59 protein-coding genes and 1 tRNA gene (1 of these 60 running past the window's edge) are annotated in these 55157 nt (G+C 64.4%); 20 read left to right on the forward strand and 40 right to left on the reverse strand.

Features of this window, described 5'->3' with window-relative positions:
* Positions 1–864: aldehyde dehydrogenase family protein (locus NDO48_RS25225; protein WP_267322609.1), on the forward strand; the 864-nt coding region annotated here is incomplete at its 5' end.
* Between the two features lie 70 nt (positions 865–934).
* Here NDO48_RS25225 and NDO48_RS25230 read toward each other — a convergent pair.
* Genes NDO48_RS25230 through NDO48_RS25255 form a run of 6 tightly spaced genes read right to left on the reverse strand, consistent with a single transcriptional unit; the run spans position 935 to position 7960 of the window.
* Positions 935–1366, reverse strand: a complete 432-nt coding sequence (locus tag NDO48_RS25230; RefSeq protein WP_267322610.1) for a MarR family winged helix-turn-helix transcriptional regulator — start codon at positions 1364–1366, stop codon at positions 935–937.
* Positions 1363–1947 (reverse strand): amino acid synthesis family protein, encoded by a 585-nt coding sequence (locus tag NDO48_RS25235; RefSeq protein WP_267322611.1) that lies wholly within the window; start codon positions 1945–1947, stop codon positions 1363–1365. Before NDO48_RS25235 ends, NDO48_RS25230 begins: the two co-directional genes overlap by 4 nt.
* Positions 1940–2821, reverse strand: a complete 882-nt coding sequence (locus NDO48_RS25240; RefSeq protein ID WP_267322612.1) for a UPF0280 family protein — start codon at positions 2819–2821, stop codon at positions 1940–1942. Before NDO48_RS25240 ends, NDO48_RS25235 begins: the two co-directional genes overlap by 8 nt.
* Positions 2818–4353: a 6-hydroxynicotinate reductase gene (locus NDO48_RS25245; RefSeq protein WP_267322613.1), complete on the reverse strand. Its 1536-nt coding sequence runs from the start codon at positions 4351–4353 to the stop codon at positions 2818–2820. Before NDO48_RS25245 ends, NDO48_RS25240 begins: the two co-directional genes overlap by 4 nt.
* Positions 4350–7106 carry a molybdopterin-dependent oxidoreductase gene (locus tag NDO48_RS25250; RefSeq protein ID WP_267322614.1) on the reverse strand — a complete coding sequence of 919 codons (2757 nt, stop codon included), beginning with the start codon at positions 7104–7106 and terminating at the stop codon, positions 4350–4352. The genes NDO48_RS25245 and NDO48_RS25250 overlap by 4 nt, the downstream gene beginning before the upstream one ends.
* Positions 7103–7960: an FAD binding domain-containing protein gene (locus NDO48_RS25255; protein WP_267322615.1), complete on the reverse strand. Its 858-nt coding sequence runs from the start codon at positions 7958–7960 to the stop codon at positions 7103–7105. Before NDO48_RS25255 ends, NDO48_RS25250 begins: the two co-directional genes overlap by 4 nt.
* Positions 7961–8134: 174 nt before the next feature.
* On the opposite strand from NDO48_RS25255, the gene pncA reads away from it, so the two are divergent.
* Both pncA and NDO48_RS25265 read left to right on the forward strand, forming a co-directional pair.
* Positions 8135–8734, forward strand: coding sequence for a bifunctional nicotinamidase/pyrazinamidase (pncA, locus tag NDO48_RS25260; protein WP_018425711.1), 600 nt, complete (start codon positions 8135–8137; stop codon positions 8732–8734).
* 68 nt (positions 8735–8802) lie between these two features.
* Positions 8803–10230, forward strand: coding sequence for a sodium:proton antiporter (locus NDO48_RS25265; RefSeq protein ID WP_018425712.1), 1428 nt, complete (start codon positions 8803–8805; stop codon positions 10228–10230).
* Between the two features lie 79 nt (positions 10231–10309).
* Here NDO48_RS25265 and NDO48_RS25270 read toward each other — a convergent pair whose 3' ends face one another.
* The 9 genes from NDO48_RS25270 to gcvA form a co-directional block, all read right to left on the reverse strand.
* A complete protein-coding gene (locus tag NDO48_RS25270) occupies positions 10310–11017 on the reverse strand; it encodes an ABC transporter ATP-binding protein (protein WP_018425713.1) in 708 nt (235 codons plus the stop codon).
* The gene (locus tag NDO48_RS25275) at positions 11014–11751 is read right to left on the reverse strand and encodes an ABC transporter ATP-binding protein (RefSeq protein ID WP_267322616.1); all 738 of its coding nucleotides are present in this window, start codon (positions 11749–11751) and stop codon (positions 11014–11016) included. The genes NDO48_RS25270 and NDO48_RS25275 overlap by 4 nt, the downstream gene beginning before the upstream one ends.
* Positions 11748–12710: a branched-chain amino acid ABC transporter permease gene (locus tag NDO48_RS25280; RefSeq protein WP_018425715.1), complete on the reverse strand. Its 963-nt coding sequence runs from the start codon at positions 12708–12710 to the stop codon at positions 11748–11750. The genes NDO48_RS25275 and NDO48_RS25280 overlap by 4 nt, the downstream gene beginning before the upstream one ends.
* Entirely contained in the window at positions 12707–13588 is an 882-nt protein-coding gene (locus NDO48_RS25285) for a branched-chain amino acid ABC transporter permease (RefSeq protein ID WP_267322617.1), read from the reverse strand. The genes NDO48_RS25280 and NDO48_RS25285 overlap by 4 nt, the downstream gene beginning before the upstream one ends.
* Before the next feature lie 169 nt (positions 13589–13757).
* On the reverse strand, positions 13758–15062 hold the full coding sequence (locus tag NDO48_RS25290; RefSeq protein WP_267322618.1) for an ABC transporter substrate-binding protein: 1305 nt from the start codon (positions 15060–15062) through the stop codon (positions 13758–13760).
* A gap of 146 nt (positions 15063–15208) precedes the next feature.
* The gene (locus NDO48_RS25295; RefSeq protein ID WP_267322619.1) at positions 15209–16627 is read right to left on the reverse strand and encodes a hypothetical protein; all 1419 of its coding nucleotides are present in this window, start codon (positions 16625–16627) and stop codon (positions 15209–15211) included.
* A gap of 83 nt (positions 16628–16710) precedes the next feature.
* Positions 16711–17073, reverse strand: a complete 363-nt coding sequence (locus NDO48_RS25300; RefSeq protein WP_018425719.1) for a hypothetical protein — start codon at positions 17071–17073, stop codon at positions 16711–16713.
* Positions 17074–17090: 17 nt separating this feature from the next.
* Positions 17091–18395, reverse strand: a complete 1305-nt coding sequence (gene pncB / locus NDO48_RS25305; protein ID WP_267322620.1) for a nicotinate phosphoribosyltransferase — start codon at positions 18393–18395, stop codon at positions 17091–17093.
* Positions 18396–18593: 198 nt separating this feature from the next.
* Positions 18594–19550 carry a transcriptional regulator GcvA gene (gene gcvA, locus NDO48_RS25310; RefSeq protein WP_267322621.1) on the reverse strand — a complete coding sequence of 319 codons (957 nt, stop codon included), beginning with the start codon at positions 19548–19550 and terminating at the stop codon, positions 18594–18596.
* Positions 19551–19759: 209 nt separating this feature from the next.
* On the opposite strand from gcvA, the gene speB reads away from it, so the two are divergent.
* The 9 genes from speB to asnB all read left to right on the forward strand — a co-directional run bounded on the left by speB (position 19760) and on the right by asnB (position 28745).
* On the forward strand, positions 19760–20821 hold the full coding sequence (speB, locus tag NDO48_RS25315) for an agmatinase (RefSeq protein WP_267322622.1): 1062 nt from the start codon (positions 19760–19762) through the stop codon (positions 20819–20821).
* Positions 20822–20909: 88 nt separating this feature from the next.
* Positions 20910–21713, forward strand: a complete 804-nt coding sequence (locus tag NDO48_RS25320; protein WP_018425723.1) for a transporter substrate-binding domain-containing protein — start codon at positions 20910–20912, stop codon at positions 21711–21713.
* Positions 21714–21716: 3 nt separating this feature from the next.
* Positions 21717–22385 (forward strand): amino acid ABC transporter permease, encoded by a 669-nt coding sequence (locus NDO48_RS25325; RefSeq protein ID WP_267322623.1) that lies wholly within the window; start codon positions 21717–21719, stop codon positions 22383–22385.
* Positions 22382–23029: an amino acid ABC transporter permease gene (locus tag NDO48_RS25330; RefSeq protein WP_267322624.1), complete on the forward strand. Its 648-nt coding sequence runs from the start codon at positions 22382–22384 to the stop codon at positions 23027–23029. The genes NDO48_RS25325 and NDO48_RS25330 overlap by 4 nt, the downstream gene beginning before the upstream one ends.
* 71 nt (positions 23030–23100) lie before the next feature.
* On the forward strand, positions 23101–24189 hold the full coding sequence (locus NDO48_RS25335) for an ABC transporter substrate-binding protein (RefSeq protein WP_040455904.1): 1089 nt from the start codon (positions 23101–23103) through the stop codon (positions 24187–24189).
* 222 nt (positions 24190–24411) lie between these two features.
* The gene (locus tag NDO48_RS25340) at positions 24412–25449 is read left to right on the forward strand and encodes an ABC transporter ATP-binding protein (protein ID WP_267322625.1); all 1038 of its coding nucleotides are present in this window, start codon (positions 24412–24414) and stop codon (positions 25447–25449) included.
* Positions 25446–26300, forward strand: a complete 855-nt coding sequence (locus tag NDO48_RS25345; protein ID WP_267322626.1) for an ABC transporter permease — start codon at positions 25446–25448, stop codon at positions 26298–26300. Before NDO48_RS25340 ends, NDO48_RS25345 begins: the two co-directional genes overlap by 4 nt.
* Positions 26300–27097, forward strand: a complete 798-nt coding sequence (locus NDO48_RS25350; RefSeq protein ID WP_267322627.1) for an ABC transporter permease — start codon at positions 26300–26302, stop codon at positions 27095–27097. The genes NDO48_RS25345 and NDO48_RS25350 overlap by 1 nt, the downstream gene beginning before the upstream one ends.
* A 127-nt stretch (positions 27098–27224) precedes the next feature.
* Entirely contained in the window at positions 27225–28745 is a 1521-nt protein-coding gene (asnB, locus tag NDO48_RS25355) for an asparagine synthase (glutamine-hydrolyzing) (protein WP_267322628.1), read from the forward strand.
* A 13-nt stretch (positions 28746–28758) separates the two neighbouring features.
* Here asnB and NDO48_RS25360 read toward each other — a convergent pair whose 3' ends face one another.
* Positions 28759–30162: an MATE family efflux transporter gene (locus NDO48_RS25360; RefSeq protein ID WP_026226746.1), complete on the reverse strand. Its 1404-nt coding sequence runs from the start codon at positions 30160–30162 to the stop codon at positions 28759–28761.
* A gap of 173 nt (positions 30163–30335) precedes the next feature.
* Positions 30336–31238: a LysR substrate-binding domain-containing protein gene (locus NDO48_RS25365; RefSeq protein ID WP_267322629.1), complete on the reverse strand. Its 903-nt coding sequence runs from the start codon at positions 31236–31238 to the stop codon at positions 30336–30338.
* Between the two features lie 130 nt (positions 31239–31368).
* On the opposite strand from NDO48_RS25365, the gene NDO48_RS25370 reads away from it, so the two are divergent.
* Complete coding sequence (locus NDO48_RS25370) at positions 31369–31548, forward strand: hypothetical protein (RefSeq protein WP_018425733.1); 180 nt, start codon at positions 31369–31371, stop codon at positions 31546–31548.
* A 96-nt stretch (positions 31549–31644) separates the two neighbouring features.
* A complete protein-coding gene (locus tag NDO48_RS25375) occupies positions 31645–32280 on the forward strand; it encodes an HAD family hydrolase (RefSeq protein WP_267322630.1) in 636 nt (211 codons plus the stop codon).
* Between the two features lie 112 nt (positions 32281–32392).
* On the opposite strand, the gene NDO48_RS25380 is transcribed toward NDO48_RS25375, so the two are convergent.
* The 14 genes from NDO48_RS25380 to NDO48_RS25445 all read right to left on the reverse strand — a co-directional run bounded on the left by NDO48_RS25380 (position 32393) and on the right by NDO48_RS25445 (position 41977).
* Positions 32393–33151 carry a class II aldolase and adducin N-terminal domain-containing protein gene (locus NDO48_RS25380; protein WP_018425735.1) on the reverse strand — a complete coding sequence of 253 codons (759 nt, stop codon included), beginning with the start codon at positions 33149–33151 and terminating at the stop codon, positions 32393–32395.
* 102 nt (positions 33152–33253) lie between these two features.
* Positions 33254–33889 (reverse strand): urease accessory protein UreG, encoded by a 636-nt coding sequence (ureG, locus tag NDO48_RS25385; protein WP_018425736.1) that lies wholly within the window; start codon positions 33887–33889, stop codon positions 33254–33256.
* The gene (locus NDO48_RS25390; protein ID WP_267322631.1) at positions 33886–34326 is read right to left on the reverse strand and encodes a DUF3995 domain-containing protein; all 441 of its coding nucleotides are present in this window, start codon (positions 34324–34326) and stop codon (positions 33886–33888) included. Before NDO48_RS25390 ends, ureG begins: the two co-directional genes overlap by 4 nt.
* Positions 34323–35045 carry an urease accessory protein UreF gene (locus NDO48_RS25395; RefSeq protein WP_416377223.1) on the reverse strand — a complete coding sequence of 241 codons (723 nt, stop codon included), beginning with the start codon at positions 35043–35045 and terminating at the stop codon, positions 34323–34325. The genes NDO48_RS25390 and NDO48_RS25395 overlap by 4 nt, the downstream gene beginning before the upstream one ends.
* Positions 34984–35556 (reverse strand): urease accessory protein UreE, encoded by a 573-nt coding sequence (locus NDO48_RS25400; RefSeq protein WP_267322632.1) that lies wholly within the window; start codon positions 35554–35556, stop codon positions 34984–34986. The genes NDO48_RS25395 and NDO48_RS25400 overlap by 62 nt, the downstream gene beginning before the upstream one ends.
* Positions 35557–35598: 42 nt before the next feature.
* Positions 35599–36186: a hypothetical protein gene (locus NDO48_RS25405; RefSeq protein WP_018425740.1), complete on the reverse strand. Its 588-nt coding sequence runs from the start codon at positions 36184–36186 to the stop codon at positions 35599–35601.
* Between the two features lie 193 nt (positions 36187–36379).
* Positions 36380–36925: a peroxiredoxin gene (locus NDO48_RS25410; protein ID WP_267322633.1), complete on the reverse strand. Its 546-nt coding sequence runs from the start codon at positions 36923–36925 to the stop codon at positions 36380–36382.
* A gap of 160 nt (positions 36926–37085) precedes the next feature.
* Positions 37086–37874, reverse strand: coding sequence for a PhzF family phenazine biosynthesis protein (locus tag NDO48_RS25415; protein WP_267322634.1), 789 nt, complete (start codon positions 37872–37874; stop codon positions 37086–37088).
* 28 nt (positions 37875–37902) lie between these two features.
* The gene (gene ureC / locus NDO48_RS25420) at positions 37903–39615 is read right to left on the reverse strand and encodes an urease subunit alpha (RefSeq protein WP_267322635.1); all 1713 of its coding nucleotides are present in this window, start codon (positions 39613–39615) and stop codon (positions 37903–37905) included.
* Entirely contained in the window at positions 39615–39920 is a 306-nt protein-coding gene (locus NDO48_RS25425) for an urease subunit beta (RefSeq protein ID WP_018425744.1), read from the reverse strand. The genes ureC and NDO48_RS25425 overlap by 1 nt, the downstream gene beginning before the upstream one ends.
* A 4-nt stretch (positions 39921–39924) precedes the next feature.
* Positions 39925–40515, reverse strand: a complete 591-nt coding sequence (locus NDO48_RS25430) for a HupE/UreJ family protein (RefSeq protein ID WP_267322636.1) — start codon at positions 40513–40515, stop codon at positions 39925–39927.
* Positions 40516–40541: 26 nt separating this feature from the next.
* Entirely contained in the window at positions 40542–40796 is a 255-nt protein-coding gene (locus NDO48_RS25435) for a DUF1272 domain-containing protein (protein WP_267322637.1), read from the reverse strand.
* A gap of 8 nt (positions 40797–40804) precedes the next feature.
* Entirely contained in the window at positions 40805–41107 is a 303-nt protein-coding gene (locus NDO48_RS25440; RefSeq protein WP_018425747.1) for an urease subunit gamma, read from the reverse strand.
* 15 nt (positions 41108–41122) lie between these two features.
* Entirely contained in the window at positions 41123–41977 is an 855-nt protein-coding gene (locus NDO48_RS25445; RefSeq protein ID WP_267322638.1) for an urease accessory protein UreD, read from the reverse strand.
* A 194-nt stretch (positions 41978–42171) separates the two neighbouring features.
* On the opposite strand from NDO48_RS25445, the gene NDO48_RS25450 reads away from it, so the two are divergent.
* The 3 genes from NDO48_RS25450 to NDO48_RS25460 all read left to right on the forward strand — a co-directional run bounded on the left by NDO48_RS25450 (position 42172) and on the right by NDO48_RS25460 (position 44469).
* Positions 42172–42426: an acyl carrier protein gene (locus NDO48_RS25450; protein ID WP_267322639.1), complete on the forward strand. Its 255-nt coding sequence runs from the start codon at positions 42172–42174 to the stop codon at positions 42424–42426.
* 1 nt (position 42427) lies between these two features.
* Positions 42428–43639 (forward strand): beta-ketoacyl-[acyl-carrier-protein] synthase family protein, encoded by a 1212-nt coding sequence (locus NDO48_RS25455; RefSeq protein ID WP_018425750.1) that lies wholly within the window; start codon positions 42428–42430, stop codon positions 43637–43639.
* Between the two features lie 125 nt (positions 43640–43764).
* Positions 43765–44469, forward strand: a complete 705-nt coding sequence (locus NDO48_RS25460; RefSeq protein ID WP_018425751.1) for a glutathione S-transferase N-terminal domain-containing protein — start codon at positions 43765–43767, stop codon at positions 44467–44469.
* Between the two features lie 72 nt (positions 44470–44541).
* Here NDO48_RS25460 and NDO48_RS25465 read toward each other — a convergent pair whose 3' ends face one another.
* Together NDO48_RS25465 and NDO48_RS25470 are read right to left on the reverse strand one after the other, a co-directional pair.
* Positions 44542–45150: a nucleoside triphosphate hydrolase gene (locus NDO48_RS25465; protein WP_018425752.1), complete on the reverse strand. Its 609-nt coding sequence runs from the start codon at positions 45148–45150 to the stop codon at positions 44542–44544.
* Between the two features lie 67 nt (positions 45151–45217).
* On the reverse strand, positions 45218–46309 hold the full coding sequence (locus tag NDO48_RS25470; RefSeq protein ID WP_267322640.1) for a hypothetical protein: 1092 nt from the start codon (positions 46307–46309) through the stop codon (positions 45218–45220).
* A gap of 232 nt (positions 46310–46541) precedes the next feature.
* Between NDO48_RS25470 and NDO48_RS25475 the strand changes: the two genes are divergently transcribed.
* A complete protein-coding gene (locus NDO48_RS25475) occupies positions 46542–47564 on the forward strand; it encodes a D-alanyl-D-alanine carboxypeptidase family protein (protein WP_267322641.1) in 1023 nt (340 codons plus the stop codon).
* A 14-nt stretch (positions 47565–47578) separates the two neighbouring features.
* Here the strand turns inward: NDO48_RS25475 and NDO48_RS25480 are convergent, their stop codons facing one another.
* On the reverse strand, positions 47579–47980 hold the full coding sequence (locus NDO48_RS25480) for a cupin domain-containing protein (protein WP_018425755.1): 402 nt from the start codon (positions 47978–47980) through the stop codon (positions 47579–47581).
* A gap of 122 nt (positions 47981–48102) precedes the next feature.
* Positions 48103–48690: an IMPACT family protein gene (locus tag NDO48_RS25485; RefSeq protein WP_267322642.1), complete on the reverse strand. Its 588-nt coding sequence runs from the start codon at positions 48688–48690 to the stop codon at positions 48103–48105.
* A 183-nt stretch (positions 48691–48873) separates the two neighbouring features.
* Between NDO48_RS25485 and NDO48_RS25490 the strand changes: the two genes are divergently transcribed.
* Together NDO48_RS25490 and NDO48_RS25495 are read left to right on the forward strand one after the other, a co-directional pair.
* A complete protein-coding gene (locus NDO48_RS25490) occupies positions 48874–49974 on the forward strand; it encodes a fatty acid desaturase (protein WP_267322643.1) in 1101 nt (366 codons plus the stop codon).
* 116 nt (positions 49975–50090) lie between these two features.
* A tRNA-Arg gene (locus NDO48_RS25495) sits at positions 50091–50167 on the forward strand.
* 238 nt (positions 50168–50405) lie between these two features.
* On the opposite strand, the gene NDO48_RS25500 is transcribed toward NDO48_RS25495, so the two are convergent.
* The 5 genes in view from NDO48_RS25500 to NDO48_RS25520 are tightly spaced (at most 48 nt apart) and all read right to left on the reverse strand, a layout consistent with a single transcriptional unit that may run on beyond the window.
* Complete coding sequence (locus tag NDO48_RS25500) at positions 50406–51368, reverse strand: homoserine kinase (protein ID WP_267322644.1); 963 nt, start codon at positions 51366–51368, stop codon at positions 50406–50408.
* Positions 51365–52645 (reverse strand): aspartate aminotransferase family protein, encoded by a 1281-nt coding sequence (locus NDO48_RS25505; protein ID WP_267322645.1) that lies wholly within the window; start codon positions 52643–52645, stop codon positions 51365–51367. Before NDO48_RS25505 ends, NDO48_RS25500 begins: the two co-directional genes overlap by 4 nt.
* A 1-nt stretch (position 52646) precedes the next feature.
* Positions 52647–53465, reverse strand: coding sequence for a shikimate dehydrogenase family protein (locus NDO48_RS25510; RefSeq protein ID WP_026226756.1), 819 nt, complete (start codon positions 53463–53465; stop codon positions 52647–52649).
* Positions 53466–53510: 45 nt separating this feature from the next.
* Entirely contained in the window at positions 53511–54317 is an 807-nt protein-coding gene (locus tag NDO48_RS25515) for a shikimate dehydrogenase family protein (RefSeq protein ID WP_267322646.1), read from the reverse strand.
* Positions 54318–54365: 48 nt separating this feature from the next.
* Positions 54366–55157: the 3' portion of a mandelate racemase/muconate lactonizing enzyme family protein gene (locus tag NDO48_RS25520; RefSeq protein WP_267322647.1), read on the reverse strand. The gene runs 333 nt beyond the window's last position; the window shows 792 of its 1125 coding nt (coding positions 334–1125); the start codon falls outside the window, past its right edge; the stop codon is at positions 54366–54368.

Here is a 55157-nt window from a genome sequence, read left to right on the forward strand (position 1 = left end):
GCCGCCCGCGACAATGGCGAGACGCCAGGCATCGACCGCACCGCCAAGCTGTTCATTGGTGGCAAGCAGGTGCGCCCTGACGGCAACTATGCGCTGCCGGTGCTGACCTCCAAGGGCAAGCTCGCGGGCGAGGTCGGTCTCGGCAGCCGCAAGGACATCCGCGACGCGGTCTCGGCAGCCAGAGCCTGCAAGGCCTGGCCGGAGGCGACCGCCTACAACCGGGCGCAGGTTCTTTATTACCTCGCCGAAAACCTCTCCGGCCGCACCGAAGAGTTTGCGGCCCGCATCGTCGAACTGACCGGTGCCAGCCACAAGGCCGCCAAGGCCGAAGTCGAACAATCCATCGAACGGCTGTTCTGGTATGCCGGCATGGCCGACAAGTTCGAGGGCAGGGTGCACCAGCCGCCGGCACGCACGGTGACATTGGCGCTGCATGAGCCCGTCGGCGTCATCGGCATCGTCGCCCCTGACGAGGCGCCGCTGCTCGGCCTGATCTCGCTGCTCGCTCCGGCACTTGCCATGGGCAACACCACAGTCGTGGTGCCCTCGACCACGGCCCCGCTGGTTGCCACCGACCTCTACCAGGTGCTCGAATATTCCGACATTCCCGCCGGTGCGATCAACATCGTCACCGGGCACACGGCGGAACTCACAGCGGTCCTTGCCAAACACGATGACGTCGACGGCCTCTGGGTCGTCGCCGAAGCCGAGATCTGTGCCACGGCGGAAGCGGAATCGACGGGCAACCTCAAGCGCGTCTGGACCGGCCACGGTCGTTGCCTCGACTGGCCAACCGCCCAGGGCGAAGCCTTCCTCCGCCGTGCCATCGAGGTCAAAAACGTCTGGGTCCCATACGGCGACTGAGGCAATAGGGGCATCAAGGAGTGGGGAGTGAAGCGACAGGGAAGCCCGACCGCCTCGCTCCCCAATCTCTTCAGCTTATTTTCGTCAGCAGACTGATCAAGGTCGCTGCATCCTTCTCTGTCAGTGGCGCCATGGTTTCCTCTGTTATTTGCCGCGCCAACGGCACCAGATCTTCGACGGCGCGGCGGCCTTCGTCGGTCAGTCGAACCTGCAGGCGGCGCTTGTCGACCTCGTGCTTGCTGAGCTGGACAAGCCCGCGCGCCGCCAGCCGGTCGATCACACCCTTCACCGTCGCTGCGTCCATGGCGATCAGCATGCCCAACTGGTTCTGCGAGGTCTCGCCCATGTCGCGCAGCTTGGCGAGCGCTGCAAACTGCGGCGGCGTCAGATCGGCGATGTGCGAAGCGAAGATCGCCACGTGCCGCTGGTGGGCCTTGCGCAGGATGAAGCCGATCTGGTCCTGCAGCCGGTAGCCGCCGGCATCGGGATCCACGGGGCTCACCTGAGCCCATCCTGGGCCGAGATGTCCTCAGCCCTGAGCCCGCCCATGCGGTTGTGAACGCGCGGGCCACAGCTCATGACCAGCGCGAAGACGATCTCGTCAGAGCGCGGTCCATCGGGAACACCCACTTCCATGGCGTCGAAATGGCTGCGCACATAGGCGGCATTGATGTGGCCGATCGGTACATCGATGCGCGCGCCGAAGGCGCCGACCTTCTTGGCCGAAGGTACGATCGCCTTGGCCTCGCCCAACCTTTCGCGCATAGCATAGCCGCCGGGCACATGCCACAGCGCACCATGCTCCAGCTCTCCCGCCGATCCGACGATGGCGCCCTTGCCGTAGCCGTCGATGGCCTTGATGTCGCCGCCGAGGGCTTCGATCAGCCGATCCGTGAGCCTCAGGCCGAGCGCTTTGAGGTCTTCCATCGCGTCTTGCAGTTCCTCGACATAGCGTCCGGCGAAGGGGTTTTTCACCACAGCGAGCGCTGCCGCGCGTCGTCGCGGCACCGCAGCCGGCGGCCCGCCATCGTGAAAGATGTCCTCGACAATGACTGCAGTCTTTCGGATCGGAAAATCAGGCATCGACAGGTTCCCCCCTTGTCTCACCCAGGAAAGCGGCAAGCCCGGGCTTGCTGCGGATGCGGTAGTGACCTCCAAGAAATAGCGCTGCGGACTGGATCGACCCTTGCCGCATGAAAATATCCGCCACCGTGCTCCCGGCCTCAAGTGCAGTGGTGATTTCGTCGTCGTCCAGCGCGCCGATATCGACGGTGACGAGCCTGTCGCCGAGGTCGCTGTCGGGCGCTAGCTCGCGGGCCGATCGGCGCGCGACTTTGGGATGGCCGGGCAGGTCGATGGCGTTGGCGATCAATGTGGCTGCTGCATCGGCGGCGGCGCCGGTTCTGGCGAGCACAGTGACGGCATCGGCGATGCCGAGCGAGAAGCTGCGTCCGCGCCAGCCGCTGGTGGCAATGCCGCGAACCGGATCTTCGGCAGGGATCGTCAGGCGGTCGGCCAGGCCGCGGCCCGTACCGGCTATGGCCACGTCGATCCTGTGGCCGGGAGCGATGTGCAGCGCGATGTCGCCGCCATTGTTGACATAGGCGCGACTGAGGCTGCGGCCGAAAGTCATCGAGGCAAGTATCTCGTCGGCTACGGAACCGGCCACGGCCGCCATTGGCGTGATGAAAACATCGGCCAGCGGAGCGACGGCGGCCTCCATGCGTCGTGCCGTCGGGCCGCTGAACTGCCTGACGACACGGCCGGCAGGGCGGCGCAGGTTGGCGAGTTCCGCGACCAGTTCCCCGAGCATCGTCTCAAAGCGGGCTGCACCTTGCCGGTAGGCTGCCTGCACTTCGGCCGGATCGCCGAAGGCCTGGACGATCAGGTCGATTGGTCCGTGGTGGAAATGCAGACGCCGCCCGTCGGGCAGCCACGCGATTTCGGGTGCATTCATGGCGAACCGCCCGGCGCAGTCCGGCGCAGATGCGCCAGCGGTGGCCAGGGGTTGTTGGTCCCGGCCGATCCAGTCGCCCGTTCGTTGAAATAGGCGCCGCCGCGCCGGACTACGTCGTCGACGCTGCGGATTTCGGCCTCATAGCCGCCGAGCGCCAGATAGTGGTCTTTGCGCAGCGTGAATTCGATGGGCGCTACCAGCGCCGGCGTCGGCACATAGCCGAAGGCGCCGTCGGGCACCCTGATGACGTCGACCATCAGCGTGATGCCGCCGCCTGGCCAGACATAGACAGGCGCGCCGCCGACCGTGACGTAGGTTTGCAACAACTGCACCGACCGGGTCAGGTTGACGGGGTTTTCGGTGACGCCGGCCCTGAGGCTGCCGCCGGCACCGCCGATGAACAGCACGGTACACAAGGCCGGCTCGCAATTGTCCTCGATCAGCCGGACCGATTTCCGGAGACGGTCTGGGAATGGTTTTGCGACAGGCCGAAGGTCGCCGTCGAGTTCGTAATAGGCGAACTGCTCGCCCGTCGTTGACACCATCAGCAGCGAGAGACCCGGCCGTGCCCCTTTCTTGGCGTTCCATTCGCCCAATATGTCGAGCGGATCGGAGATCGACGTGCCGCCCCAGCCGAGCCCCGGCTCCGACACCTTGAAATAGCGCCCCGGCGTCGAGCGCCGGCCAAGGATCTTGATTCCCGTATCTTCCCAGCCGAGCACCTTGCCCGCTTGGTGCTCGGAGACGACGCCAGTGATGTGATCGTCGACCACCACCACTTCGTCGACCAGGCCGCGCCACTGGCTCGCGAACATGCCGATGGTTGCCGAACCGCAGCCGACGCGCATGCGATGCTCGGCGGTTCCATCGATCACAGGCGGCTGGCCAGCCTGCACGACGATCTTTGCGCCGCCGTCGATCTCAAGCTCCACCGCCCTCTTGCTGCAGAGATCGAGCAGGGTATCGCAGGTCACGCGGCCTTCCGACTTCGAGCCGCCGGTCAAATGATGCACGCCGCCGAGCGACAGCATCTGTGAGCCGTATTCGCCTGTCGTCACATGGCCGACGGCCTCGCCCTGGGCGCGAACCGTTGCAGTTTCCGCGCCGATGTGGCGGTCGGTGTCGATCTTCACCTTGACGCCGCAATAAGAGAAGATCCCTTCGGTGACGATGGTTACCAGATCGACGCCTTCGACCTCCTGGCTGACGATGAATGGCGCCGGTTTGTAGTCGGGATAGGTGGTGCCGGAACCGATGGCAGTGACGAAGCGCCTGGTGGTGTTGACCAGTTCGCCGTCCCAGGTCTCGCCACCAAACGGCACCACCGCTGCGCCATTTTCAACGGCATAGTCGAGCACGCGAACCGGGTCGCAGCGGACGATATGGCCGCCGAAATTGCCGTAGCGGTCGCAGGCGCCGGTGCGCCCCTCGGCGATGTAGCACATGACCGGGCAGGCATCGCAGCGCAGCTTGTCGCCTGACTGGCTGTTGCCGGGCTCATGGCCTTCGAAGCGTTCGGACAATTCGTTCATGACGACCGCACCCCACGCAATGCCTCCATGATACGCGTGGGCGTTGCCGGAACCTTGCGGACCGAAACGCCCGTGGCGTGGCGTATGGCATTGAGGATTGCCGGTGCCGTCGGGATCAGCACATGTTCGCCCAGGCCCTTGGCACCAAAGGGTCCTTCTGGGTCCGGAACTTCCACCAGTATGGTCTCGATTGATGGAACGTCGCCAATTGTAGGGATCAGATAGTCGTGCAGGTTCTCGGTGCGGCCGGGGATGTATTCCTCCATCAGCGCCATGCCGATGCCCTGGGCGATGCCGCCCTCGATTTGTCCCACGGCCAAAAGCGGATTGATCGCCTTGCCGACATCATGGGCGGCCGTGAATTTCCTGAGGCTGACCGTGCCCAGCCTGAGATCGATTTCAAGCTCGGCGATCTGCGCGCCGTAACCATAGACGGCATAGGGCTTGCCCTGGCCCTTGGCATCGAGCGGCAGGGTTGGCGGGTCGTAGCTTTCCTCGGCGGCGAAGACCAGTCCTCCCGCATCGCGCTCCAGCCTGGAGAGATCGATGTGGCGGCGTGTCTCGCCTTCCCAGACCGTCAGCATGCCGTTTTCGAGATGCAGCTTCGCGGCAGGTGAGGCATTGGCATGGCGCAGCAGCTTGTCGCGCAGCGCCCGCGCCGCCTTTTCCGCAGCCCTGCCCGAAACATAGGTCTGGCGCGACGCCGATGTCTTGCCGGCGTCGGGCGTGATCGCCGTATCGGCGCCGCGCAGCGTGAAATTCGAAAGCGGCAGGCCAAGTGCATCGGCGGCGATCTGGGCGATGACCGTGTTCGACCCCTGGCCGATGTCGACCGCGCCCTGATGCAGCACCACGTTGCCCTCTGCAGCGATGCCGAGCCGGATGGTCGAGGGATTTGGCAGCGAGGTGTTGCCGCAGCCATACCAGCAGGAGGCGATACCGACGCCACGCTTGATGCTCTCGCTCGCGGCATTGAATGCCTCAGCCTCATCAAGCGCGCGGCGCCAATGCGGTTCAAGCTTGTCCAGGCATTCGCCTATACCGACGCCGGCCTCGAGCCGCTGCCCTGTCACCGTTTCGCATCCGTTACGAAGTGCATTGTTCCGACGCAATTGCAGGCGATCGATGCCGAGCATGTCCGCCAGTTCGTCGAACAGCGTTTCCTGCATGATCGTCGCTTGCGGCACGCCGAAACCGCGAAAGGCACCGGAAATGGGCCCGTTGGTGTGGATGGCCCGGGCGCTGGCGCGGTAATTCGGCGTCACATAGGGGCCGCAGGCGTGGACCGGCACGCGGTTGGCGACGGTGGGACCGAAGCTGGCATAGGCGCCGGTGTTGAACTCGCCATCGAACACCATGCCGAGCACCATGCCGCGGGCATCCGCGCCGATTGTGGCGGTCATCGTGGCCGGATGGCGCTTGGTCGTCGAAGCCATGGATTCGGAACGGGTGTAGGCGAGTGCTGCCGGCCTGCCGGTCTTGAGCGCCACCAGCCCGATCAGCGGCTGCAGCGACACATCGATCTTGGAACCGAAGCCGCCGCCCGTTGCCGTCGGCACGATGCGCACCTTGTCCGTCGAAAGGCCTAAAATGCCGGCTGTTTCCTCGCGGTCAAGATGGGGCGCCTGGGTACAGGCGACGATGGTGAGCATGCCGTCCTCGGCAAATGCATAGCCGGCTTCCGGCTCGATATAGGCGTGCTCGACATAGGAGGTTTCGATCTGGCCTGTCACGGTGCAGGTTGCTGCGGCAAGTGCCGCGTCCGGCTCGCCGCGCTCAACGAAACCGCGCACCAGGACGTTGCCTGGCCTGTCGGCGTGCAGCAGGGCTGCATCGCTGGTTTGCGCCTGTGCCGGATCCAGCGTCGACGAGAGCTCCCGCCATTCGATCGGGAAGGTCGCCATGTCCAGGTCGCGTGCTGCCCAGGGCTCGCAGGCCACCAGCGCCACCGCCTCGCCGCGGAATCGCACTTCCGTCTCGGCCAGCGCCGGTTGATCGGCGAAGGAAGGGATGACGCCGAAGCGATTGACGCCGCCAATGTCGGCGGCGGTAAAGATGGCAACGATGCCGGGTGTGGCCTTGAAGGCGTCGAGATCGCTGAAGCGGAAGGCGGCGCGGTGGTAGGGCGAGCGCACGACCAGCACCGCCAGCGCGTCGGTAGGGAAGGAATCGCCGCCAAATTTTTCGCTGCCGGTGATCTTAGGCACGCCGTCGAGCCGGACGGGCGATGTCCCCACAGCGTGGCCAGCGGACGGGAGGTGCAAGTCGCAGTGCCTGGATGGCGATACGGAGCGCCACGCCTCCACCACCGCGTCGATGATCTTGCGATAGCCGGTGCAGCGGCAGAGCACGCCGCCGAGGGCGTCCCTGACCTGCTCCTCGCTCGGCTGCGCGACGTGCTCCAAAAGGGCCGTGGCGGCCATCAGCATGCCCGGCGTGCAGATGCCGCATTGGGCGGCGCCATGCGCCAGGAACGACGCCTGCAGGGCGGAAAGAGCCTGTTCGCCGAGGCCTTCGACGGTGCGGATGCTTGCGCCTTCCGCTGCCGCCGCCGGCATCAGGCAGGCGCAGACCGGCTGGTTGTCGAGCAGCACCGTGCAGGCGCCGCAGTCGCCGGCATCGCAGCCCACCTTGGTGCCGGTGAGCCCGAGTTCGTCGCGCAGCACCGAGGACAGCCGCCGCATCGGCGCAACCGACACCGATACGGGCGTGCCGTTGACCGCGAAGCTGATGGGCGCGCGGTCGGTCTTCATGCGGCTGCCCGCCTGTTCGTTTCGGCTGTCGCGGCAAGCAGGGCGCGAATGACGATTTCCCGCGCCGCCTCGCGCCGGTAGCCAGCGCTGCCGCGCACGTCGTCGATGGGCGCAAGTTCGTCGAACGAGATGCTGGCTGCGATTTCGGTGACGGCACCGGCAGGTTGGTCAACAAGTGCTGCCTCGAGCTTGCGCAGTCGTTGCGCGACCGCCGAGCAGGCGCCGACTGCGATGGCCGCCTGTGCGATCCGACCGTTGCCATCGAGCGCGAGCCTTGCCGCCGCCATGGCGATGGAGATGACAAGGTAGCGCCGGGCGCCGAGCTTGACGAAGGCGGATCGCCCTGCGGTCGCTGCCTTGGGTATCCGCACCGCCGTTACCAGTTCGTTCGGCAGCCTCGCTGTCCTGCGGTTGCCCAGAATGAAGGCGTGCAGAGGCAGGGCCCGGCTGCCCGAGGACGACTGCAGCTCGACTTCGGCGTCGAGCGTCATCAGAGGAGGAACGCCATCGGCAGCCGGCGAAGCATTGCAGAGATTGCCTGCCACGGTGGCGACGTTCTGGATTTGGATCGCACCTATCTCGCGCGCCGCCTGTTGCAGTGCCGCGAATGCCGGGGGCAACTCGGTATCGTGGATGTCGGTCCAGCTTGTTCGCGCACCGATGACGATGTGACCTGGGTTTTCGCGCAAGCCGCGCAGTTCAGCCAGTCCGTTGATGTCGAGGATGTCTTCCTGGAGCGGCTTACTGCCGAGGGCGGGGTAGAAATCCGTGGCCCCAGCCACCACCCTCCAGGCGCCTTCATCGAGAAGGGCCAGCGCTTCGTCGAGCGTCTTGGGTCTCGCGTAGCGTGTCACGCAATGCCTCCCGGCCGATAGCCGGTCAAATCATTCGCATGCAAAAGATAACCTTCGGCAACCTTTTGTCAAAGGCGGCGTGGAAGTGGCCGCCGCGCCAACTTGCTGGTTGACCTAAGCTGGCATCCGGCTCAGTTTCGGCGACCCCGAAAACCCTGTTCGTGAGGAGGTTCCATGGCCGCGGACGCGCTTATCGTCATCGACGTGCAGAACGACTTTTGTCCTGGCGGCGCGCTGGCCGTGTCGGGCGGCGATGAGATCATGCCGCTGGTCAACGACCTCATCCGCAACACCGAGCATGTGGTGCTGACCCAGGACTGGCACCCCGCGGGCCATTCGAGCTTCGCCTCGAGCCACCAGGGCCGTAATCCCTATGACACGATCGACATGCCTTATGGCCCGCAGACGCTGTGGCCGGACCATTGCATCCAAGGTAGCAAGGGCGCCGATTTCCACACCGGGCTTGCCTGGAGCAAGGCCGAATTGGTGATCCGCAAGGGTTATCGCCTGGGCATCGACAGTTATTCGGCCTTTTTCGAGAACGACCACCTGACGCCGACAGGGCTTGCCGGCTATCTGCGCGAGCGTGGCATCGGTGAGATTACGCTTGTCGGTCTCGCCACTGATTTCTGCGTGGGCTTTTCGGCGCTCGACGCAGTGGCACAGGGATTTGCCACCACTGTTCGGCTCGACGGATGCCGGGCGATCGACCTCAATGGGTCCCTTGACGCCATGATCGAGAGGATGCGCGCGGCAGGCGTCACGCTCGCCTGAGCGGGCTTCGCGGGGAAACGACGAAGATTTCGAAAAGTCCGGCGCCATACGTCGGCATGAGGGACTAAATGAGATTTGCGCGTGTTGCGGCTGCGTCACTGGCGCTGGCCGGCCTGCTGGGCAGTGCGGGGACGGCGTTGGCCGCCGAGCAGGGGCTGCCGGGGGCGTCGATGTCTCTTCTGTGGGCGCTGCCTTTCGCCGGCTTGTTGCTGTCGATCGCCACCGGACCGCTGCTTTACCCGCATGTGTGGGAACATCATTACGGCAAGATCGCAGCCGGCTGGGCAGCCCTGGTCGTCGTGCCGCTGGCGCTGTCCTTCGGCTTCGACGTGTCGATTGAGGCGGTGCTGCACACGCTGCTGCTCGAATACATGTCATTCATCATCCTCCTGTTTGCGCTGTTCGCCATCTCGGGCGGCATATTGTTGGCCGGCAATATCGAGGGCACGCCGCGGGTCAATGCTGGCCTGCTGTTGATAGGCGCGCTGCTGGCCTCGGTCGTCGGCACGACGGGCGCCTCGATGATCATGATCCGGCCGGTGATCCGGGCCAATGACAACCGGCCGTTCAACGCCCATGTCGTCGTTTTCTTCATTTTCTTGGTGTCCAACATCGGCGGCTCGCTGACGCCGCTCGGCGATCCGCCACTGTTTGTCGGCTTCCTGCGTGGCGTCGACTTCTTCTGGACGACAACCCATCTCTGGCGCGAGACTTTGCTGGTCGGCGGCATCGTGCTGACAGCCTTCCTCGTTGTCGACTGGCATTTCCATAGGCGCGAGCAGGGTCAGCCGAAGGTAAAGGACCCGACGCCGCATTCGAAGGTGCGCATCCGCGGCCTCGCCAACATTCTGCTGCTTGCAGGCGTCATCGCTGCGATCCTGCTTTCGGCGTCGTGGAAGCCTGGTGTCGAGTTCTCGGTCTATGGCGTCCATGTCGAGCTACAGAACCTCGTCCGCGACGTCATTATCCTGGTGCTGGCCTTTGTTTCGCTGGTGGTCACTCGCAAGGAATACCGCGCTGCCAACGGCTTCTCCTGGGGCCCGATAACAGAAGTCGCCAAGCTGTTTGCCGGCATCTTCATCTGCATCGTGCCTGTCATCGCCATCTTGCGCGCCGGGCTCGACGGGGCGTTTGCACCGCTGGTGTCGCTGGTCACCGGGCCAGGCGGCGAGCCCAACAACCTCGCCTATTTCTGGCTTACCGGCGCATTGTCGTCGTTCCTCGACAATGCGCCGACCTATCTCGTTTTCTTCGAGCTCGCCGGCGGCGATCCGCAGGCGCTGATGACGACCTTTGCCGGCACCCTGATGGCGATCTCGGCCGGTGCGGTGTTCATGGGCGCCAACACCTATATCGGCAACGCACCCAACTTCATGGTCTATGCCATCGCTAGGGAGAGCGGTGTCAGGATGCCTGGCTTCTTCGGCTACATGCTGTGGTCGGGCGCGGTGTTGATCCCGACCTTCCTGATCGCTGGGTTCGTGTTCTTCGGGTGAGGTACGTGGAGGTGTCGGGCGCCGCCCTAACCTCTCCCCACAAGTGGCACTTGCCCCTTGTTCCCGTCACTACGGGGAGCTACCCCACGCCGACATAGCGCCTTACCATTTCAGGGTCCTTGTGCAGCCGTGCGACGTCGACCGTCTCGCGATTGCGGCCGTTTTCGATGAAGGCGACGCGGTCGGCCAGCGACAGAACCGCATCGACGCGCTGTTCGACCAGGATGGTAGACACGCCGTGCTGGCGCAGGCTGGCCACCGTCTCGCGAATGCGCGCGATCATCGACGGCATCAACCCTTCGGTCGGCTCGTCGAGCAGCAGCACGTCGGGTTCGAGGCAGAGCGCGCGCGCCATGGCCAGCATCTGCTGCTCGCCCCCCGACAGCGTGCCGGAGCGCTGCTTCAGCCGTTCGCGTAGCACCGGGAACAGGTCTAGGACCGCCTCGCGGGTCACGGCGCCCTTGCGCCGCGTCATCAGCCCGATTTCGATGTTTTCGGCGACGGTGAGTTCGGCAAACAGACGCCGGCCCTGCGGCACATAGGCGATGCCGGCCCTGGGCACCTCATGCGCAGGCAACTCGGTGAGCTCCCGCCCGCCGCGCCGGATCGAGCCGGCCCGCGCCCGCACCAGTCCCATGATCGCCTTCAGCGTCGTGGTCTTGCCCGCGCCATTACGGCCGAGCAGGCACAAAACCTCGCCCTTGTTCAGCTCGAGGTCGAGCCCGTGTAGCACCTGCACCTCGCCATAGAAGCAATCGAGCCCTGAAATCGTCAGCACGGCACTCATGCGCCGGCCTCCCCGATGGTGCCGAGATAGGCCTCTTGCACCGCCGCATTGGCGCGGATTTCCGGCGGCGTGCCTTCGGCGAGAATACGCCCGGCGTTGAGAACGGTGATGCGGTGGGCGAGCGCCATCACCACCTGCATGTTGTGTTCGATCAAGAGCACCGTCGCGTCCCTGGAGATGTCGCGTACCAGGGTGATGAAGCCTTCGATCTCGCTGTCCGCCAGTCCTTGCGTCGGCTCGTCGAGGATGAGCAGCCGCGGCTTCAGCGCCAGCCCCATGGCGACTTCCAGCAGGCGCTGATGGCCATAGGCCAGTGTGCCCGCCGGGATGTCGGCGCGCGAGCCAAGCCCGACACGCTCCAGCGCCTGCATCACCCCTTGCCGCACCGCCCCGCGTGAGCGGCCGTCGGTCAAGGTCCGCTGCAGCGGCAGGGCGACATTGTCATAGACAGAGAGATTGGCGAAGACGCTGGTGATCTGGAAGGTGTAGGCGATGCCGCGCCGGACCCTAAGATGAGCCGGCATGTCGGTGATGTCCTCGCCGTCGAAGACGATTGTGCCCGCACTCGGCGCGTAGCGGCCGCACACCAGGCTGACGAAGGTGGTCTTGCCGGCGCCGTTGGGTCCGATGACAGCCCGGATCTCGCCGGGCACAACCGAAAAATCGACATCGTCGACGGCGCGCAGGCCACCGAATTGGCGCGACAGGTTCCTGACGACAAGCAACGGCGTCATGGCAACCACCTGACCCAGCGCTCCCGCACCGTGCCAAGCACGCCTTTGCGGAAATAGAGCACCAGAAGGATCAGCACCACGCCGACCACCAGCATGTAGGCCGAGGTGTAGCCGCTGGCGATGTCGATGACGTAGTACATGAACAGGGTGCCGATCAGCGGCCCGAGCGTCGTCGCAGCGCCGCCGAGCAGCACCCAGAGCAGCGGCAGGATCGAATATTGCACCGAAGCGAAGGTCGAGCCGACATAGCCGAACAAGAGCGCATAGGCGGCACCGGCAGCGGCGCAGATGACGCCCGAGGTCACCACCGCCGCCAGCTTGTTTGTGAAGGTGTCGTAGCCGAGCATCCTGGTGCGCTCCTCGTTCTCGCGGATCGCCACCAGCACGCGGCCATGGCGCGAACGCACAACGGCGAGCGTGGCAAACAGAACGATGGCGAACAGGGCAACCGCGAGAAGATAACGCGTCGTCGGATTGGTGAGATCGAGCGTGGTCTCGCCCAAGGCGACCTGCCTTGCCTGCTGCTGCAGCACCAGCCCTTCGTCGCCGCGCGTCCATTCGCCGAAATAGAGCGTGACGAGATAAAACACCTGCGCGAACATCATGGTGACGATCATGAAGGCGACGCCCGATGTCCTGAGCGCGAGCAGGCCGATCCCTGCCGAGACCACTAGGCCGGCGGCGAGGCCCGAGGCGAAGGCGGCAGGCACGCCCCAGCCGAGATGGTAGAGCGGCAGGCCGGCGCCGTAGAGCCCGGCGGCGAAGAACATGGCGTGGCCGAGGCTGAGCAGCCCGGCATAACCGAACAGCATGTTGTAGCCCATGGCAAAGACCGCGAGCACCAACACCCTTGCCAGCACGGCATGGTGATACTCGGGCAGGGCGAAGTTGAGCGCGACGAGCAGAGCGATGACCGCCGCATGCAGGGCGTAGACCTTAGCCGTCCCGTCGCCGCTCATTTCGTCGCCGCTCCGAACAGGCCCTGCGGGCGGAACACCAGCACCAGGGCGACGAGCAGCGTGGCGATGATCTTGGCCAATGTCGGCGAGAAGAACACCGAAATGATGCCATCGGAGACGCCGATCAGGAGCGCCGCCACCACGGTGCCGCGCAGCGAGCCGAGCCCGCCGACAATGACGACGATGAAGGACAGGAGCAGCGGGTCGAGCCCCATCAGGTAATGGGCCTGGCTGATCGGCACGATCAGCACCGCAGCGATTGCCGCCAGCATGGCACCGAGCGCGAATACCGCGCCATAGACACGTCCGACCGGGATGCCGAAGGCCTGCGCCGTCTCGCGGTCATGTTGGGTGGCGCGCATCACCAGCCCGATCCTGGTGCGGGTCAAGACGAACCAGGCGGCAATCAAAAGCAGTGCCGAAGCTGCGATGATCGACAGCTTGTAGCCAGAATAGCCGAACCATGGCAGTTGGATGCGGTAGTTGAACGGCGGCGTCACCGGCCGCGCTTCCGGACCGTAGAAGGTCAGCGCCAGCTGCTGGATGATGTAGAGCAGGCCGATGGTGGCGACGATCGTTGCTTCGGGGTTGTACTCGATCCGGCTGAGCACCAGCCGCTCCGATATCCAGGCGACGAAGCCCACGATCAGCGGCGACAGCACCAGAGCGGCAGCAAAACCCAGTGCCGGATGGCCGGTGACGGCTGACGTGATCGCCCAGGCGAGCACTGCGCCCAGCATGAAGAACTCGCCATGCGCGACATTGACGATGCGCATGACGCCGAAGACCAACGACAGGCCAAGTGCCGTCAAAGCAAGCACCGCAGAGGTGACGAGGCCTTCGAGCGTGGCCAACAGGAGGTGGGGTAAGAAGGGCATTCAGGTGTCGATTGTCCGGCAATGGCAGCGCTGCCCCTCACCCTTACCCTCTCCCCGTAAACGGGGCGAGGGGGGCGTCAGCGTTGCGGCCATCCTCCTTCTCCCCGTTCTGCGGGGAGAAGGTCCCGGCAGGGGGATGACGGGCAGCACCGGCATTGGCATCTTCAGCTCACAGCGGCTGCGTCGTGTAGTCCGCCTCGGGTGCGTAGATGCCGTCCTCGATCGATGTCCGGTGCACGACGTTGAGCTTGCCGCCTTCGACCTTGGAGATGTTCTGGTGGCCGAAGACCTGATGGATCTTGCCGTTGAAGATCTTGTCGCCTTGCGGATGCTCCGGCCCTTCCTTGAACTCGGTCAGCGCCTCGGTCGCCTCGACCAGCTTGGCGCGGTCCTCGGGGCCCTTGTAGCCTGCGTCTTCCATCGCCTTCTTGATGACGTAGAGCGTCTCCCAGCAGCCGAACATGTGGGCGGCGGTGGAGACGTCCTTTGGATCGCTCACCGAGGCGCCGTTGTCGTCGATGCCGACTGCCTTGCGATAGGCTTTCTGCGCCTCGCTGTCATTGGCCTGCGCATAGCGCGGCGAGCCTTCCCAGAAATGGCTGCCATCGAGGAATTCGAGCCCTGGGCTGTTGATGTCGACCGCTTCGAGCGAGTCGATGAAGCCGAACAGCTGCGGCTTGTTCGAGCCGTAGAACTCGCCCAGTTCCTTGACGAAGGTCAAGACGCCGGGGCCGACCATGACGTGGTACAGCACCTCGGTATGCGCCGGGATCTGCGGCAGGTATTTGGTGAACGAGCTTTCCGTCGGCGGGATCGGGATCTGGGCGATCACGTCGCCGCCCTGCGCCTTGATGGCGGGGCCGAAATAGTCGCGGTGATCGTAGCCGAAGGCATAATCGGGATAGATCATCGTCACCTTCTTGCCGAGGTTGGCCGCGACCCATGGCGCGACCGAGGTGACCTGCGAGCGCACGTCGGTGATCCCGGGCTGGAACACCCAGCGGTTCATCTTGCCCGAAGCGACGTGATAGCCCTCGCTGACCACGTAATAGGGGATCTTGAGCTCGCCGGCGGTCGGTGCAGAGCCGACGACCACATGGGAAAACAGCGTGCCATAGACCACGTCCGTCTTGTGCTGTGAGGCGAACTTGCCGACCACCTCGGCGCCGCGCTTGGGGTCGGTGCCGTCATCCTCGACGATGATCTCGACTGGGCGGCCATTGATGCCGCCGGCATCGTTGATGAGCTTGACCGCGGCATTGGTCGTCTTCTCGTACCAGCGGCCATAGGCGGCGCCGATGCCGGTGCGATGCGCCTGGAAACCGATCTTGATCGGTGCCGACGACTGCGCCTGCGAGTAGCGCACGAAACCCGGGGCTGCCATCAGGCCGGCGCCCGCGGCGATTCCCTTGAGCGCCGCGCGGCGCGAGATGTTTTTCCTGCCGAGATCGAAGAAGCCGTTGCTGTCGGTCATGCCCTGTCCCCTTGTGCGCTTTTGACTGCCGATGCTGCGGATTGGAAGTCTTTGTTGGAGCGAAAACCGGATGCATGCAAACTAGATCACCGATCCTCGGGCTGGCAATAGAACCTTACCCAGGGTCAGCAACTCCTGCATTTGAACTATCCGGCAGTCGGGGTCGAGAGCAGCCACAGGCCAAAGACGGTGTAGCCGATCATCAGCAGCGTCAGCGGCAGCTGGCTCAGCGTTGCTCGGGCGGCCCTCGGGTGAAGCCGGTAGGCCAGCAAATGGGCTGCGAGTACGGCCAGCACATGGCCTCCGATGATGGCTGCGGCCTGCAGGTTCCACAGCCACCATGCCGAGTCCGCCCCCATCACGATGCCCGCCTCGACCGTCATACCGGCTGTGCCGAACAGGTTCCAGCCGCGGCCGAGCGGGTCGGACAAGGCGGCAATCGCATATTGGCCGTTGACCAGCAGCGACGTCAGATAGTGCGAGAAATGATAGGCAAGCGCGATCGGCACGATCGACCAGACCAACAGCCCGGCAGCCTTGGGCAGCGGCAACGTGCTGCGGACCAATCTCTCGCCGGCCAGCACGGCAATGAACCCGAGGCCGGCGAGCAGGACGAACATCGCCGCAAGCCCGGTGCTGTTGATGCCGATGAGCGACGAGCGGCCGGGGAATTCGAGCGGGTTGACGCCGTTCCAGCCGAGCCAGACGAAAGTCTTCGAAAAGCCGTCGAAGGAGACCGAGGCGAGCGTCAAAAGCAGAAACAGCGCGCCCGACAGCGGCAACGGCTCGACCCGGTCGAGCTTGGCGCCGGGCCAGCACAGCGCGAGCTTCAGCCTGTCGCCCTGCCGTTCGCCCTCGATGATGCCGAAGCGCGAGATCATGGCGAAGAAGGCCGAGAGGAATTCGCCCTGCCGGCTCCAGCGCTCGAAGCCTAAGGCGAGCATAAAGGCGAACGAAACGACCCAGTAGAGGCCTGCGGCGATGGCGAGGCGTTCGGGATCGTCGGGCGCCGGATCGATCAACTCGAACCAGGCGAAGGCGGAAAACAGCACGAAGGCCGGCCAGTAGCCGACCCATGCAGGAAACTTGAGCGCGCCCTCGCGGGGGGCTGCATTTCCCAGCACCTTGGCGATCAGCCGGTATGGCCCGTACCAGGGACTGAGCCAGCGCCAGGCATTGCCGGCGAGGCCCTGGACCAGCGTCAGGCCGACCCACAGCAGTGTCCAGACAACGAGGGGCAAGGGATTGGACAGCGGGTCGCGGCTGCCAAACAGGCCCGCGGCGAGCAGCATTGCAAAGCCCATGAAAGACAGCAGGCTCAAGGGCAAGGCAAGGTCCGGCACAGAGCCAAGGGCCAGCCGCTGCCGCCATACCGCGACAAGCCGCTGCGGCGGCACCAGAGCCAAGACAAGAAAGCTCGCGGCAACCGCAAACGCTGCGCCGGCCATGTAGTATCCGGTTGGAAGCAGCAGCACGTGGCTCCGGTCGGAGGCATGGGCGAAGGCAGGGGCGCTCGGCAACATTGCCGCAACGATTGCTGCCGAACGGCGGAGGACTTTGCCCATCGTTGTTGCAGGCTGCGTTTTCACGGTTTCAATGTGCCACATGTCGGTGGTGCTGGAGGACAACCGTATTCGGATCCAGTGCTTTAGTTCGTGGATTCGACCACGACGAAGCCGATCGCATAGCTGACGATCATGGCAAGGAAGAAGGCCGTGGACTTGGCGACTGCTATCATAGCATTCCCCACCGAGCGCGACCGGAACAGGTAGACCAGCAGTCCGAGCGCTGACGTTATCACCAGCAGCCACAGGTTCCACCGGGTCACCGAAACCGGGCGCGTCAGTGAATCCTGATAGCACCACTGCGCGACCAGCAGGCTGGACAGGAACGAGAAACCGATTTTGGTGGCTTGCCCTGAGATGGAGAGGGTATCGATCACGCCGAGGGCGAAATAGGTGACGAGCAACAGCAGGAGCACGATGGTCTTGCGGCTCGGAACCCACTTCATCCGTAGCCGCCTCTCGACTAGACCTTCACCAACTGTTCGACGCGATCCTTCTCGCCGAAGATGCGCAGGTAGCGGGCGATCTCGGCTTTGTCGCCGGTCGCCTTTGCCGGGTTGTCGGCGAGCTTCACGACGGGATGGCCGTTGGCCTCGGTGACCTTGCAGACCAGTGAAATCGCATTCAGCCGGTCGGTTGGCCGCGGCGCGCAGCCTTCGAAGTCGTTGGTCAGGTTGGTGCCCCAGCCAAAGGACATGCGCACCTTGCCTTTAAAGTGGTGGTAGGTGTCGATGATGGTGTCGACGTCGAGGCCGTCGGAGAAGATCAACAGCTTCGAGCGCGGGTCCTGGCCGCGTTCGCGCCACCATTTCAGGATGCGTTCGCCGCCCTCGATGGGCGGGGCACTGTCGGGACGGAAACCAGTCCAGTCGGCTACCCAATCAGGCGCATCGCGCAGGAAGGCAGCGGTGCCAAACGCGTCTGGCAGCACGATTAACAGGTTGCCGCCATAATAGCGTTGCCAGTCGCGCAGCACCCTATAGGGCGACTGCTTAAGCTCATCCTCGTTGTCGGCGAGCGCGCCATAGACCATCGGCAATTCATGCGCATTGGTGCCGAGCGCTTCGAGGTCGGTGTCCATGGCCAGGAGCACGTTGGAGGTGCCGGTGAAGGCGTTGCCGATGCCTTCCTTCAGCGCCTCGACGCACCAGCGCTGCCACAGGAATGAGTGGCGGCGACGGGTGCCGAAATCCGAGATCTTGATGTCGGGCAGTTTCTTCAGCCGCTCGGTCTTGTCCCACATCTTGGCCTTGGCGCGCGCATAAAGCACGTCGAGCGCGAACGGGCCGAAGGCCTTCATGGCCGAACGGGAGCGCAGCTCGTTGATGATTGCGAGAGCAGGGATCTCCCACAGCGTGGTGTACATCCACGGGCCGGCGAAAGTCAGCTCATACTGGCCGTCGCGCTTTTCGAGGTGGTATTCGGGCAACTGGAAATCTTCGAGCCAGGCCAGGAATTCCGGCTCGAAGATCTGCTTGCGGCCGTAGAAATTGTTACCGCCCAGCCAGATCATCTCCTTCTTGGAGAAGCGCAGCGACCGTGCGTGGTCGAGCTGCTCGCGCAGTTCGCCTTCGTCGATCTCTTCGGCGAGCTTGACCGAGGTGGCGCGGTTGATCAGCGAGAATGTGGCGTCGACCTTGCCGTGCATGCCCCAGATCATCTGCAGCATCAGAAGCTTGTAGAAATCCGTGTCGAGCAGCGAGCGGACGATCGGATCGAGCTTCCAGGTGTGGTTGTACACCCGCCTTGCAATGTCGGTCCTTGCCATTCCGCCTCGGTCCTCCCGGCGCATGGCTCCCGGTTTCGGATGGGATCATGCGCAGATACAAAGTGCTGCGGCCCGCCAGCGGCGCGCTTGCGTTGCTAGCTTTGGGATATAGCGCACCGGCGATCAAGCGCCCGACCACAAAAATCGATCCGTGGCCTCATGGTTGCATCGGCTGGATGAAATAGACGGCGCGGCTGCTCATGCCGCCGGCGCAACCTTCTGCCCGCGACGCTTGCGAATGCTGATCTGGCCGGTCACCTGCTCTGGCGCGGGCAGTTCCTCGCGCTCGGCAAACAGCCAGTCGATGAAGGACTGCACGATGGGCGCCGAGCGCACTTCGTTGCGGCAGACGACATAGAAGGCATCGACCGCTGGCACCGACAGGTTGAAGGGTGTCACCAGCTGGCCGCGAGCGAGAAGGCTGGATGCGGTGACCGTGTCGCCGAGCGCGAGGCCATGGCCGTGCACTGCAGCCTCAGTGGTCAGGCTCGCGCCTGACATGCGGTGCTGCTGCCTCGGGCGCACGTCGAGCGCATCGGCCGCCGCCAGCCAGGTGTGCCACTCGCGCCCTTCGTCGGCATGGAGCAGCACGTGGTCGGCGAGGTCGCGCACGCTGCGGATCGGCCGGTTGTTGATCAGCGTCGGGCTGACGACGGGAAACAACTCGAGCGTCGACCACTTCTTCAGCCAGCAGTCGGTCCAGCTGCCGTCGCCATAGAGCACGCAGACATCGACGTCGGGCGAATGGATGTCGCGTGCGTCGTTGGAGGCGTTGAGGCGCAGGCTTATGCCCGGATACTGCGCGGTGAAGCCGCCGATGCGCGGCACCAGCCACAATGACAGCAGCGCCGGCACGCAGGAGACGGTGAGCTTGCCGGAGCTTGTTGGTCTGGTCATGCGGGCGGTGGCGGAGGCAATGCTTTCGAAGGCGCCCGATACGGCAGGCAGAAGCTCGGCGCCTTGCGGAGTGAGCTTGAGGCGCGAGCCGCTGCGCTCCAGAAGCTTGACCTTCAGCGTCGCCTCGAGCGCGCGGATCTGGTGGCTGATCGCACCATGGGTGACGTTGAGCTCGCCCGCGGCCTTGGTCAGCGAGCCATGGCGCGCGGTCGCCTCGAAGGCGCGAAGCGGGTTCAGCGGGGGCAGGCGCCGGGACATGAAAACTCCGCCTGGAAGGGGTCTCTGCTGTGAGAAATTCTCACAGCAGAGACCTTAACATTATCAATTGCTATTTCAACGGCGCTGCCGGAGACTTGCCCGATAACAAGCAAAAGCATGCGGGGAACATGAGGTGTCAGGCTGGCCGCCGGGAGCGGACAGCCACAGGCGATCGCCCGCATTGCCATCTCGGACCACAGGAGGACATCATGGGTTTCGACGTCAAAAAACTTGACGAGCTGCGCAAGAAATATGGCGAGGGCCATGGCGGCGACCTGTTCGACCCGAAGTTCCGCCGCGTCGCCGACAAGATCTTCAACAAGTCGGGCACGCGCCTTGCGCCCTACTCTGGTATCCCGACCTTTCTGACCGCGCCCTACCTGCCGGTCGACAACGACAATCCCGATTTCGGCGACCTGCAGGTCGCGATGGTCGGCGTGCCGATGGATCTCGGCGTGACCAACCGTCCGGGCTCGCGCTTCGGCCCGCGTGCGGTGCGCGCCATCGAACGCATCGGACCCTACAATCATGTGCTCGACTGCGCCCCGGTGCAGGAGTTGCGCGTCGCCGATATCGGCGACATCGCCTTCCGCAGCCGCTACCGGCTCGAGCTCAGCCATGAGGACATCGAGCGCCGCATCGGCCAGATTGTCGACGCCGGCGTCGTGCCGCTGTCGGTCGGCGGCGACCACTCGATCACCCATCCGATCCTCAAGGCTGTCGGTAAGAAGCGCCCGGTCGGCATGATCCATATCGACGCCCATTGCGACACCGGCGGCGCCTATGACCTGACCAAGTTCCACCACGGCGGCCCGTTCCGCAACGCCGTGCTCGACGGGGTGCTCGACCCCACCCGCGTCATCCAGATCGGCATCCGCGGTTCGGCCGAATATCTGTGGGAGTTCTCCTACGAATCCGGCATGACCGTCATCCACGCCGAGGAGATCACCGGCATGGGCATCCCCGCCGTCATCGAAAAGGCGAAGAAGATCGTCGGCGACGGTCCGACCTATCTCTCCTTCGACATCGACAGCCTCGACCCGGCCTTTGCGCCCGGCACCGGGACGCCCGAGGTCGGCGGCCTGACGACGCGCGAAGTGCTGGAAATCATCCGCGGCCTCAAGGGCCTCAACTTGGTCGGCGGCGACGTCGTCGAGGTGGCGCCGCAGTATGATTCGACCACCAACACCGCGCATGCCGGCGCCCAGGTGCTGTTCGAGATCCTGAGCCTGATGATGTTCAGCCCCTTCGTTGCCAACAAGGGCGCCTGACCACAACGATTTCGTCTGGCCGCTGTTCTGGAAAAGGCGGCCAGATGCTAACGAGAAGCTTCAACAACATTCCAGAGGGAACCATCACATGAACATCAGGACATTTCTGCAGTCGACGGTCGCCGCTCTGGTTGTCGCGGGCGCAGCCGCTTTCGCCGCAGCGCCGGCCAATGCCGATGCGCTGGAAGACATCGCCAAGGCCGGCCAGATCAATGTCGGCGTCTTCGCCGACTTCCCGCCCTTTTCCTCGGCCAGCGCCGATATGAGCCTCAAGGGCTATGACATGGATGTGGCGCAGGCCATCGCAGATGCGCTCAAGGTCAAGCTGAACCCTGTTGCGGTGACCGGCCAGAACCGCATTCCCTATCTCAACGATCATCGCGTCGATCTTTTGATGAGCGTCGGTTATTCCAAGGAGCGCGAGCAGGTCATCGACTTCGCCGCGGCCTACGCACCTTACTACATCGCCGTGATCGGCCCCGCCGAACTCAAGGTCTCGGGCAAGGAAGACCTCGGCGACAAGTCGATCGCCGTCAACCGCGGCACGCTCGAAGACACCTCGTTGACCGAGGCCGCGCCGGCCACTGCCGACATCAAGCGTTTCGACAACTACAACGCCGTCATCCAGGCCTTCATCTCCGGCCAGACCCAGCTGATGGTGGTGGGCAACGACGTCGGCGCCCAGGTGCTGGCGCGCCAGGAGGCGCTGAAGCCGGAGCAGAAGTTCCAGCTTTTGACCTCGCCGTCGCATATTGGCCTCAACAAGAACGAGGAAGGCCTGAAGAAGGTCATCAACGACACGGTTGCCGCCATGCTGGCCGACGGACGTCTCGGCAAGTCATCGGAGCAGTGGCTGAAAGTTCCGCTCAACCCCGAGAACCTCAAGGACTGATCGGTGAGCTACAGCCTCGACTTCGGCTGGCTTGAAGGGGCCGCGGGCGCAATCGCCCGCGGCGCCGCCATGACGATCCTGCTGATCGTCGTGACGACGATTGCCGGCACGCTGATATCGGTGCTGGCGGCAGCCGGCCGGCGCAGCGGGCCGAAATGGCTGAAACATGCCATCACTGTCTATGTCGAGGTGATCAGGAACACGCCGTTCCTGGTGCAGCTGTTCTTCATCTTCTTCGGCCTGCCGGCGATCGGCATCCGGCTCGACCCGATCGTCGCCGCCATCCTGGCGATGACGCTCAACATGGCCGCCTACACCACCGAGATCGTCGGCGCCGGCCTCGACGCCGTGCCCAGGGGCCAGCACGAGGCTGCGGCTGCCTTGGGCTTGCGGCCGCGCCAGGTCTTCGTCAAGATCGTGCTGCCGCAGGCGCTGAAAGTCATCTTTCCGGCGTTGACCAGCCAGATCGTGATCATGATGCTCGAGTCATCGGTCGTGTCGCAGATCGCAGTGCGCGAACTCACCTATGAGGCCGACATGCTGCAGGCCCGCACCTTCCGCGCGTTCGAGACCTATTTCGTCGTCACCATGATCTATCTCGGTCTTTCGATCGCACTGCGCCGCATCCTCGTCGGCGTCGGCCGGCGCACGCTCTCGGCGGGTGTGTCATGATCGAGTTCACCTTCTGGGACATCCTGCGCAACCTGATCTTCGCGACGCGCTGGACCGTGCTTCTGTCGATCGCAGCCTTCATCGGCGGCGGCATCGTCGGCATCGCCATCCTGTTCCTGCGCATCTCCAAGGCCAAGTGGGCGCGCCGTTTCGCCAGCGGCTACATTGCGCTGTTCCAGGGCACACCGCTGCTCATGCAGCTGTTCCTGATGTTTTTCGGCCTGCCGATGCTGGGCTTCCGCATCGAGCCGTGGACGGCGGCAGTGCTCGGACTGACCTTCTTTGCCAGCGCCTATCTCGCCGAGATCTGGCGCGGCGGTGTCGATGCGCTGCCGCGCGGCCAGTGGGACGCCGCCGCCAGCCTCGGCTTGCACCACATTCAGGAGCTGCGGCTGGTGATCCTGCCGCAGGCCTTCGCCATCACCCGCGCACCGGTCGTCGGCTTCCTGGTCCAGCTGATCAAGGCCACCGCGCTGACCTCGATCATCGGCTTCGAGGAACTGCTCAGGACGTCGAACGCGATCAACAACGCCACCTTCGAACCATTCAAGGTCTATGGGTTGGTCGCGTTGATCTTCTTCGTGCTCTGCTACCCGCTGACACAATACGCACGGCGGCTGGAGGCCAAGACCGCGGCCCGTTGAACGGGCTTCACAATGAAGACTTTCAAATGGGAACAGCCGGCGCAAAGCCGGCGGAAAATGAGGAGAGAACAATGACCAGAATTCTGAACCACCCGATGAACCGTCGCGCCGTGCTTGGGGCCGGCGTAGCCTCGGCGGCCATGCTCGCCATGCCTGCCGTCCTGCGAGCACAGGACAAGTCGATCAAGATCGGCGTCTATGGCGGTTACTTCAAGAAATCCTTCGACGAGCACATCTTCCCCGAGTTCACCAAGTCGACCGGCATCGCGGTGGAATCGGTGGCCGAGCCGACCGGCGAGGCCTGGCTGGTGCAGCTCGAGCAGGCCGCCAAGGCAGGCCAGGCTCCGGCGGACCTTTCAATGATGTCGCAGACGTCGGTGCTCAAGGGCCAGTCGACCAAGCTGTGGGCTCCGCTCGACCTCGCCAAGATCAAGAACAGCTCCAACCTTATCGACCATTTCGTCAATAAGTACCCTGACGGCGCGGTCGCCGGCATCGGAGCGGTGGCCTGGTACATCACCCTGGTGACCAACACCAACGTCTTCCCGACTGCGCCGGATTCGTGGACGGCCCTTTGGGACCCGGCAAACCAGGATAAGCTCGGCCTTCTGGCGCTTGCCTCCAACTCGTTCCTGCTCGAAGTGACGGCCAAGACCTTCATGGGCGGCACCAACGCGCTCGACACCGAGGAAGGCATCCTCAAGGCCTTCGAAAAGCTCGCCGAAGTGAAGCCCAACGTGCGGCTCTGGTATCGCGACGAGGCACAGTTCGAGCAGGCGCTGAAGTCGGGTGAGATCCCGATGGGCCAGTATTACCACGATGTCACCGGCCTCGCCGCTTCCGAGGGGCAGCCGGTACGCTCGACCTTCCCGAAGGAAGGCGGCATCCAGGATGCCGGCTCGTGGGTGCTGTCGCGCGCCTCGAAGAAGAGCGAGGAGGCGCACGCCTTCATCGACCACATGTGCCAGCCATCGGTGCAGGCTCTAATGTCGCGCAAGGTCGGCACTTCGCCCACCGTCAAGCGCGAGCTGATGGACCTGACGGCCGACGAGTTCGCCGCCGTCTCGTCAGATATCGCGCCGATCATCCCGCGCTATGACCTCTACACCACCAAGGCCGACTGGATTAACCAGAAGTGGACCGAGCTGATCGTCGGCTGATCTTCTTGCACCTTCTCCCCGCTCGCGGGGAGAAGGTGGCCTATAGGGCCGGATGAGGGCAGGGTCGGCGTGGCAAGGTTCGCGCCGCACCTCATTTGCCTGCCGGCATCTTCTCCCCGAGAATGGGGAGAAGAAAGGCCCTCCGCCAACGCCGCTCCACTTTCTAATCGAAGACTGCCGGGCTCTGCCTCGACAGTTGCAACAACCCATTTGAGGCCTTCCATGTCCGGACTCGTGCTTAAGGACATCGTCAAGTCATTCGGCAACTTCACCGCTGTGGACACTGCCAACCTGGCAGTGCCGCATGGCAAGTTCGTCTGCCTGCTCGGCCCGTCCGGCTGCGGCAAGACCACGCTCTTGCGAATGATCGCAGGCCTCGAGGACCCGACATCGGGCGCGATCATGCTGGACGACGAGGACATTACGCCGGTGCCGACGCACAAGCGCAACCTTGGCATGGTGTTCCAGTCGCTGGCGCTGTTTCCGCATCTCACGGTCGGCGACAACATCGCTTACCCCTTGCGCATCCGCGGCGCCTCGCGCGACGAGCAGAAGAAGCGCTCGGACGATCTGCTGAAGCTCATCCATCTGCCCGGTTTCGCCGATCGCCCGGTCTCGAAGCTGTCGGGCGGCCAGCGCCAGCGCGTGGCCATCGCCCGCGCTCTCGCGCTGTCACCAAGGCTGTTCTTGCTCGACGAGCCGCTGTCGGCGCTCGACGCCAAGCTGCGCGAGGCCATGCAGGTCGAATTGCGTCAGCTGCAGCAGCGGCTCGGCATCACCACCTTTGTCGTCACCCACGACCAGCGCGAGGCGATGACCATGGCCGACCTCGTCGTCGTCATGGGCCAGGGCAAGATCCTGCAGGCCGCCCCACCCATTGAAATCTACCGCAAGCCGGCCGATGCCTTCGTTGCCGACTTCATCGGCATGACCAACCTGCTCGACGCCGAAACAGACCGCGCCGGCCGCGTCTCCGTGCTCGGCCAGGCGATCCCTGACCTTGTCATGCCCGCCGGCCTCACCAGGGCTGCCGTGTCGATCCGACCCGAGGACGTGCATCTCGGCCCCGTCGGCGGCGACAGCATCGGCGGCATCGTGACATTCGTGCGCGACCTCGGCGGCACCATCGAGACCTTCGTCGAAGCCGGCGGCAAGACCATCATCGCGGTGGCGACGCCGCGCGAGCGGCCCAATGTCGTTGCCGGCCAGCAGGTCGGCATCACGTTGCCGGCCGATGCCTGCGTGGTGCTCAAGTCATGAAACGCGAGGCGCCGAAATCGATAGCCGACTACAGCCCGCTTTTCTTTCCCGGGCTGATGCTGATCGTCTTTTTCGTCATCCCGTTCTCGACGATGATCGCCGTCAGCTTCTTCCTGCGTGACCCCTCGGGATTCTACACGCCCGATTTCGTCTTCGACAATTATGCCCGCTTCCTCTCGGTCTTCTTCGGCAGGGTGCTGGCCTTCTCGCTGATGCTGGCGGTTATGGTCGCCATCTGCTGCGTCGCCATCGCGTTTCCGTTCACCTTTCTTCTGACCAAGCGGCCGCGCCAGGTACAGACCATCTGGCTGGTTTGCCTCCTGTCGGTGCTGTCGCTGTCGGAGGTTATCATCGGCTTCGCCTGGTCGACGCTGTTTACCCGCACCGCCGGCATCACCAACCTGTTCGTCTTTCTCGGCCTGATGAAGGAACCCGTGGCGCTGACGCCGAGCTTCTGGGCGGTACTGACGGGCATGGTCTACCAGGCGCTGCCCTACACCATCCTCGTGCTCTACCCCGCTTTGGTGCGCCTCGACCCGCAATTGCTCGAGGCGGCGCGCACGCTCGGCGCTTCGCCGCCCCTGGCCTTCTTCAACGTTGTGGTGCCGGCACTGCGAAACACAATCGTAGCGACGCTGATCATGGTCTTCGTCTTTGCGCTCGGCTCGTATCTGTTGCCGCAGATCCTCGGGCGCCCCTCACACTGGACGCTGTCGGTGCTGATCACCGACCAGGCCATCTACCAGTCCAACATGCCGTTTGCCGCAGCGATGGCGGTGTTTTTGGTGCTGATATCGCTGGCGCTTGTCGGCCTCACTTTGCTTGTCGGACGCAAGGAGAACGCGCTGTGATGGCAACCTTCCTTCGCCGGCTCTACTTCACTGCCGTCGCCCTGTTTCTCGCCGCCCCGCTGATCGTTGTCGCCGGTGTCTCGGTCAACGAGAAGCAGGACCTCGCCTTCCCGCCCAAGGGCTTTTCGCTGTCCTGGTATGGCCAGATCTTCTTCGATCCGGAATGGCGCGCAGCCCTCATCGCCTCGGTCACGCTGGCGATTACGGCGGCAGCCCTTGCGGTTGCCATCGCGCTGCCGCTCGCCTGGTTCCTGTGGCGGCGCATCGCGCCATGGGCCAACGTCTTCCAGATCCTCGGCCTCGCCCCCTTCATCCTGCCGCCAGTCATCACCGCATTGGGCATGCTGACCTTCTGGGCGACGTCAGGGTTCTACGGCCAGCCCTGGACTGCTGTTATCAGCCACGCGATTTTCTTCGTCACGCTACCGCTGGTGACGTTGTCGCTCGGTTTCGCCTCCATCGACCGCTCGCTGGTCGAGGCAGCCTCGACCATGGGCGCCGACGACCGCACGGTGCTGAAGACGGTGGTTCTGCCGTTGATCCGGCCCTATCTCGTGTCGGGCTACGCTTTCGCCTTCGTGCTGTCGCTCAACGAATACATCGTTGCCTACATGACCGTCGGCTTCACCATCGAGACGCTGCCGATCAAGATCTTCAACGCTCTGCGCTACGGCTACACGCCGACCATGGCGTCGGTGTCGGTGTTCTTCGTGGCGGTGGCGGCACTGGTGTTCTCCCTGATCGCCCGCTTCGGAGACATCAGGAAGCTTCTCGGCGCGATGTCGTCGGACACCTGATCTCCCGGTCTCACCCAGGCGGGTGTCGCCTGGGTGACAATTTCCAGTCGCATGGTGGTCGCGTTCAGTCCGCCCCAATCCTAGCATCGTCTCATGCCCTAGGCCGGCCATGCGGGAGCGATGCGCCATGTGCGGATTTGTGTGCCTCTGGAACCTCGACGACGAGCAACTCGCCTCGCGGATGATCCGGAAGATGGAGCATCGCGGGCCTGATGCCCTGGAGGTGCTGCGGCCGAACAACATCCCCGTCGTCATGGCGCATGCAAGGCTCGCCATCATCGGTCCAGATAACGGCGCCCAGCCGATCCACCAGGGCGACAACATCCTGGTCGTCAACGGCGAGATCTACAACCACGCTGACCTCCGCGCCATTCTCGGCGAGACTGCCTTCCAGACCCGCAGCGACAGCGAGACGGTGCTGCACCTCTTCCGCAAGAATGCGCTGCGCTGGGTGTCGCGGCTGGACGGCATGTTCGCCTTCGTGCTGGCGACGCCGGAGCGCATCATCGCCGCCCGCGATCCGCTCGGCATCAAGCCGCTCTACGTCGCCCATATCGGCGAGGGGCTCGCCTTCGCCTCCGAACTCAAGGCCTTCGACGGTGTCGAGGTGGCGAAGATCGAGGCGATGGAGCCGGGCGCCATGTATGACAGCCTGGAGGGCCAGCGGCGCTGGTACCGCATGCCACAAGGTGCGGCCGATCCAGAACCGGGCCTTGATGAGGAGCTGACTTGGCGCGAACTGCGCCTGGTGCTGGAAGAGGCTGTTGCCAAGTGGATGGTCGCCGATGTCGAGGTCGGCTCGTTCTTGTCGGGCGGGCTCGACAGCTCGATCATCGCGGCAATCGCCGCCCGCCAATTGCCGAAGCGGTTGAAGACATTTTCGGTCGGGCTTGCCGGCAGCCCGGACTTGATCGCCGCCCGGCGGGTCGCCGATCATCTCGGCACCGAGCATTTCGAGCATGCGTTCACGCCGCAAGAAGTCGCAGCCGTACTGCCGCACGTCATCTACCATCTCGAAAGCGCCGACATCGACCTGGTGCGCTCGGCCGTGCCGACCCATTTTGCCGCTAGGCTGGCGAGGCGTCATGTCAAGGCGGTGTTGACGGGCGAAGGCGCCGACGAGCTGTTTGCCGGCTACACCTACCATCATGCCTATGTCGATCGTCCGCGCGAGCTGGCCGACGAGCTGACGCGCTCGCTCGGCACCATGCACAACATCAATCTGCAGCGCGTCGACCGTGTCACCATGGCCGAGAGCCTGGAGGCACGCACGCCGTTCCTCGACCGCGAGCTGATCGATTTTGCCCAGAGCATCCCGGCGACGCTGAAACTGAGGCGCACCGACCCGGCTTCGCCCGAGAGCACCGGTCCGACGACGGAGAAATGGATTCTGCGCAAGGCCTGCGCCGATCTCCTCCCGCACGACCTCGTCTGGCGAAAGAAGGCGCAGTTCGATGAAGGTTCGGGCGCCGTCACCGCCCTCGGCGAAGCACTGCAGGCGATGACCGGCTCGCCAACGCCGCTCGACCGTGCGGCGGAAGGTGCGGTTTACGAAGACCTGCTTCGGCAGAGCTACAGCGATCCCGACCGCATCATCAACGCGGCCGGCAGATGGGTCGCCAATCGCGTGTGTGTGGCGGCTGCCTGATCCAAGGCCGCCTTCAGATCACCGGCTTGTCCATCAGGCCGAGCCTGTCGCGCCTGAGCCAACGCCACAGCAGCAGCACCGATACTGTGGCAAGGCCGGAAAACAGGCCGATCCAGATGCCGCGACCCTCGAAGCCGAAGTGGAAGGCGAGCAGCACGCCGAGCGGCAGGCCGATGCCCCAATAGCCGATCGCGGCGAGGATCATCGGTACGGTTGTGTCCTGCAGTCCGCGCAACTGGCCTGACGACACCGCCTGGGCGCCGTCGACCACCTGGAACAGCGCTGCAAAGACCAGGAAGCTGACTGCCAGGCTGATGACATGGGCGTTGGCCGGGTCACTGATGTCGATGAAGGCCGAGATAAGGAGATGCGGCCACAACACCATCACCAGCGCCATCAGCGCCATGAAGCCGACGCCGAGCACATAGGCGGTCCAGCCGGCGCGGGTGATGCCATCGCGGTCTTTGGCGCCGAAGGCGAGGCCGACGCGCACTGTCACCGCCTGGCCGAGGCCCAGAGGGATCATGAAGGTAACGGCGCAGATCTGCATGGCGATAGCATGCGCTGCCAGCGACTCCGCATTGATCAGCCCCATCAGGAAGGCGGCAGCGTTGAAGATCGTCACCTCGAAGGCAAGGATGCCGGCAATCGGAGCGCCGAGCTTGAGCAACGCCAAGAAACGCGGCCAGTCCGCGCGCCAGAAACGGCCGAACAGCCGGTAGCGGCGGAAGCGCTTTTCGAACATCACCACGAGTGCCATGCCAACGAACATCATGCCGCTGGCAATGCTGGTGGCGAGGCCCGAGCCGGCGATACCCATCTCGGGGAAGCCCCATTTGCCAAACACCAGAAGCCAGTTGCCGATAGCGTTGGCCGCGACCGCGATCGCCATGATCGCCAGCGCCCAGCCCGGCCGCTCCAGCGCCGAAATGAAGGAGCGCAGCACGATATAGCCATAGAAGGGCAGCACCGCCCATTGCAGGTGGCGGACATAGACGCCCGCCTGCTCGGCAAGCTTGGGCTCCTGGCCCATGGCGATCAGTATGTGCTCGGCGTTCCACAGCAACACCCAGATCGGGACGACGATGACGAGCGCCATCCAGAGGCCCTGCCGAACCGTCCGCCGGACGTCACGCACCGAATGGCGCTTGCGGCCGAGCTCGGCCGCCATCATGGGCGAGGTCGCGTACATCAGGCCGAGGCCGAAGACGAGCGGCGCGAAATAGAGATTGGAGCCGAGCGCACCGGCGGCCAGCGCCTCGGGGCCGAGCCGGCCGATGATCATGACGTCGGTCGCTGTCATCGCCGACTGGGCGAGATTGGTGAGGATCATCGGCCAGGCAAGCGCGAGCATCGCGCGAAGTTCGTCGCGCCAAGGACTGGCCGGTGATTGCGCGCCGGTTGCTATCGCAGACATTTTTTATCGTCTTTCGCGCCGATATCGCGAGATATGCCGCCGATATCGATCGATTCGGCCTCAAAACACCCGGTTTTGCCTCGCCGTGGTCGGGTTTTGAAGCAAACGGGCAGGTGTGGCAAGCCATCAAGACCGGCAAGGATTGTGCCAGCAATGGCGAGCTAGTGGTACCGTTAGTCGCTTGCCGCGTCCTTGGGGCAGTTGAGCTCGGCCATGATCCATTCGCGGAAAGCGCGGATTTTCGGCACGTTGCGGCGCCCCTCAGGGTAGACCAGCCAGTAGTCTCCGCCATGGCCGGTGAGTTCGAACGGCTGGATCAGCCGGCCCTCGGCCAGCTCCGCGGTGAACAGCGCGGTGGTCAGAACCGTCACACCCTGGCCGGCCATCGCGGCATTCGCCTCGGCGGCCTGCGAACCCAGGCTGGTGTCGGGCATCCTGTCGAGTGCGTCTGCCGGCACATTGGCCATTTCGAACCAGGCCTTCCACCAGATGTCGGCAGGGTTGAGAATCCTGAGCTTGAGCAGATCCGCCGGCTCCCTGATCCCACCGATGCTTTCGGCGAGACGCGGGCTGAGCATGGGCGAATACTGCGAGCGCAACAAGAAATGGGCGGCAAGCCCGGGCCATTTACCGGCGCCGGAGCGGATGCCGATATCCATTTCCTCGCGCGAGAAATCGACAAGCGCGCTCGATGTGTCGAGGCGGACGGCGATGTTGGGGTGGCGTAGCTGGAACGAGCCGATCCGGGGGGCCAGCCAGTTCGATGCGAAGGTGTGGACCGTCGAAATGCCGAGCGTGCCGCCGGAGCCGGCGCGCGCCACCTGATAGGCGTCGCTCAGCAGGCCGAATGCCTCGGTCACCATCGGCACCATGCGGCTGCCGACCTCGGTCAGCACCACCTGGCGCGGCTTGCGCAGGAACAGCGGCGCGCCAATGCGCTCCTCGAGCAGCTTGATCTGGTAGCTGACGGCGGCCTGCGTCATGCCGAGCTCGGCCGCGGCCTTGGTGAAGCTACCCTGGCGGGCGGCGGCTTCGAACACCCTGATCGCGGTCAAAGGCGGCAGCTGAAGCGGCATTCCTGCACCTCCATGCATAAGGCCATTTAATGGGTAATGATCGACGTTCAATTGGAAAAGTCAATCATTCCAGAGCTATATCTACGTCAACGCATTAGCGCGTTTCAAGCATCTCATCAGGGTGACGATCATGGCCACGGCACAGGCAAGTCTTATCCATTGCGAGCAGACCAGCTGGACGGCACGGCTGGCAGCCACATTCGGACTGCGTTCGCGCCGCCGGGTGTTCGATTTCCGGGACCTGCCGGACCACCTCAAGCGCGACGTCGGCTATCTCGACGGCAACAGTCCCTGCAGCCGCCGCAAATAGGACCGCGCCATATGGCCGCTTTGTCGCTATCATCCTGCCGGTTCATTTCCGCAGCCGTTCGTCCTATGACCGCGGTAGCGAAGAAAGGTCGGCACGATGATTCCAAAAGCGGTCTACTGGGACATGGACGGCACGCTGATCGACAGCGAGCCGCTGCACGAGGAATCGCTGGTGTCGGCGCTGCGCAGTGTCGGCATCGAGCCGCCCGCCGATCTGCACGCCCGCGTCGTCGGCCAGGCGGCGCGCCCGGTCTATGAGGTGCTGCGCGACCAGTTCGGACTGGAGCTCGGTTTCGACGATTGGATCGCCCGCAAATACGAGCACTATATGGGCCGCGCGCCGGATCTATTGCCGCGCGAGGGCGCCATGGAAATCTTCGGCGATCTCAAGGCCAGGGGCGTTGTCCAGGCGATCGTCTCCAATTCCGACCGCATTGTCGTCGACATCAACCTCCGCGCCGTCGGCATCCACCAGGCGGCGATGAAGACGATCAGCCGCAACGACGTGCGCCTCGGCAAACCCGATCCCGAGCCCTATCTGCGCGCCGCATTCCTGACCGGCATCGATCCGGCCGACACCGTGGTCATGGAAGACAGCGTCACCGGGGCAACGGCCGGCGTCGCCGCCGGCATGCGCACCATCTTCTGGCCGCAGGACAAGATCGACGGTCCGGCTGGCGCGCTGGTGGCGCACAGCGCCGAGGAAGTGCGGGCGCTGCTCGGGTTGGGGTGAGTGGTCTCTGGTTTGCCTGGACCGAGGCGTGGTGGAGATGTGACGGCATGGATCCCCGGGTCTTTGCCGCGACGTCGCCGATGATACGCGCCGACGGGCCAAATCCCGCCTCTCAGTTCCGGAACACTGGCTCCTGCTCGTCGAGGATCGCTTTGAGTTCGGCGAGGTGGCGTTCGGCCTGGCCGGGATAGTCTTCCTGCTCGAGTGCTGCTTTCTCGGCGATCTCATCGGAGAGCGTACGCAAGGGACGGCCGGTCCATAAAGCCTTGATGTAGGTTTCGCAGGCGCGCTCGAAATAATAGAGCCGGTTGAAGGTGTCGGCGACGCTGTCGCCGATGACCATGACACCGTGATTGCCCATGATCATCACCTTGACCTTGGGGTCGGCGAGCAGCTGCGAGCAGCGTTCCCCCTCTTCCTCGAAGGCAAGCCCGCCATAATGGCCGTCGACGACATGCCGTCGGAAGAAGATCGCCGTGTTCTGGTCGATCGGCGGCAAAGTGGAATCGGCCAGCGAGGCCAGCACCGTGGCATGGATCGAATGCACATGCATGACGCAGCGCGCATGCGCGCAGTTGCGGTGGACAGCGCCATGCAGGCCCCAGGCGGTCGGGTCGGGCGCGTTGGGTCCGCTCATCGTCTCGGGGTCGTTGGCGTCGATCAGCAAAAGGTCGCTCGCCTTGATGCGCGAGAAATGCACCTGATTGGGGTTCATCAGGAACTTCGAGCCGTCGTCGTTGACGGCGAGCGAGAAGTGGTTGGCCACCGCCTCATGCATGTTGAGTCTGGCCGTCCAACGGAAGGCGCAGGCGAGGTCGACGCGCTCCTCGTAGAACGGCAGGTTGGTCTGCTTGAGCTGGGTGACGGCCATTTCTTCCTCCCTCTCAATCATATTTCCGAAGTCCGCTACCGGCTTCGCGCCGATGCGCTGGGAGAAAGAATGCCGCGTCAGATCGGGTGCGGCAACATCAGCTCAGGCAGATTTCAGCTGGTCCAGCCTGAGGCCGCCGTTCTCGACGATGAAGTCGATGACTGCTTCCAGTCCCTTGCCGCGCGACAGGTCGGTGAAGCCGAATGGGCGCTTGCCGCGCTGGCGGGCGGCGTCGCCTTCCATGACCTCGATATTGACGTTCACATAAGGCGCGAGGTCGCTCTTGTTGATGACCAGGAAGTCGGAGCGGGTGATGCCGGGACCGCCCTTGCGCGGAATCTCTTCGCCCTGGCAGACCGAGATGACATAGAGCGTGATGTCGGCGAGGTCGGGCGAGAAGGTCGCGGCCAGGTTGTCGCCGCCCGACTCGATGAAGACGATGTCGAGATCGGGGAATTTTCTGTTCATCTCGGCGATGGCCTGGAGATTGATCGAGGCGTCCTCGCGGATGGCGGTATGCGGGCAGCCGCCGGTTTCCACGCCCATGATGCGCTCTTCCGGCAGCGCCTGCAGGCGGGCGAGCAGCAACGCGTCTTCCTTGGTGTAGATGTCGTTGGTGACGACAGCGATTGAGAACTCGTCGCGCAGCGCCTTGCACAGCTTCTCCGTCAGCGTCGTCTTGCCCGAGCCGACAGGGCCGCCGATGCCGATGCGAAGCGGGCCGTTTTTCGAGGTCATGGCTGGAATCCCTTGATGGCTAGGAAAGCGAAGCCTGCGCCGATGGCCAGGCACAGGGGCGAATAATACAGCCGATCGAGCCGGGCGAACGGCATTTCCGGTGTCAGCCTTCGCCATCCGGGGGTGAAGCCGGCGATGCCGCGGCCAAGGAAGACCAGCGCGATCATCAGCGCCGAGGAGGCAAGCCCGGCCTTGGGGAAGGGCGTGGCGAAGATACCGACAAGCGCCAGCGGCCACAGCGTCGCGAGCATAAGGCAGGCGGCAACAGCAAAGCAGGCGAAGGGCGTGGGCATGGTGTCGACGCCGCGGAAGCCGGCCACCGCGCGAGCGCAGGAAGCCTGGTCGGTGCCGGGCCAGACACCGCCGAGGCCCCAGTAGACGTGCAGCGAGGTGAGCAGATAGAGCACCGCGGCAAGCGCGAAGGCGACTGGTATCATGAGCGGAAAAGCCTTGAATTCTGGGTTTCGTGGCGCATGGCCATGATGTCGGAGGCAATGGCGGCCGTGCCGAGGTCCTGGAGGCCCGACGTGGCAGCACGGGCGGCAACGGCAAGTGCTGTCGCTTCGAAGCCGGCGATGATGCCGGTGGCGGCCGTCTGGCCGATGACGCCGAGGCGGATCGCTGCCTGCACGAGATTGGTGGAGAAAGCCTGCAGCCATGCGGCAAGCGCGTCTTCCAGCGCGATGCCATGCGCGCCGGCAACGGCGCCGACGGCGACGCAATAGGGGCACTCGGCCGGAAGCTGTGCGTTGACAGGATGCGGCCAGGCGGCGGCAGCGGCGAGGAAGGCCTGCCCTTGCAGCATCGATTCCATATGGCGTTCGCGCGAGCCGGCCAATGCCTCGGCGAGTTCGGCAACTTCATGCAGATTGCCGTCCGTACCGGCGCGGCGCCAGCTTTCCGCAAATAGCACCGCGTCGTTCCAGCCCGAGCCGAATTTGGCGAGTGCCTGAAGCCACGCGGCGAGGTCGTCGCGCGTGCCGACGAGCCCATCATGCACGGCGCGTTCGAGGCCGTGGCTGTAGGAGAAGCCGCCGACGGGGAAGGCGGGTGACAGCCACGCCATCAGGCGCAGAAGTGCCATGTTGCCGCGCTCAATCATGGTGGTGATGGTGGTGGCCGTCACGGTCGTGGTGGTGATCGTGCTTGTGGTCATGATCATGGCTGTGGTCGTGTCCATGACGATGGGCGTGGTGACCACCATCATCGTGCGAATGGCCGTGATCGTGGCCGTGGCCCGAATAAGCGCCGCGCACCGGCTCGAAAGGCGCCAGGATGTCAGTGATGCTGGCGCCGAGCCCTTCCAGCATCGCCTTGATGACATGGTCGCGCAGGATGAGAATGCGATCGACTGAAATGGCTGCTGCCAGATGGCGGTTGCCGATGTGCCAGGCGAGCTGCGTCAGGTGGACGGCGTCGCGAGCGCGGATGTCGTATAGCTCCTCCTCGGCTGCGACGATGGCTGTCGTACGGCCGTCTTCAAGAGACAGCAGGTCGCCGGTTTCGAGTACCACCGGCTCCGGCAGGTCGACCAGCACGCGCTCGCCCTGGGACAGGGCGATGGCGCGGCGCCTGATGTGGCGCTCATCATGGGCGAGCACGGCGACGTCGAAGGGCTGCGCACCGGTGGCGGCGTCGGCACGGATGATCTTGATAGCGCGCAGCATGGTCGTCTGTTTCCCTGGGCGAGACGTTGGATCTGTAGGCGTTCAGACAATGGTGTCGAACAGCCGCCAGATCCACGATATCTGATACAGCAAAGTAGCTGTCACGAATGCCAGATGATATCGCCTGCTCGCGGTGGCGATGGCGATGAGGCAAAGTGCCACCAGGATCGGTGTGCGGATCAGATACTCGCCGCCGAAATGGGCGAAATGCTCCTCGCCCTTGAGCAGCGTGTCGATGATGTCGAGCACGTAGGTCAGGGCAAGCAGGCCGAAGAACCAGCCCCGGCGCGAATAGAAGAAATCCTCGTAGCTCTTGTAGTCCTGCAAGCTGTCGGGAAACAGCAGCGCGCACATCAGGAACAGCGTGATCGCATAGCCGACGATGAACAGATAGGCGCCGAAGGTCCAGTCCTGGACGACGTAGAGGCCGAACTCCCACCACCAGAAATGGACCAGCATGAGCAGCAGCGACGCAACCCAGGCGAGATGCACCGGATAGAGCGGATATTGGCGCGGATGCTGGATGATGCGGGCAACCCCCAGAAGCAGCCTCGCCATGCCGAGGCCGATGACCATGCCCATGACGACACGGATATGCGGGAAGACTTCGGGAGCGGCATCGGGCGTCATCGGGCGCCTCTGCTGTCGGATGCAGGCATGGCATTTGTCCGGGAGATATTAGAACCGTCGAGGCAGGTATCCTGCGCTGAAACGGATTCCGAGCCAATAGACATTGCCGTGAGCGTGCCGTGTAGCCCTTCCATGAAAAAACCCCGGCACGCTTTCGCGGCCGGGGTTTTGCATCAAGCGAATGCGTCGATGCTCAGGCGGCTTCGGCGACGCCGTCGTTCTTCAGCGCCTCGAGGATGTTCTGCGGCGAGGACACGCCATAGGGATCGCTGTCGCAGTTGTCGGAGAAGCCTTCTTCCTCGAACCACTTCTCGACCTGGCCGTTGCTGATGACGGCGGCGTAGCGCCACGAGCGCATGCCGAAGCCGAGATTGTCCTTGGCAACCAGCATGCCCATCTTGCGGGTGAACTCGCCCGAGCCATCCGGGATCAGCTTGACGTTGGCGAGGTTCTGCGACTTACCCCAGGCGTTCATGACGAAGGCGTCGTTGACCGAGATGCAGTAAATCTCGTCGATACCCTGAGCCTGGAACTCGCCGAACAGCTTCTCGAAATCAGGCAGCTGGTAGGTCGAGCAGGTCGGGGTGAAGGCGCCCGGCAGCGAGAACAGGACGACGCGCTTGCCGCCGAAGAAGTCGGCCGAGGTCTTGTCTTCCCAACGGAAGGGGTTCGGGCCGCCAATGGCCTCGTCGCGCACGCGCGTGCGGAAGGTGACGGAAGGAACGTTCTTCCCGATCATATGAAACTCCATTTCCAAGAAAGCAGGACGCTCCGGTCTTGGGTCCGGGGAATCCTGCCGAATTTTTAGCTAGCGGCGGCACCATAGTGGCTGGCTGTGACCTGTCCAGCATCGACGCCGTGGCATCAGGTCGCGGGCGGTTGCTGACGGCTGCTGCCGTTCAGCCGAGGTGGATCGTAGCGTCCATGTAGATCACCGCCTTGCCGGTGAGGAACACGCGCTCGGCCGTGACTTCGCAGCCGAGCACACCACCCCGCGACGACAGCTGCCGTGCCGAAAGGTCGGTCTTGCCGAGTTTTTGCGCCCAGTAGGGGGCGAGGGTGGCATGCGTCGAGCCGGTCACTGGATCCTCGGGGATACCGGCGCCGGGGGCGAAGTAGCGCGAGACGAAATCGCAATCGCTGCCGCGGGCGGTGATGCACATGCCGAACGAGCCGAGCTCGGCGATGCGCGGCAGGTCGGGCTGGTAGGCAAGCAACTCCGCTTCCGAGACGAGCTCGACGAAATAGTTTTCGCGGTTGCGGAACAGCTGCACCCAGCTGTCGTCGCGCAGGCCGTTGACCAGCGCATCAGCAGGGATGGCGAAGTCGGGATCGAAGCGAGGGATGTCCATGCGATAGCCGTCGCCTTGCGGCGTGACGAGCAGGTCGCCGACCTCTCGGGTGGAGAAACGCATGGTGCGCTCGACGCCCTTGCGCAGGTGCAGCGCGCAGGCCGAGGCGAGCGTAGCGTGTCCGCAGAACGGCACCTCGTCGGTGGGCGTGAACCAGCGGATGTCCCAGCCGTCGCGATTGGGTTTCAGAAAGGCCGTCTCGGCGAGGTTGTTCTCCAGCGCGATGCCCTGGAGAAGCTGGTCCGGCAGCCATTCCTCGACGAACACCACCGCCGCCGAATTGCCGGAGAAGACCTTGTCGGTGAAGGCGTCCACCTGGATCATTTCGAACTTCATTGTGGTCTCCCCATGCGTGATGCCGGCGCTAGAACAGGAAGTAGCGCTGCGCCATCGGCAGCACGGTCGCCGGCTCGCAGGTGAGCAGCTCGCCGTCGGCGCGGACCTCGTAGGTCTCGGGGTCGACATCGATTTGCGGCATGGCCTCGTTGAGGATCATCGAGCGCTTACCGATGCCGCCGCGGGTGTTTTCCACGGCCACCATCTCTTTCGCCACGCCGATGCGTTCGCGCAGGCCGCCTTCCAGTCCGGCCTTCGAGACGAAGGTGATCGTGCTGTTGGTCAGTGCCTTGCCGAAGGAGCCGAACATCGGGCGGTAGTGGCTCGGCTGCGGCGTCGGGATCGAGCCGTTCGGGTCGCCCATGGGGGCAGTGGCGATCCAGCCGCCCATCATTACCATGTCGGGCTTCACGCCGAAGAAGGCCGGGTTCCACAGCACCAGGTCGGCGCGTTTGCCGACTTCGATCGAGCCGATCTCGCGCGACATGCCGTGCGCGATGGCCGGGTTGATGGTGTATTTGGCGATGTAGCGGCGGGCGCGGAAATTGTCGTTGTTGCCCTTTTCCTCAGGCAGGGCGCCGCGCTGGCGTTTCATCTTGTCTGCCGTCTGCCAGGTCCGGATGATCATTTCGCCGACGCGGCCCATGGCCTGGCTGTCCGACGAGATCACCGAGAAGGCGCCGAGATCGTGCAGGATGTCCTCGGCCGCGATCGTCTCCTTGCGGATGCGGCTTTCGGCAAAGGCGATGTCCTCGGGGATCGACGGCGACAAATGGTGGCAGACCATCAGCATGTCCAGATGCTCGGCGATGGTGTTGACCGTGTAGGGCCGTGTCGGGTTGGTCGAGGCGGGGATGACGTTGGGGTACTGGCAAACCTTGATGATGTCGGGCGCGTGGCCGCCGCCGGCCCCTTCGGTGTGGAAGGAATGGATGGTGCGGCCCTTGAACGCCGCGACCGTGTCCTCGACGAAGCCGCCTTCGTTCAGCGTGTCCGAGTGGATCGCCACCTGGATGTCGTAGGCATCGGCGACCGACAGGCAGGTGTCGATGGCCGCCGGCGTCGTGCCCCAGTCCTCATGCAGCTTGAGCCCGCAGGCGCCGGCGAGCACCATTTCCTCCAGCGCGCCGGGCAGCGAGGCATTGCCCTTGCCGAACACGCCGATGTTCATCGGCAGGCCGTCGAAGGCCTGGATGATGCGGGCGATGTTCCATGGTCCGGGCGTGCACGTGGTGGCGAGCGTGCCATGCGCCGGCCCCGTGCCGCCGCCGACCATGCAGGTGACGCCTGAATTCAGCGCCTCGTCGACCTGCTGCGGCGAGATGAAGTGGATGTGGGTGTCGATGCCGCCGGCGGTCAGGATCTTGCCTTCGCCGGCAATGATCTCGGTGCCTGGGCCGATGATGATTGTGACGCCGGGCTGGGTGTCGGGATTGCCGGCCTTGCCGATGGCGGCGATGCGGCCGTCCTTCAGGCCGACATCGGCCTTGTAGATGCCGGTGTGGTCGAGGATCAGCGCATTGGTGATGACGCAGTCGACGGCGCCCTGGGCGCGGCTCAGCTGACTCTGGCCCATGCCGTCGCGGATGACCTTGCCGCCGCCGAACTTCACTTCCTCGCCATAACAGGTGAAGTCGTTCTCGACCTCGATGAACAGTTCGGTGTCGGCGAGCCGGACCTTGTCGCCGACGGTGGGGCCGAACATCTTGGCATAGGAGGCGCGGGAGATTTGTGCCGGCATCAGAGTTTACCCATCACCTTCTTCTGGAAACCGTAGACCTCGCGCTTGCCGCCATAGGGCACCAGCGTCACGTCGCGCTCCTGGCCCGGCTCGAAGCGCACGGCGGTGCCGGCTGCGATGTCGAGCCGCATGCCGCGCGCCTGCTCGCGGTCGAATTTCAGGCCGTTGTTGGTCTCGTAGAAATGGAAGTGGCTGCCGACCTGGATCGGCCGGTCGCCTGTGTTGGCGACCTTCAGCGTCACCGTCGGCTGACCCTTGTTGAGCTCGATCGAGCCTTCGGCGGGGATGATTTCACCTGGAATCATGGTCTCAGGCTCCGAGCGCCAGCCACAGGCCGCCGAGCGCGGTCGCGCCGCCGGCGATGCGGGTAACGAGACGCCCCGTTCCACCGTCGAAGACGCGGCCGATGCTGAGGCCGAGACCGACGCCGGTGGCATGCAGCAGCACCGTCGACAGGGCGAAGCCGATGCCGAAGCTGAGCGCGCCGGCCGAGCCGAGTTCGCCGCCATGGGCGTGACCGTGGAAGAAGGCAAAGAAGCCGACCATGACCATGCCGGCCCAGACAGGTACCTGGAGCGCGGCCGCCGCGAGCAAGCCGATCACCACGACGGAAGCCAGGATGACAGGCTCGACGAAGGGCAGGAGGGCGCCGGCGATGGCCGCCGCGAAGCCCAGAGCCATGGTGCCGACGAAGGCAGATGGCACCAGCCACAAAGCGCGGCCGCCGAGCAGGGCAGCCCACAGGCCGACCGCCACCATGGCGAGGATGTGGTCCGTCCCGAACAGCGGATGCGACACACCGGCGAGCAGCGAGCCGTGTTCCTCGGGGTTGAGATGCGCGAAGGCAGGTGCGGCCGAGAGCGACAGCAGCGAAATGGCAGCGGCGAGGCGCTTGAGCATGTGCGGATACCCTAGGTTCGGGACAATCAGGCGGCGGACTTCGGCGCGCAGCCTTCGGCTTTCAGCACGCGTTGGGTCGAGGCCGGATATTTCAGAAGCAGTGCCGCCGGCCGGATCGGCCGGACAGAAAAATTGCCGCCGCAATTTGGGCAGGTGCCGTCAAGGACGCCTTCCGCGCAGTCCGTGCAGAAGGTGCATTCGAAGGTACAGATCACAGCGTTTGTTGCCTCGGCCGGCAGGTCCCGGTCGCAGCATTCGCAGTTGGGGCGAAGTTCCAGCATGGCAAATCTCAGCGTACCGGTTCGTGCACGGTCACCAGCTTGGTGCCGTCGGGGAAGGTGGCTTCCACCTGCACGTCGTGGATCATTTCGGCGATGCCGTCCATCACCTGGGCGCGGGTAACGACATGAGCGCCTGCCTCCATCAGCTCGGCGACCGAGCGGCCGTCGCGGGCGCCTTCGACGATGAAGTCGGAGATCAGCGCCACCGTTTCGGGATGGTTCAGCCTGACGCCGCGCTCCAGTCGCTTGCGCGCCACCATCGCGGCCATGGCGATCAAGAGCTTGTCCTTTTCCCGAGGCGTCAGGTTCATTCGCGCACCAAAATCCTAGAGTGACCACAGTCTGGGCAGGCCTGCCTGTCCGTTGAGCAGGGCGACCAGTGGCATGAGTCGCTTTCGTAGCGTGTAGCCGTCTTCGGCGTAAAGCCTCGCAAGAAGCTTGCCAGTTTGGCCGACCGTCCAGTAGCTGGCGCCGCCGTCGTCGCCGATGATTTTCCGCGCCGGCTCGAGCATCTGTTCGCCGCGCTGAGAAACAAGCAGCAGCGTGGCAAAGGCGATGCGCCCGCCCGCCGAGGCCGGGCGCGCCAATGTCGCTTCGATCTCCGGCCCGACGGCAAGATCCTCGGCATGGACCAGCCTGCCGCCCTGCCTGACGCGCCAGCGGTCACGGAACGTGCCGAAACGCGCCCGCTCGCCCATGGCACTGCGGCCCAAGATAGTCGCCTCGACGAGCAGGGCTTCCGCGCGTGATGCCAGTTCCACGTCCAGCCGGCGTGAAAAGGCGGCGCGGTCGAAGACGATGGTCTCCTGAGGCAGCCAGCCGAGAAAACCGCCTTCGCCGACGCCGAGCCGCACATCGACCTCGGCATGGCCGGCAAGTGCGCGATAGACCTTCTCGCAGGCCTGGGTGGTAATGACGGCGCGGGCGTCTGTGCCTGCTGAGACCTCCCAGGCGATGCGGTCGCCGCCGGTCAGACCGCCGGCCATGTTGATGAGCACGGCCTCCAGCGGATCGGCTCCGGTGTCGGGCAGGCGGATCTTCGCCGCGCCCTCCTGGAACAGGCGCGCAAGCCTGCTGCGGCCGCCACGCCGCTCGATCTCGATCCTGCCTTTCGCTGCGACGCGCTGCGAGGAAATCGCCGCTGCGTCGATGGCTGCGGAGGGGGAAATGCGTGCTGTCATGATGCCCCGAGGTTAATCGAGCCGGCGGTTTTGTCGATATATAGCTTGTTGCCTCACCGCGTTTCGGTTTCTATAGAGGAACAACCTCTTTGGCTCATTTCGGGGCTTTTGGCGCCCGAGAGCCGCATTCGGGCCTGCTGCGGGAATGGGCGGCGAATTGCCTGACACGTGTATAGTTCTGGGGAAGGGTACTTATGGCCGACCAACTGGCAACCGACATCATCGAGAAGATCAAGGCCCATGCCGAGACCGGCGGCGAAGAGATTACCCTGGGCACTGAGCTTACCGCGCTTGGCATCCATTCTCTCGAGCTGACCGAGATCATCTTCGACCTCGAAGAGGAATACGGCATCGAGATCGAGATGAACACGGTCGACGCCTGGAGCAGCCTCAAGAATGTCGGCGACATGGTGGAAGCCGTTCGCGGCCTGATCGCCCAAAAAGTCTGACATGACCCGTCAGCGTATCGTCATCACCGGCATCGGCGGGCTGTGCGCGCTCGGCAACGGCGCGCCTGCAATCTGGGATGCCATGCGCAATGGCCGCTCGGCCATCGGCCAACTGGTCCAGTCGCCGCTGCATGACCTCAAGACCCGTACGGGCGCCGAGATCGCCGAACTGCCCGACCATGGCATCGACCGCCGGCAGCTTGTGTCGATGGACCGTTTCAGCCTGCTAGCGGTGATTTCGGCGCGCGAAGCCATGGCCCAGGCGGGTCTGGTTTCGACTGATGCCAACACCTACCGCATGGGAACGGTCGTCGGTGTCGGCGTCTGCGGCTGGGAGGCGATCGAGGAAAATTATCGCGCCATCCTGCTCGACGGCAAGAACCGCGCCGGCATCTTCACTGTGCCCAAGGTCATGCCTGGTGCAGCCGCCGGCCAGGTCAGCATGAGCCTCGGCCTGCGTGGCCCGGTCTTCGGCGTCACCTCTGCCTGCTCGTCCTCCAACCACGCTTTTGCCGCGGCCATGGACCAGCTTCGCCTGGGACGCGCCGACGTGATGGTTGCCGGTGGCACCGACGCGCCGCTGGTCTGGGGCATCGTCAAGGCCTGGGAAGCGCTGCGCGTTCTGTCGCCCGACACCTGCCGTCCGTTCTCGGCCGACCGCCAGGGGCTGGTACTTGGCGAGGGCGCCGGTATGGCCGTGCTCGAGACCTATGAACACGCCGTCGCCCGAGGCGCGACCATCCTGGCCGAACTGGCCGGCGCTGGCATGTCGGGCGATGCTTCCGACATCGTTGCACCGACCGTCGAAGGGCCGACGGCCGCCATGCGCGCCTGCCTGCTCGACGCGGGCCTTGCGCCCGAAGAGGTCGACTACATCAACGCCCATGGCACCGGCACCAAGGCCAACGACCAGATCGAGACCGCTGCCATCAAGCGCGTGTTCGGCGCCCATGCCCACAAGCTGTCGGTGTCTTCGACCAAGTCGATGCACGCCCATTGCCTCGGCGCCTCGGGCGCTCTGGAGATGATCGCCTGCGTCATGGCCGTGCGTGAGGGCTTGGTTCCGCCGACTGCAAACTATCGCGAGGCGGATGCCGATTGCGACCTCGATGTCACGCCGAACGTGGCCAGGAAGCGCGACGTGCGCGTCGCGATCAGCAATGGTTTCGCCTTTGGCGGCACCAATGCCGTGGTGGCGGTCAAGGCGGCCTGAGCGGTCGCCTCGTCGCCTTCCTGTCGTGACATCTGGATATTGATGCGCGGCCACGCCGCCACTACATCTTGCGTGCCCCCACCCTTGGCCGGCGTTTCCACGCGGCCCATCCCGAGGAACCGTCGATGAGCGATCTTACGCCCTTTCCGATTGCTGCGCGCTGGCCAGCCCAGCACCCCGACCGCATTCAGCTCTATTCCTTCCCGACGCCCAATGGCGTGAAGGTGTCGATCGTGCTGGAAGAGCTCGACCTGCCTTATGAGGCCCATGCCATCAACATCGGCAAGAACGAGAGCTGGACGCCCGAATTCCTGGCGCTGAACCCCAATGGCAAGATCCCGGCGATCATCGATCCCAACGGTCCCGGCGGCAAGCCGCTGGCACTGTTCGAGTCGGGCGCCATCCTGCTCTATCTCGCTGAAAAGACCGGCCGCCTGATCCCTGCCGACCGCGCCCGCCACTACGAAACGGTGCAGTGGGTGTTCTTCCAGATGGCGTCGGTCGGCCCGATGTTCGGCCAGCTCGGCTTCTTCCACAAATTCGCCGGCCGCGAGATATCAGACAAGCGCCCGCTCGAGCGCTATCGCGACGAGTCCAAGCGCCTGCTCGGCGTGCTCGACAAGCGGCTCGAAGGCCGCAAGTGGATCATGGACGACGACTACACCATCGCCGACATCTCGATGCTCGGCTGGGTGCGCAACCTCATCGGCTTTTACGAGGCGCGCGATCTGGTCGGCTTCGACGATTTCAAGAATGTCGCGGCCTGGCTCGAGCGTGGCCTCGCCCGTCCCGCCGTGCAGAAGGGACTGAACGTCCCGCCGCGGCCGTGATCGGCGTCTCCTGAATACCAAAAAGCCGGAGCTGCGTTGCGCCTCCGGCTTTTTTGTCCTGGACTTGCTCGTTCAGAGTTCCAGGTCGGCTTTGCGCCTGGCGTGAAGCACGCGGTCGATATTGGGCATGTCGTTGGTGTCGATCCAGTTGCGCGCGTCGGCGTCGGAGCGGCCATGCTCGCGCCAGCGCTCCACCAGCCGCCGCTCCAATTCCTCGCGCGGCGAATTGACGAAGATGGTGAAATCGAACAGCGGCGCCAGCCTCTGCCACGGATCCTCGTCGAGCAGCAGGTAGTTGCCTTCGACCAGGATGAACTTCACGTCGGCGCTGACCACGTCTGCCGCGGCACGCGACAGCTCGATGCTGCGGTCGAATACGGGGATGGCGACATCGGGTTCGGCCGCCTTCAGCCGGCGCAGCAGCACTTCGAAGCCGGCAAAGTCGAATGTCTCGGGTGCGCCCTTGCGCGTCCTCAGGCCGCGCCTGTCGAGCACGCTGTCGTCGAAATGGAAGCCGTCCATCGGCACCACAGCCGCAGCCCCGTCGGGCAGTACGTCGTGAAGGGCCGCCGAAAGCGTCGACTTGCCCGAGCCGGGCGGCCCGGCGATGCCGACGACGAAACGCTGGGCATGATGCGCGCGCTTGAACAGGGTGGCGGCGATATGGGCGATTTCTGACATGGACCTTCCCGAGGGTTACAGCTGTCATCGTGCCGCAAGTTCCGTCAAAAATGAGGCGGCGAAGAGCTCAGTTCAAGGGCGCATGCCCGATGCGCAGGAAGCTGTCGTCGAAGCCGACCTCGTCCGACGCGCCGCCGTCGAAGCCGAGCTGGAGCCGACCCCTGGCTGCGGTGACTGAACTTGGCGCTGTGCCCCTCAATGATGTGACCGCGCCAACCACCTGCCTGAAGCTGACGGTGCCGCCGAGCGCGAAGGCCGTTTCCACGCCCAGGCGTTTCAGCCAGTTGTCGCCGAGCGAGGTGGCATGGCCGATGGCTGCGCGCCCGTCCTCGACACCGAGCACGCCGCGCCGGCCGTTCCACGGCGCGTAAAAGCGCCCGCCATTGCTGATCCACAGCATCGTCACCGGCAGTTCGGCGGGGTTCTTCAGCACCAGCACGACGTCGTCTTCGGCCTCTCGCGCCACCGCCGACCAGCCTATGCCGCCATGTTCTGCCTCGACCAGCGTGACGAAATCTTCATGTGCACTATCGGTGCGGAACTCAGTCAGGTCGAGCACGCTGCCATCTGCCGCCGGAAAACGGGTGAGATCGTGGCTCTCTGCCGGATAGGCGAGTGCGCTGTGGCCGCGCGCCGGGTCGGTCTCGGGCGACGTCTCTGGCGTCGCCGCCAGCCGTTTGGGCGAAAACGCCAGCCTGCCGCCTGCACGCATCTCCGTCATCGGGTGGTGGGCTACCGAAATCGCGCCGCTGCCGCCGATGAAACTGTGCTCCTGATAGAGGAAAGGGTGGCCGTCGCGCAAAGTCAGTCGCTTTTCGACCACGGCTCCCATGACCTTGCGCTCAAGCCGGAACGTCGCCTGCGCGCCGTCGGCCAGCTTCTCGTCGCCGACATGCTTCCAGGCGCTGTTGCTGGTCCAGCCATGCAGCGGCGCTTCCTCGACATCCGATCGAGAAAAGGGCGCGCAGAGGAAATCGCCCGACAGCCTGAGCTGGCCTGCCGGCATCGCGGCGGGCAGGTCGGGCGAGCCGATCCACTTGGCACGATGCAGCGGTCTGAGCGTCCGTCCGCCGGACGCGATCGCCAGTTCGGCGACATGCCCGACGGCAAGATCGAGCGTCACCGAAATGCCCTCGGCCCGGAAGCTGTATTGGTTCATGTCGGCCTCATCCCTTGCACTGCCAATGGGCGTTCGGGCCGCAGAGAAGCTGATTCACCCAGATCAGTGCAAGCCGGGGGTGTAACCAATGTTCAACACTGCAGGCATTAGATGTGTATTCGGTCGCGCGGCAAATGGACGGTTCGCTGCGGCTTTTGTAGTTTCGACCGGCGCTGCTTCGGCGAGGGGCGATAAGGCCCGGTCACAGGTGACGGACTCAAGGTTTCAGGTGTTGGCCCAGGCCCTTTCTCATTCGCTGCCATTCAGGCTTCCTCAACTTGAGATACTCAGGCGCGTCGTCGCGCTCCTTGCCGTGCTGTCGCTAGTGTCTGCCTGCGCCACGGCCGGCGATACCCTTAATGTCGCCGCACCCCAGGCTGCGCCCGAGAAATATGCGGCAATCGTCGTCGACGCCAACAATGGCCGCACGCTGTTCCAGGCCTATGCGACCGCTCCGCGCTATCCGGCTTCGCTCACCAAGATGATGACGCTTTACCTGCTGTTCGAGGCGATGCAGCAGGGTCGGGTCACCAAGGCCACCCTCATCCCCGTTTCCGACAATGCCGCCTCGCAGCCGCCGTCGAAGCTTGGCTTCCGACGTGGCGAGCAGATTGATGTCGAGGCCGCCATCCGCGCGCTCGCAACCAAGTCGGCCAACGACGTGGCAGTCGCCGTCGGCGAATATCTCGGCGGCTCGGAGGAGGGCTTTGCCCGCCAGATGACGTCAAAGGCGCGCCAGCTCGGCATGACGGCAACCGTCTTCCGCAACGCGTCGGGCCTGCCCGACGATGGCCAGCGCACCACGGCCCGCGACATGGCCGTGCTCGGCATGGCGCTGCGCAAGCATTTCCCGCAGCATTATTATTATTTCTCGGCCACTGACTTCAGCTTCCGTGGCAAGCGTATCCGCGGCCACAACGACCTGCTCGGCCGCGTCAACGGCGTCGACGGCATCAAGACCGGCTACATCAGGGCGTCCGGCTTCAACATCGTCACCTCGGTTTATGCCGATGGCCGCAAGCTTGTCGTGGTGGTGATGGGCGGCGACACGGCGCGCAAGCGCAACGCCCATGTCGAGGACCTTATTGCTCGCTACCTTCCGGAGGCATCGGGCGGCGGCGTGGCGGCAGCGCCGGTGCAGGCCGCACCTGTTGCGCTTGCACCTGCGCCCGGCCCGGCCATGCCGATGCCGGTCGACACCGCCGCCATGGCCGCACCGGATGGCGCTCCGGTGCCGATGGCCGAGGTCCAATAGGTCCCGGAAGGCGCCTATTCAGGCGCCTTGTACTGATCGTCCGAAACGTGCTCAAGCCAATCGACGGCCTTGCCGTCCTTGGCCTCCTGGATCGCCAGATGGGTCATGGCGTTGGTCGCGGTCGCGCCGTGCCAGTGCTTTTCTCCTGGCGAGAACCAGACGACGTCGCCCTGCCTGATCTCTTCGATCTTGCCGCCCCACACCTGGGCCCAGCCGCAGCCTGCGGTCACGACAAGCGTCTGGCCCAGCGGGTGGGTGTGCCATGCCGTGCGTGCGCCCGGCTCGAAGGTGACGTTGACGGCCCGCACCTGGGCGGGCGCCGGCGCCTCGATGACCGGGTCCTGGCGCACGGCGCCAGTGAAATAGTCTGGTGACGGCTTGGCCGAAGGCCTCGACCCGCAACGCTTGATCTCCATCTGATGTCTCCTTCCAAAAGAACTGGCTGCGGGCTTTCCGATGCCGACGAGCCTGCAATTGCCGCCACCATATGCGTTCCCGGTGCCGTTTGGCCCGGACAAAAGCGGGTGGCGTGCCGAAATCAGTCCGGCAGGATGACCGTGGTCCGGCCGCTGGTCAGGTCGGTGACCATGCGGGCGACTGCCTCTGCATCCGCCTCTGGCAGGCTGACGGCCAGATCGGCGCCGGTGGCGGAAAAATCCTCGCGTGCGATCGTCACGCCCGGCCACGCGGCCAGCCGCGCCTTGACCAGCGCGAGATCGGAAAAGCTGCAAGCGACGCTGCCTTCGACGGTTGCCACCAGTTCCAGTTTTTCGGCGGCGCGCAGGCAGGCGGCGGCGGTGCCGCCATAGGCGCGCACCAGGCCGCCGCTGCCCAGCAATATGCCGCCGAACCAGCGGGTCACGACCACGGCCACGTTGTCGAGGTTCTGCCCGTCCAGCGCCTGCAGCATCGGTTTGCCGGCGGTGCCGCTCGGCTCGCCGTCGTCGCTGAAGCGATAGCCTTGGCCGATCCTCCAGGCCCAGCAATTGTGGTTTGCATCCCCTTGGGAATGCGCGGCGATAAACTCTTTTGCCTCGGCCTCGCTCGCCACCGGCCCGGCAACGGCCAGGAAGCGGCTCTTCTTGATCTCCTGCGACAGGCTCTCGATGCGGGCGAGGGTGAACATGTCTTTGGATACACAATGGTGCCGGCGGTCGCCAGCCAGCTCGGTGATTGCCGGGCGCGCGACTGGAAAAGGTGCGGCGAAGTTAATTTGCCACATCGGAGCCACTGGTCATCGCATCAGCTGCGCCTTAATGACATCTGCGTGACACCAGTCGCGATCAACGCCGAAAAATCCGGAGCCCAGATGACCCAGCTGATGCCGTCCACCGAGGATGGCCGGATTCCTCCAGATGGGATCACTCCTGCTGTCGATCATGCTGCCGAAAAGGCGCTGGTTCGCAGGCTCGTGTCGCATTGCAATCGCTTCCGCGATCCCGACGACCGCCGTGCGGCATTCGAGCTGGCCGTCACGCTCGTCCCTTTCCTGGCGATGGGCGCGACGCTGGTCTGGCTTGCGGCCTATGCCGGGCCGCTGCTTGGCGGCTGGCGCTGGGCTGCGGTAGCGCTGCTGGCGCCGGTCTGCGCGGCCTTCCTGGTTCGTCTCTTTGCCATCCAGCATGATTGCGGCCACGGCTCTTTCACCAGCTCGCGCCCGGCGAACCGCTGGATCGGGCTCTTGCTCAGCGTGTTTACATTTACCCCCTACACCCTGTGGCAGAAGGCGCATGCCGCCCACCACGGCTCCTCGGGCAATCTCGACAAGCGCGGCATCGGCGACATCAACACCAGGACGGTCGCCGAATATGAGGCGATGACCCCGCGCCAGCAGCTGATGTACCGCATCTACCGCAATCCAGTGGTCCTGATCGTCCTCGGCGTCCCCCTTTATTTCCTCCTCGTCCACCGGCTTCCTTACAATGACGCCATACCGCGCGTCGACGCATGGCGCAGCGCTGGCGGGCTCAACCTGGCGCTGGTCGCCTTCTATGGCGCGCTCGTCTACCTGTCGGGCTGGATGGTCATGCTTGCCGTGCTGCCGGTGGTGGTCATGGGGGCATGGGCCGGCGGCTGGCTGTTCTACATCCAGCATCAGTTCGAGGAGACGCTGTGGGACAAGGACGACGCCTGGGACCTGCATGTCGCAGCCTTCGGCGGCAGTTCCTGGTACGTGCTGCCGCGACCGGCGCAGTGGCTCACCGGCTCGATCGGACTGCACCACATCCATCACCTCTGCAGCCGCGTGCCGTTCTATCGCCTGCAGGCGTGTTTCAACGGCAGCCAAGAACTCCGCGCTGCCAGTGAGCGGGTCAAGCTCACCTTCGGCAGGAGCCTCGCCTGCGTCAATCTCGCCCTCTGGGACGAAAAGCGCCGCCGCCTCGTCTCCTTCGCCGAAGCCCGCTCATAAGGCCCGCAGGCGAAGGCGGCGTCTTGCCGATTGACCGTTGAAGCGGAGCACAGCTTCGGCTATGAGGACTGCGTCGTCCGGTGCGCCGGGCGTGGTTCGCGGCCCGCCGTGGACGAGCACCCGTAGCTCAGCTGGATAGAGCGCTGCCCTCCGAAGGCAGAGGTCACAGGTTCGAATCCTGTCGGGTGCGCCAATATTTTCAATAAGATCGTATGTATGTGGATCAGCCCCAGCAGGGTCCGGTTCGCTGTTCGTTGGTACAGTGCCCGAAGCTGGCGCAATACCTAGCGGGGTACACTTGGCGGCGATCAGGTGACACGGCCTGGAGCACCGAGGGGCGCTCCAGGCACGCTCTCGTCTCCTTCGATGGAGACGTTGAGCCCAGCTGACGCAGATGGCAGTCGATCGCTTTGAGCCGCGAGTGCTTTTGCTCAGTATCTGGGGTCGGCAAGGTCCGGCAGCACGGTTCTGATCAGTTTACGGCAGGTGGCCAGGTATGAAGGCATGCGCCGGGCAATCGCCGGTTCGGACATTCTCGTCGCTGCCCAGCCAACATAGGTCAGGCTGCGCAGCACCAGAAAAATCGGCAGCAGCTCGATGTCCGGCAAAGGTCGGCGCGTGGAGTAGCCGTCGCAAAGTGCAGCCTGAAGGTCGTGGTAGTCGGGCTCGTCGAGGTTCTTCAACAGGGCGGTCGCAAGATCGAAGATGCGGTAGCCAAAGCCGCTGTCGTCGAAGTCGATGAATCGGACATTATCGCCGTCCACGAGCACGTTTTCGCGCACGAGATCCGCGTGGATCAGGCCGAAATCAGCCTCCGATTTGGACAGGATATTGCGCGCGTGGTCGCGGACGCGCCGAAAGAGCACCTGATCCTCTTGGGAAATCTCTGCTTCCCAAAAACGCCCCCACAACGGCGCTTCGCCGACCAGTCCTTCCCGATCCCAGGAGGGCCTGGAAAACCCCGAGGGCAAGTTCCAGCGGTCCGAAAGGTCGTGCACCGTGGCCATCGCACGCCCGATTGCGTGGAAAAGCGTTGTCCGCCTCATACCGGTGATCGCCAATGGCTCGTCGGTATGGCCTAGCGGCGTACCTGGCAGCCAGCGCAGGAGGCTCGCGGCCCGTGTGCCTTCCACGAGAAGACGTCCATCGGCGGTGCGCAGTGGGGCAGGGACGTCCATGCCCTCAGCTGCCAGCATTGCCATCCAGGTCAGTTCCGACTGTAGTTCTGCGGGACTGCGATAACCCGGTCGGTGAAGTCGCAATGCACACTCACCTTCTGTGGTCTCGACGCGGAAAACGACGTTCTCGCGCTGCATCACGAGTGTCGGCCGCCCGGTGATTTGCGGCCACGCCAAAGCTGCCACCTGGGCAAGACGCTGCAGGTCATCGGTCATGCTATGCGCTCAAGGATATGGTCGAGGGTTTCCAGCAGCGTTTCCGCATCCGACCTGTCGAATGCCAATGGCGGCCGAATTTTCAGCACGTTGCCATGGATGCCATTCATGCCCATCAAAATGCCTTCGCGTCGCATGGCGTCGACCACGCCTGCGGCAGGACGAGGCGTGCGCCCTTCTCGATCGCTGACGAGCTCGACGCCGATTGCGAGCCCAGAGCCGCGGACATCGCCGATGACCTGGTGCTTTTCCCCCATCCGCCTGAGGTTTGTGCGCATGTATTCGCCAGTCTCCGCTGCTCTGGCGGGCAGGTTTTCGGCGGCCAGAACGTCGAGCACGGCGCTTGCAGCAGCTGAGGAGACCGGGTTGCCGCCAAATGTATTGAAGTAGCGGAAGGCCTGGCGGAAAGCGGCCATGGTCTCGTAGGAGGCAGCCACTGCCGCGACCGGATGGCCGTTGCCCATCGGCTTGCCCATGGTGACGACGTCGGGGACGAAGCCCATGCGTTCATGACCCCAGAAATGCGTGCCAAGTCGACCAAAGCCGGCCTGGACCTCGTCGGCAATGACGATGCCACCATGGGCACGAACGACTGTGATTGCCTGATCGAGAAAGCCTGGCGCCAGATCTGGGAAACCTTCATTGACGAAGGCCGGGCAAAGGATCATCGCCGAAACGCCGTGGCCGCTCTCGTTCAACGAGATACAGGCACTTTCCACAGCTCGTGCGAACGCTGCTGCATGCAAGTCGCCCGCCACGCCGCCCAGCGGCCGATAGCTGTCAGGTGCCGGCACATGACGCACGTGGCCACCGAACCCTCCGATCGGCGGGATCATCGTCGAGAGCTGGGAAACCGCCGAGGTATTGCCGTGGTAGGTGTTGTCGGTCGCGATGACCCCGGTCTTGCCGCTCAGCGCCTGGGCCATGCGCAAGGCGATGTCGTTTGCCTCGGAGCCGGTGCAGACCATGGTCGCGCTTGTAATGGTATCGTCAAGCGTTGCGACGAGGCGTTCGACATAGTCCAGGATGCCCTCGTGCAGGTAGCGAGTATGGGTATTCAGGTTGGCTGCCTGCCGCGCGATCGCCTCGACGACAGCGGGATGGCAATGGCCTACGTGAGGGACATTGTTGTAGGCGTCGATGTATTCGCGGCCTGAGGCGTCCCAGACGCGGGCCCCGCGCCCGCGCACGAGATGGACCGGATCACTGTAGAACAGCCGCATGTTCGGACCGAGAAGGCGGTCTCGTCGCGCGATCAGGTTCTCGGTCGTTGCCATGTCAGCCTCCTGCTTGCGGTGCTTCGCCGTAGAGAAACTCCTCACACAGCTCGATCTGGGGCTTCAGCATCGCCGTGCCGGGCACGCATCTGCAGCCAAGGGCGCGGGCGGCTGCGAGCAGTTCCGTCTCGTCGGGCTTGAGGACGACATCCGCCACGGTGGTGGCGGCCGTGAGGCCGGCGATATCGAGGGGGAGCGCGATGTTGCCGACCATGCCGACAGATGTGGCGTTTACGAGCAGCGTGGCGCGCGAGAGGTCAGGGTTCTCACCAGCATCGAGCGCCACGACGGTCACGCCCGTTGCATCGTGGATTTCCGTGGCGAGGCGCTGGGCCTTCAGCGGATCGCGATTGATGAGCGTCAGGCGGCCGATTCCAGAGGCCGCCAGCGAGAAGGCGATGGCGCGACCGACACCGCCGACACCGACCTGCACCACGTCAGCCCCCTTGGGATCGAAGTTGTTGTTCACCAGCCCGCGCATGAAGCCCTGGCCGTCGATGTTATGGCCGGTGAGGCTGCCGTCGGTCTCGCGGCGAACGAAATTGACGGAGCCGATGCGCTTGCCGACGTCGGTCAGCCGATCGACCAGCGGCACGGCATTGATCTTGTGCGGGATGGTGATGCAGAGCCCTTTGATATTGTCGGTCTTGCGCACCAGCTCAAATGTGGCCGCCAGGTCATCCGGCTGGACATGCAGGCCAGCACAGCTGAAATTATGCCCCTTCGAGGCAAAGTAATCGTTGAACATGATCGGCGCGCGGAAGTGCCGGACGGGTGAGCCAACGATGAAGAAGAGGTCGGTTTCGCCGGTGATCTGCATGGTGTTCCCTTTTCTTGGCGATTGCCGGACCGTCGAGGTCCAGCTTCATTGAATGAGCCCGAAGAACTCGGCTACGAGACGGGGCTGCGGCTTGAGCATTTCGGCGCCGCCGACGATTTTGCAGCCGCGTGCGGTGGCGGCCTCCAGAAGTGGCGTCATGGCCGGGTTGACGATGACCTCGGCAACAACGGTTTCCTGGCTCAACCGGTCGAGCGACAGCGGCAGCGGATCGCCCTGCCGCATGCCCAGCGACGTGGCGTTGACGACCAGGTCGATACCGTCAAGCGCGTCCGGACCGTGCGCCTCCACCACGCGAACGCGGCAGGCGGGCGCGAGTTCGGCGATCTCGCGCGCCAGGGCTTCCGCCTTGGCCGCGTCGCGATTGGCGAGCACAAGTTCCTGCAACCCCTTGTCCACCAGCGCCAACGCAATGGCGCGGCCGACGCCGCCCACGCCGACGACAAGCGCGCGTTTGCCGTTAAGCTCGACGCCGTTGACCGCGAGCCCGGTAACGAAGCCGATACCGTCCGTGTTGGTGCCGGCCAGCGTACCGTCGGGGTTGCGGCGGATGAAGTTGACAGCGCCCAGCCGCCGGGCGGAGGGGCTCAGCTCGTCCATGAGGGGAACGGCCGCAATCTTGTGCGGAATGGTGATGCCGAGCCCGCGCACATTGTGCATCAGCCTGACGGCATCGAGACATTGGGCAAGATCACCCGGATGGACATGGATTGGAGCGATCACTGCATCGAGGCCAAGGGCGGCGAATTGGTCGTTTATCAGCAAGGTGCCCCTGATGTGGTCGACCGGATCGGCAAGCATCAGAACGATCGCGGTCTTGCCGGTGATCTGCATGTCAGGGTGATCTCCCAGTGCACGTCTTTGAACGGGGCCGTGGACGCGTCAGTGCATTTCCAATTTTTCGACGATGTCCTGCCGAACCTCGATGCCAAGGCCAGGCCGTTCCGATGCGCGCACCGCGCCGGCTGCGTATCCGATCGGCTCATCGACCAGATCCGTCTGCACAGAGACCGCAAATGGCTTGAGCTCGAACAGTTTCGTGTTGGGCGAAGCGAGCGACAGGTGGAGACTTGCCGCGGTAAGCACTGCGGTGCTCCAGGCGTGGGCGTTCATGACGGTGCCTGTCTGCGAGCAGATCGCATCGACCTTGCGGAAGCCGGTAATGCCTTCCGAGCGCGCCGGATCGACGCCGACAATATCGACTGTCCCGGTCGCGATCAGGTCGCGATAGCCGGTCACGGTGTACTCACGCTCGCCACTTGCGATCGGAACCGACAGGGCAGCCTTCAAGGCGCGGTAGTCGTCGATGCGGGTCGGATAGAATGGTTCCTCGATCCAGCCGATCTCGTGCTCGGCCATGCGGCTGACGGTGCGGATTGCCGTTTCGCGATCCCAGACGACGCCGTTGCCGGCATCCATCAGGATCGGGAAGTCAGGGCCGACCGCCTCGCGCAGCAGCTTGACGAACAGGACATCCTGCTCCGGGTTCTTGCCGATATCAGAGAGGCCTTTCTTGCCGATCCCAAGCTTGCAGCCGGCATAGCCCGCATCCTTGAAGCCGACGACCTCGGCGATGTTCTCGTCCAGCGTCGCCTTGTTGACGTGGCTGCTGGCATAGGCCGGCAGGCTCTCCTGCAGGCGGCCGCCCAAAAGGGCATGGAGCGGCAGGCCGCG

It is taken from the genome of Aminobacter sp. MET-1 (genome assembly GCF_026521175.1).
Classification (GTDB): domain Bacteria; phylum Pseudomonadota; class Alphaproteobacteria; order Rhizobiales; family Rhizobiaceae; genus Aminobacter.

Bases quoted from the DNA above. Each gene is read 5' to 3' on its own strand.
- NDO48_RS25425 (WP_018425744.1), bottom strand. From the start codon at position 39,920: ATGATTCCAGGTGAAATCATCCCCGCCGAAGGCTCGATCGAGCTCAAC.
- NDO48_RS25250 (WP_267322614.1), bottom strand. From the start codon at position 7,106: ATGAAGACCGACCGCGCGCCCATCAGCTTCGCGGTCAACGGCACGCCC.
- NDO48_RS25370 (WP_018425733.1), top strand. From the start codon at position 31,369: ATGGCCACGGCACAGGCAAGTCTTATCCATTGCGAGCAGACCAGCTGG.
- NDO48_RS25460 (WP_018425751.1), top strand. From the start codon at position 43,765: ATGAGCGATCTTACGCCCTTTCCGATTGCTGCGCGCTGGCCAGCCCAG.
- NDO48_RS25320 (WP_018425723.1), top strand. From the start codon at position 20,910: ATGAACATCAGGACATTTCTGCAGTCGACGGTCGCCGCTCTGGTTGTC.
- NDO48_RS25415 (WP_267322634.1), bottom strand. From the start codon at position 37,874: ATGAAGTTCGAAATGATCCAGGTGGACGCCTTCACCGACAAGGTCTTC.
- ureC (WP_267322635.1), bottom strand. From the start codon at position 39,615: ATGCCGGCACAAATCTCCCGCGCCTCCTATGCCAAGATGTTCGGCCCC.
- NDO48_RS25275 (WP_267322616.1), bottom strand. From the start codon at position 11,751: ATGACGCCGTTGCTTGTCGTCAGGAACCTGTCGCGCCAATTCGGTGGC.
- NDO48_RS25465 (WP_018425752.1), bottom strand. From the start codon at position 45,150: ATGTCAGAAATCGCCCATATCGCCGCCACCCTGTTCAAGCGCGCGCAT.
- NDO48_RS25430 (WP_267322636.1), bottom strand. From the start codon at position 40,515: ATGCTCAAGCGCCTCGCCGCTGCCATTTCGCTGCTGTCGCTCTCGGCC.
- NDO48_RS25295 (WP_267322619.1), bottom strand. From the start codon at position 16,627: ATGGGCAAAGTCCTCCGCCGTTCGGCAGCAATCGTTGCGGCAATGTTG.
- NDO48_RS25330 (WP_267322624.1), top strand. From the start codon at position 22,382: ATGATCGAGTTCACCTTCTGGGACATCCTGCGCAACCTGATCTTCGCG.
- NDO48_RS25480 (WP_018425755.1), bottom strand. From the start codon at position 47,980: ATGGAGATCAAGCGTTGCGGGTCGAGGCCTTCGGCCAAGCCGTCACCA.
- pncB (WP_267322620.1), bottom strand. From the start codon at position 18,395: ATGGCAAGGACCGACATTGCAAGGCGGGTGTACAACCACACCTGGAAG.
- NDO48_RS25485 (WP_267322642.1), bottom strand. From the start codon at position 48,690: ATGTTCACCCTCGCCCGCATCGAGAGCCTGTCGCAGGAGATCAAGAAG.
- NDO48_RS25360 (WP_026226746.1), bottom strand. From the start codon at position 30,162: ATGTCTGCGATAGCAACCGGCGCGCAATCACCGGCCAGTCCTTGGCGC.
- NDO48_RS25380 (WP_018425735.1), bottom strand. From the start codon at position 33,151: ATGGCCGTCACCCAGCTCAAGCAGACCAACCTGCCGTTCTACGAGGAG.
- NDO48_RS25300 (WP_018425719.1), bottom strand. From the start codon at position 17,073: ATGAAGTGGGTTCCGAGCCGCAAGACCATCGTGCTCCTGCTGTTGCTC.
- NDO48_RS25270 (WP_018425713.1), bottom strand. From the start codon at position 11,017: ATGAGTGCCGTGCTGACGATTTCAGGGCTCGATTGCTTCTATGGCGAG.
- NDO48_RS25280 (WP_018425715.1), bottom strand. From the start codon at position 12,710: ATGAGCGGCGACGGGACGGCTAAGGTCTACGCCCTGCATGCGGCGGTC.
- NDO48_RS25285 (WP_267322617.1), bottom strand. From the start codon at position 13,588: ATGCCCTTCTTACCCCACCTCCTGTTGGCCACGCTCGAAGGCCTCGTC.
- NDO48_RS25350 (WP_267322627.1), top strand. From the start codon at position 26,300: ATGGCAACCTTCCTTCGCCGGCTCTACTTCACTGCCGTCGCCCTGTTT.
- NDO48_RS25245 (WP_267322613.1), bottom strand. From the start codon at position 4,353: ATGAACGAATTGTCCGAACGCTTCGAAGGCCATGAGCCCGGCAACAGC.
- NDO48_RS25450 (WP_267322639.1), top strand. From the start codon at position 42,172: ATGGCCGACCAACTGGCAACCGACATCATCGAGAAGATCAAGGCCCAT.
- NDO48_RS25505 (WP_267322645.1), bottom strand. From the start codon at position 52,645: ATGGCAACGACCGAGAACCTGATCGCGCGACGAGACCGCCTTCTCGGT.
- NDO48_RS25265 (WP_018425712.1), top strand. From the start codon at position 8,803: ATGAGATTTGCGCGTGTTGCGGCTGCGTCACTGGCGCTGGCCGGCCTG.
- NDO48_RS25365 (WP_267322629.1), bottom strand. From the start codon at position 31,238: ATGCCGCTTCAGCTGCCGCCTTTGACCGCGATCAGGGTGTTCGAAGCC.
- NDO48_RS25345 (WP_267322626.1), top strand. From the start codon at position 25,446: ATGAAACGCGAGGCGCCGAAATCGATAGCCGACTACAGCCCGCTTTTC.
- NDO48_RS25500 (WP_267322644.1), bottom strand. From the start codon at position 51,368: ATGACCGATGACCTGCAGCGTCTTGCCCAGGTGGCAGCTTTGGCGTGG.
- NDO48_RS25400 (WP_267322632.1), bottom strand. From the start codon at position 35,556: ATGCTGCGCGCTATCAAGATCATCCGTGCCGACGCCGCCACCGGTGCG.
- gcvA (WP_267322621.1), bottom strand. From the start codon at position 19,550: ATGTCCCGGCGCCTGCCCCCGCTGAACCCGCTTCGCGCCTTCGAGGCG.
- NDO48_RS25455 (WP_018425750.1), top strand. From the start codon at position 42,428: ATGACCCGTCAGCGTATCGTCATCACCGGCATCGGCGGGCTGTGCGCG.
- NDO48_RS25405 (WP_018425740.1), bottom strand. From the start codon at position 36,186: ATGACGCCCGATGCCGCTCCCGAAGTCTTCCCGCATATCCGTGTCGTC.
- NDO48_RS25290 (WP_267322618.1), bottom strand. From the start codon at position 15,062: ATGACCGACAGCAACGGCTTCTTCGATCTCGGCAGGAAAAACATCTCG.
- NDO48_RS25515 (WP_267322646.1), bottom strand. From the start codon at position 54,317: ATGCAGATCACCGGCAAGACCGCGATCGTTCTGATGCTTGCCGATCCG.
- speB (WP_267322622.1), top strand. From the start codon at position 19,760: ATGGGTTTCGACGTCAAAAAACTTGACGAGCTGCGCAAGAAATATGGC.
- NDO48_RS25440 (WP_018425747.1), bottom strand. From the start codon at position 41,107: ATGAACCTGACGCCTCGGGAAAAGGACAAGCTCTTGATCGCCATGGCC.
- NDO48_RS25390 (WP_267322631.1), bottom strand. From the start codon at position 34,326: ATGATACCAGTCGCCTTCGCGCTTGCCGCGGTGCTCTATCTGCTCACC.
- NDO48_RS25490 (WP_267322643.1), top strand. From the start codon at position 48,874: ATGACCCAGCTGATGCCGTCCACCGAGGATGGCCGGATTCCTCCAGAT.
- NDO48_RS25335 (WP_040455904.1), top strand. From the start codon at position 23,101: ATGACCAGAATTCTGAACCACCCGATGAACCGTCGCGCCGTGCTTGGG.
- NDO48_RS25510 (WP_026226756.1), bottom strand. From the start codon at position 53,465: ATGCAGATCACCGGCGAAACCGACCTCTTCTTCATCGTTGGCTCACCC.
- NDO48_RS25340 (WP_267322625.1), top strand. From the start codon at position 24,412: ATGTCCGGACTCGTGCTTAAGGACATCGTCAAGTCATTCGGCAACTTC.
- NDO48_RS25395 (WP_416377223.1), bottom strand. From the start codon at position 35,045: ATGACCACAAGCACGATCACCACCACGACCGTGACGGCCACCACCATC.
- pncA (WP_018425711.1), top strand. From the start codon at position 8,135: ATGGCCGCGGACGCGCTTATCGTCATCGACGTGCAGAACGACTTTTGT.
- NDO48_RS25240 (WP_267322612.1), bottom strand. From the start codon at position 2,821: ATGAATGCACCCGAAATCGCGTGGCTGCCCGACGGGCGGCGTCTGCAT.
- NDO48_RS25445 (WP_267322638.1), bottom strand. From the start codon at position 41,977: ATGACAGCACGCATTTCCCCCTCCGCAGCCATCGACGCAGCGGCGATT.
- NDO48_RS25410 (WP_267322633.1), bottom strand. From the start codon at position 36,925: ATGATCGGGAAGAACGTTCCTTCCGTCACCTTCCGCACGCGCGTGCGC.
- NDO48_RS25470 (WP_267322640.1), bottom strand. From the start codon at position 46,309: ATGAACCAATACAGCTTCCGGGCCGAGGGCATTTCGGTGACGCTCGAT.
- NDO48_RS25235 (WP_267322611.1), bottom strand. From the start codon at position 1,947: ATGCCTGATTTTCCGATCCGAAAGACTGCAGTCATTGTCGAGGACATC.
- asnB (WP_267322628.1), top strand. From the start codon at position 27,225: ATGTGCGGATTTGTGTGCCTCTGGAACCTCGACGACGAGCAACTCGCC.
- NDO48_RS25375 (WP_267322630.1), top strand. From the start codon at position 31,645: ATGATTCCAAAAGCGGTCTACTGGGACATGGACGGCACGCTGATCGAC.
- NDO48_RS25435 (WP_267322637.1), bottom strand. From the start codon at position 40,796: ATGCTGGAACTTCGCCCCAACTGCGAATGCTGCGACCGGGACCTGCCG.
- ureG (WP_018425736.1), bottom strand. From the start codon at position 33,889: ATGACCTCGAAAAACGGCCCGCTTCGCATCGGCATCGGCGGCCCTGTC.